Origin of the sequence: Rubellimicrobium aerolatum (genome assembly GCF_017872975.1) — a bacterium.
GTDB classification, from domain to species: domain Bacteria; phylum Pseudomonadota; class Alphaproteobacteria; order Rhodobacterales; family Rhodobacteraceae; genus Rubellimicrobium; species Rubellimicrobium aerolatum.
In genome coordinates this window covers 1-54,048 of the sequence record NZ_JAGGJP010000017.1, presented here as the reverse complement: position 1 = coordinate 54,048, position 54,048 = coordinate 1, and the positions used below count along the sequence as shown (strand labels likewise).

Here is a 54,048-nt window from a genome sequence, read left to right as displayed (position 1 = left end):
GGCGGGGTGGTAGTTGGTCTTCACCATCCGGCGGCAATGGGCGGCGAGGCTGTCGTCGTCGAGCCGCGCCGGGTCGGGGAACTTGATCCCCTGTATGCGCGAGGCCAGCGGCTCGGTCTGGAAGGCGCGGAGGAAGAAGCGCTGGCCGTCGATCATGGCGCGCAGGTCGGCGGGGTCCTTGAGGAGGTTGGGCGAGACGATCGGCCTGTCGGCGGGGTCGGCGGAACGGAGGCGGACCCAGCCGCGCGATTTCGGCTTCACGACGACGGTGGTGATGGTCATGCCGTGGGTGTCCCGCATGACCTTGAGAAGGTCGCGGTCGAGATAGACGATGGGAACGCAGAAGGCCTGGATCGTGGGCTCGGCCGTGGGGTCGGTCGGGTTGACGAAGGCCCCGGCCTCCACCCCCGCCGAGAGGATGCGGCCCGTTCCGAACAGCTTGAACTGAAGGCCGTTCAGGACCATCCGCCAGCCCTTGCCCTGGTTGAAGTAGCCGTACTTCCCGTTGGCGACCGAGATGATCGGCACCTCGGGATGGTCCACGAGGTTGCGACCGACGCCGGGCGCGTCGTGCAGGACGGGCAGCCCGAACTCGCGCAGGTGGGAGGCCGGGCCGATGCCGGACAACATCAGGAGCTTGGGGGTGATGAGCGCGCCGGCCGCGAGGATGACCTCGGCGCGGGCATAGGAGCGATGCTCCTGCCCGGACTTGTCGCGCCAGACGACGCCCGTGGCGCGGCCGTTCTCGATCAGGACGCGCTCGGCTCGGGCTTCGAGGCGCAGGGTCAGGCGCGGGTTCGTTTCCAGCGGCGCGATGAAGGCGTAGGCGGCCGAGGACCGTTTCCCGTGGCGGTTCATGAACTGGTAGAAGCCGACGCCGCGCTGGGACGCGCCGTTGAAGTCGGGGTTGAAGGGCTCGCCCAGGGCCTGCACGGCCTGGACGAACCAACGGCTCATCTGGTCGACGTGGCCGGGATCGGAGACCTGCAGCGGGCCGTCCACGGCGTGCAGGTCGTTGTGGAGGCGGTTGTTGTCCTCCATCCGTCTCATGTGGTGGAGGACGGCGGGCCAGGACCAGTCGGCGCCGTCGTTGCTGCCGCGCAGGACCTCGTTCCACGCCTCGTAGTCCGAAGGGCGGCCGCGCATGTAGACCTGCGCGTTGACGCTCGTGCCGCCGCCCAGGACGTTGCCCTGCGGGATGTCGTGGGCGCGGCCGCCCAGGTGCTCCTGCGGGGGCGTGGTGTGGTAGTGCATGAACTTGCTGCCGTTGATCATGCGGAAGATGCCCGGCGGCATGTCGAGGAGCGGGTGACGGTGGGAGTAGCCGCCTTCGAGCAACAGCACCCGATGTCCGCCGGGATTCACCAGCCGCGCGGCGGCGACGCAGCCCGCCGCGCCCCCGCCGACGACGATGTAGTCGTGTTCGTCCCTCGACATGGCTCAGGGCCCCTCGAAGGTGCCGCGCACGTATTCCCAGGCGGCGTTGAGATGCGAGGCGAGCGCGGCCTCGGCGGCGTCAGGATCGCGGTCCTGGATCGCGAGCAGGATGTCGCGGTGACGCAGGAAGTTGACGCGGTTGCGCTCGGGCGAGCGGGGCATCTTGCGCCAGTGCTCGGCCAGCCAGGCGGTGAAGGCCTTGTGGACCGCCGGAAGGATCGGGTTCCGGGGGATCTCGTAGAGCACGGCGTGGAAGGCCACGTCGGTCGCGTAGAAGCGGTCGCTGTCGGGGATGGCGGCCTCGTTCTCGGCCAGCGCGCGGGCCAGCGCGGCAACATCGGCCTTGCGCGCCTGGAGCGCGGCGTGGCGGACGAGCGCGCCCTCCAGCAGGATGCGGGTGTCGTAGAGGTTCTTCACGCCACCCGATTCGCGCAGGAGGTGGCCGACCACCCCCCCGGCGGCGGCGAGCGCGGCGTCCACGCCGGGGCGGCGCACGACGGGGCGGTGGCGGGGGCGACTTTCCACGAGGCCGCGGCTGGCGAGGCGGGCCACGGCCTCGCGCACGACGGTGCGGCTGACGCCGTAGGTGTCGATGAGGTCGCGCTCGGGCGGGAGATGGGCGCCGTCCGGCAGCGCCCCCGAGGCGATGCGCGCCTCCAGCTCGCGCACGACGGCGTCGGCGGCGCGGGTGTCGGGGCGGAGGGCAGCGGCGTCGGTCATGCGGAGGGAGTCCAGCCTGATCTGGTATGACTATATCGGCCGTTGATCGAGGCGCAAACGGAAGTTGCACGCCGTGATCGAGGTCCTTTGCAGGCGCAGAATAAAGGAGGCGCCTGAAACAGTGCTTGACGGAGGACGAGACTTGCGCCCTGATAAGGTAGGTTTGGTCATACCAAAGGCGATGCGCTGGTGCTGGACGACCTGCTTTCCCTGATCGCCGACGGGCGGCCCTTTGCGGCGCGGATGTTCATTGATGGCGCCTGGGCGGACCCGTCGGGCCTTGGGGTGGACGAGGTGGAGGACCCGGCCACGGGGCGCGTCGTCGCCACTGCGCCGCGCGGGACCCGCTCCCACGCCGAGGAGGCTCTGGAGGCGGCGCGGCGCGCGCAACCCGCCTGGGCGCGCGTCCCGGCGGTGGAGCGCGGGCGGGCGGTGCTGGCGCTGGCCGATGCCGTGCGCGCGGAGGCCGAGTCGCTGGCGCGTATCGTGGTGCTGGAGCAGGGCAAGCCCCTGGGCCAGGCGCGGGGCGAGATCGGCGCGACCGAGACCTTCCTGCGCTACGCCGCCGAATGGGCGCGGCGGATCGAGGGCGAGATCCTGCCATCGGATTCGCCGGAGGAGGAGGTGTGGATCCGTCGCCTGCCCCATGGGGTCGTGGCGGGACTGACGGCGTGGAACTATCCGTCCGCGCTGGCCACGCGGAAGCTGGGGCCGGCGCTGGTGGCGGGGAACGCCTTCGTGCTCAAGGCGCACGAGTTCACGCCGCTCTCGGGCCTCGCTCTCGCCGCGCTGGCGGAGCGGGTGGGGCTGCCGCCCGGCGTGTTCAACGTCGTCACCGGGGACGGGCGCAACGTCGGCCGCGCGCTGGTCGAGGGGGCGGACATGACGACGATGACCGGGTCCACGCGGGCGGGGCGGGAGATCTACGCGACAGGAGCGGCGGGCATCAAGAACCTGCGGCTGGAGCTGGGTGGCAAGGCCCCCTTCATCGTGATGGAGGACGCCGACATCGGCCGGGCGGTGGAGGCGGCGGTGGCCGCGCGATTCTCCAACTGCGGGCAGATCTGCACCTGCAACGAGCGGATGTACCTGCACGAGGCCATCGCGGACGAGTTCCTGGAGCGTTTCGTCGCCGCCGCCCGTGCGCTGAGCATCGGGCCGGGGATGGAGGATCCCGACCTCGGCCCCAAGGTTTCGGGGGGCGAGGTCGAGAAGGTCGAGGCGATGACGGCGGCCTCCATCGAGGCCGGGGCAGAGGTGCTGCTGCGCGGCGGGCCTCTGACGGAGGGGCGCTACGCGCACGGACACTTCATGGCGCCGACGGTTCTGGAAGTGCGCTCGGACGACCTGCCGGTGATGCGGGACGAGGTGTTCGGGCCGGTGGTGGCCGCGCGGCGGATCGGGTCCTTCGAGGAGGGGCTGAGCCTCGCCAACGACACGGGTTACGGGCTGTCGGCCTATGTCTGGAGCCGGAACCTGCGGCGGGTGTTCCAGGCGGCCGAGGGGCTGCACTTCGGCGAGATCTACTGCAACCGCACCAACGGGGAGCTGGTGCAGGGCTTCCACACCGGCTGGGGCCTGTCGGGCCTGGGCGGCGAGGACGGGAAATGGGGCTTCGACGGGTATCTCCGCAAGAAGACCATGTACGTGAACTGGGCCTGAGCAACGGGCCCGGAGCGTGAAGCCATCGGGAGGACGGTGGCGCAACCGGGAGGAGCAAGGATGAAGAGACGTAGTCTGCTGGGGGCCACCGCCTTCGCCGTGCTGGGGCTCGGAAGCCTCGTGCAGGCGCAGGACCTGCCGCCGCTGGAACAGAAGGACAGCTATACGGTGGGCTTCGCCCAGAGCGAGTCCAACAACCCCTGGCGCATCGCCGAGACCAAGAGCTTCCAGGACACCGCCGCAAGCTGCGGCTGGAACCTGATCGTCACCGACGCGGGCGGATCGGCCGCCAAGCAGGTGGCGGACGTGGATTCGATGATCGCACAGGGGATCGACGTGCTGTTCCTGCCCCCACGCGAGGAAAGCCCGCTGATCCCCGCCGTGATGCGCGCCAAGGCGGCGGGAATCCCCGTCTTCCTCGTGGATCGCTCGGTAGATCCGAACGTGGCGCAGGCGGGGCGGGACTACGTGGCCTTCCTCGGGTCCGACTTCGTGGACCAGGGGCGGCGGGCCGCCGAGTACATGATGGAGAACTTCGAGGGCGAGCAGGGCCTCATCATCCAGCTCGAGGGCACCACGGGCTCCTCGCCCGCGAACGACCGCAAGCGCGGCTTCGACGAGGCCGTTGCGGGCAACGACAAGTTCCAGATCCTCGAGTCCCGCACCGGCGATTTCGCGCGGGACGAGGGGCGGCGGGTCATGGAGACGCTGCTCCAGGCGCACCCGGACGTGAACATCGTCTACGCCCACAACGACGAGATGGCGATCGGCGCGATCCAGGCATTGGAGGCAGCGGGGCGCACGCCAGGGCAGGACGTCATGGTCGTGTCCATCGACGGCACCCGCGACGCGCTGCAGGCAATCATCGACGGCAAGATGGCGGTGACGGTGGAGTCCTCGCCGTTCTTCGGGCCGCTCTCCTGCGAGACGATGAAGCGGTATGCGGCGGGCGAGACCATCGAGCCCTGGGTGAAGGTGGAGGATCGCATCTTCACCGCCGAGAACGCCGCCGAGCACATCGACGAGGCCTATTGAGCCCCGTCGCGGCGTCCGGCCCCAAGGTCGGACGCCCAACTCCGGGCGCCGCCGTCGCGCGGCGCCCGCCTTCCCGCAGGAGGTGCCGCGCATGGCCGAGCCTCTTCTCCGCATGACCGGCGTCCAGAAGGCTTTCGCGGGCGTGCCGGCGCTGCGCGACGCCTCGCTGACCATCCAGCCCGGCGAGGTCCATGCGCTGGTGGGCCAGAACGGGGCGGGAAAGTCGACGCTCATCAATATCCTGACGGGGGTGTATCGCCGCGACGCGGGCGAGGTGCTGTGGCAGGGCCGGCCGGTGGAGCTGCGCTCGCCCCGCGACGCGCAGGGGGCGGGGATCGCCACCATCTACCAGGAACTGACGCTGGTCCCGCAGCGGACGGTGACCGAGAACATCGTGCTGGGCTACGAGCCGCGCACCCGCTGGGGGTCGATCGACTGGCGGGCCGCCGAGGCGCGGGCGCGCGAGGTGCTGGGGCGATTCGGGATCGATCTGGACCTGCGGCGGCCGCTGGGTGCCTACCCGACCGCCATCCAGCAGCTCGTGGCCATCGGGCGGGCGGCGTCGATGGAAGCGCGGTTGCTCATCATGGACGAGCCCACCTCGTCGCTCGACGAGCGGGAGGTGGAGGTGCTGTTCGGGGTGATCCGGTCCCTGCGCGACCGGGGCACCTCGATCCTCTACGTCAGCCACTTCCTCGACGAGCTGTTCCAGGTCTGCGATGGCGTGACCATCATGCGCGACGGCCGCACGGTGGGCGAGCAGAGGATTGCCGAAACGACGAAGCTCGACCTGATCGCCGGGATGCTGGGGCGCGACCCCGAGGAGATCCGGGCGGCGGGGCGCACGCGGCTGCGGGCCGAGCGGACGACGGGGGGCGAGGTGTTCCTGGAGGCGCGGAGACTGTCGTCGGATCGACGGCTGCGGCGGCTCGACCTCACGGTGCGGGCGGGGGAGATCGTGGGGCTCGCGGGGCTGCTCGGCTCGGGGCGGACCGAGGCGGCGCGGGCGATCTTCGGGCTCGACCGCGTGACGGGCGGAACGCTGGAGATCGGCGGGCGCGCGGCGCGGATCGGGTCGGCGCGCGAGGCCATCGACGCGGGGCTCGCCTACCTGAGCGAGGACCGCAAGGCCGAGGGGATCGTCCCGGACCTGTCGGTGCGGGAGAACCTGACGCTCGCGCTCCTGCCCCGGCTGTCGCGACTGGGGATCGTGGACGAGGCGCGGGAGCGGCGGATCGTCGAGGGCTTCATCGCGGCGCTGGGCATCCGCGCCGCCGACATGGACCAGCCCATCCGCGAGTTATCGGGGGGCAACCAGCAGAAGGTCCTGCTGGGCCGGTGGCTGGCGCTGGAGCCGCGCCTTCTCATCCTCGACGAGCCCACGCGGGGAGTGGACGTGGGAGCGAAGCTGGAGATCCAGGCCATCATCCGCAAGCGTGTGGAGGAGGGCTGCGCGGTGCTGCTCATCTCCTCGGAGTTCGAGGAGTTGATTGAGGGGGCGCATGGCATAATCGTCCTGCAGGAAGGCCGGTCGGTGCGGCGGCTGGAGAACCCCGGCGTGACCGAGGCGGCGCTGATCCACGCCATCGCCGAGCCGCCCGAGGAGACGGTGGCGGAGGCGGCGGAATGAGCCCGGAAAGCCTGACCCGGCCCATGGGGGGAGTGGGCGAGGCCCCTGCCCCGCGCCGGTCGCGGGCGAACCGGCGCTTCCTGGGGCTGGTGGCGGTGCTGGTGGCGCTGGTCCTGCTGAACGTGGCGATGACGCCGAACTTCCTGGCGGTTCAGACGCTGGCGGTGAACGTAAGTCAGGTGGCGACGGTCGCCATCGTGGCGCTGGGGATGACGCTGGTGATCGCCACCGGCGGCGTGGACCTGTCGGTGGGCGCGGTCATGGCGGTGGCGGGGGCGCTGGCGCCGCTGATCTTCGGAAGCGCCTGGGGCCTCGCGAATCCGGGGCTGGGACTCGCGGCGGCGATTGCCGTGCCCTTGCTGGTCGCGATGGCCTGCGGGCTGTTCAACGGGGCGCTCGTCAGCCTTCTGGGCGTGCAGCCGATCATCGCCACGCTGATCCTGTTCATCTCGGGGCGCGGGGTGGCGCAGGTGTTGACGAACGGGAACCTCCAGACCTTCTCGAACCCCGGCTTTGGCTGGCTGGGGACGGGCCGGGTGCTGGGGCTGCCGGTGCAGGGCTGGATCGCGCTGGCGCTCACGCTGGTCGTGGCGCTGGTGGTGCGGCGGACGATCTACGGGCGCTATCTCTTGTCGGTGGGCGGCAACGAGAAGGCGGCGGCGCTGGCCGGGACACCGGTGGCGCGGGTGAAGATCGCGACTTATGCCATCTGTTCGCTGCTCGCGGGGCTCGCCGGGCTGATCGACGTGGCGATCAACTCGGCCTCGGACGCGGCGCGGGTGGGCAACCTGATGGAGCTCGATGCCATCGCCGCCGCCGTGGTCGGCGGGGCGGCGCTGTCGGGGGGGCGCGCGCCGGTGCTAGGGACGCTGCTCGGCGCGGTGTTCATCCAGCTCGTGGGCTACACGCTGATCGCCAACGGCGTGCCGGACGAGGCGACTCTCATCGTCACGGCGGGGATCATCATCGTGGCCGTCTACCTTCAGGACAACCGGAGGCGCCTATGACCTCTCTCGACCTGAACCTCCGCCGCTTCACGCGGCCCCTGGGCGAGGGGACGCACCTGACGGTCTGGGTGGCGCTCGGGCTCCTGATCCTGTTCGGGGCCTGGCGCTACGACAACTTCCTGTCGGCCTACAACGTCTCGTCGTTCCTGCAATACAACTCCATGTTCGTGCTGGTCTCGGTGGGGATGTGCCTCGTCATCATGACGGGGGGAATCGACCTGTCGGTGGGGGCGGTCGCGGCGCTGGCGAGCGTCGTGGCGGCGCTGCTGAGCGCGCGGGGGCTGGCGGTGGCGCTGCCCGCGGGGGTGGCGACTGGCCTGATGGCGGGCGCGATCAACGCGGGGCTGATCGTCGGGCTGCGGCTGCCGCCCTTCATGGCGACGCTGGCGACGATGCTGGCAGCGCGAGGCACCTCCCTGGTCGTGTCGGACCGGCAGGCGGTGACGGTGGACTGGACCTCGGACTTCACGGCGCTCGGCATGAACAAGATCGGGGCGCTGGTCCCCTGGACCATCGTCGCCGCCCTCCTGGTGGTGCTGGTCGCGTGGCACGTGCTGGAGCGGACCTCGCTCGGGCGAACGGTGCTGGCGGTGGGCGACAACGCCGAGGCGGCGCACCTGATGGGCCTCAAGACCGGGCGGGCGCTGGTGTTCGCCTACCTCTTCTCGGGGGCCTGCGCGGGGCTCGCGGGGGTGTTCCTTGCCTCGGGCTACGGTGCGGGGCAGCCGTTGGAGGGCCAGGGCTGGGAGCTGGCCGCCATCGCCTCGGTCGTCGTGGGCGGGACGCTGCTGACCGGGGGCATGGGGTCGGTGCCGGCGACGGTAGCGGGGGCGCTGCTGTTCGGGCTGGTGTTCAACCTCCTCAACTTCGAGAACGGGCTCGGGGTCATCTCGCTGTCGGCCTACTGGCAGTCGGTGATCCGGGGGACGTTCCTCCTCGTCGTCATCCTGTTGCAGGTCCGCCTCGGGCGGGCCGCCGCGAGGGCCTGAGCCATGAGCCGGATCATCGACCTCCAGGCCCGCCTGTTCCGCGTGCCGCTTCCCGAGGTCATGTCGGACGCCAAGCACGGCGACCACACGCATTTCGAGCTGGTGACCGTGACGGTCCGCGACTCGGAGGGGCGGGAGGGGACGGGCTACACCTACACCGGCGGCCTCGGAGGGCGGGCGATCCTGGCGATGGTGCTCCATGACCTGCGGCCCTTCCTGCTGGGGCAGGACCCGGACGGCATCGAGGCGCTGAACGACGCGATGCAGTGGCGGGTGCACTACGTGGCGCGCGGGGGGATCGCGAGCTTTGCCATCTCGGCCATCGACGTGGCGCTGTGGGACCTCAAGGGAAAGACCGCGGGCCAGCCGCTCTGGCGCATGGCGGGGGGCGCGTCGAACCGCTCGCGCGTCTACCGGGGGGCCATCGACCTGAACTTTCCCTACGAGAAGCTGATGGACAACGTTCGGGGCTACCTCGCCGAAGGCTTCGAAGCGGTGAAGATCAAGGTGGGACGCCCGGACCTGGCCGACGACGTGCGGCGGGCGGAAGGAGTGCGGGAGATCCTGGGGTCGGATCGAATTTTCGCGGTGGACGCCAACTATTCGATGTCGGTTCCGCAGGCCATAGAGGCGGCGCGGGCCTTCGCGCCCCTGGACCTGCTGTGGTTCGAGGAGCCGACGATCCCCGACGACTACGACGGCCATGCCCGCATCGCCGAGGCAACGGGGGTGCCGCTGGCGATGGGCGAGAACCTGCACACGATCCACGAGTTCGAACACGCGGTGGACCGGGCGCGGCTATCGTTCCTCCAGCCCGACGCCTCGAACTGCGGCGGGATCACCGGTTGGCTGCGGGTGGCGCGGCTCTGCGCGGCGCATGGCCTCCCGGTGTGCAGCCACGGGATGCAGGAGCTTCACGTGAGCCTTGTCGGCGCGCAGCCGAACGCGGGCTGGGTCGAGGTGCACAGCTTCCCGATCGACCGCTACACGACGCGGCCGCTTGTCCACGAACGGCTGCACGCGGTCGCGCCGGATGAGCCCGGCACGGGGGTCGCCTTCGACTGGGAGAGGCTCGCGCCCTTCGCCGTTCCTGGCTGATCTTCTGGGGAAAATGGTCGGAGTGAGAGGATTCGAACCTCCGACCCCCTGCTCCCGAAGCAGGTGCGCTACCAGGCTGCGCTACACTCCGACGACGCGCGAGGTATCCCGCGCGGCGGCGCTTTGCAAGAGCCCTTCGCCCGTTTCGCCGCTCACTCGCAGGGGGTGGCGTTGGGGGCGGGACGGGCGCGACGAGGCAGCAGGCGCTGGAGCCCGAACGGGCGCGGGCCGATGCCGGTGTCCGGGCGGAGGCGGCTGCTGAGCACGGGCCGACTGCGCGAGATGCCGGGGCTGTCCTCGCGCAGGACGATGTAGAGCCCCGAGGCGATGATGATGGCCGCGCCCACGGCCGTCATCTTGTCGATGCTCTCCTCGAAGAAGGCATAGCCGAAGAAGGCCGCGAATAGGATCTGGACATACTGCATGGGCGCCACCACCACTGCCATGCCCACCTTGTAGGCGGCGATGATGACCACCCCGGCGAGCCAGGCCAGGAAGGCCTGGAAGGCGATCAGGCCCAGGTGCTCGGCCTCCATCGGGCGGTAGACCGACGGAATGAACAGGAGCGTCACCGCGAGGTTGGCGAACATCGGGTAGAGGAGCAGGACGACCGGCCGTTCCCGCGCGCCGACCTTGCGGACGATCACCGAGGCCACCGCGCCGAAGACCGCAGCCGAGAGCGCGGCGAGGTGGCCGAGGCTCAGCTCGGCCGAGCCGGGGCGCAGGACCACCATGACGCCCGCGAGCCCCGCCAGCACCGCCAAGGCGCGGCGCAGCCGCACCCTCTCGCCCAGGACCGGGATGGCGAGCAGCGTGATGAGCAGCGGCTGTGCGAAGCAGAGCGCGTAAACCTGCGCCAGGGGCAGCACCGAGAAAGCGTAGAAGGCCGAAAGCCCCGAGAGCACCGTCGCCGCCGAGCGGAGCGCCACCCAGCCGGGATGGACCGGGCGGAGCGTCCCCGGGTTGGGGTCGTGCAGGATCATTCCCATGGCGAGGGGGAAGGAGAACAGCGTCGAGAAGAAGACGAGCTGGAATGGCGAGTAGTCCTCCCCCAGCAGTTTCACCACGGCATCACTGGTCGCGTAGATGCCGAAGGCCAGGAGCGCCAGCATCGCTCCCTTCGCGTTCTGTGACATGGGGCCCTCTCGGGCGCGGCCTGTCGCGCCCGACCCCCGCTTTAGGGCCGCGAATCGGGACGGGTCAACCCGGTCCTGGGCGGATCAGCGCGCGTTCCCATCAAGGGCTGCAACAATCGCATCGCCCATGGCCGATGTGCTCACCGCAGCCCCACCGGCCGGGCCGAGCAGGTCGCCGGTGCGGACCCCGTCGGCGAGCACCGTCTCGACCGCCCGCTCCAGCCGGTCCGCCGCCTCGCCGGCGTCGAAGGAGTAGCGCAGCGCCATGGCGAAGCTCAGGATGCAGGCGATCGGGTTGGCCTTGCCCTGCCCGGCGATGTCGGGAGCCGAGCCGTGCACGGGCTCGTAGAGGGCACGACGACGGCCGGTCACCGCGTCCGGTGCGCCCAGCGAGGCCGAGGGCAGCATCCCGAGCGAGCCGGTCAGCATCGCCGCCACGTCCGACAGCATGTCGCCGAAGAGGTTGTCCGTCACGATCACGTCGAACTGCTTGGGCGCGCGGACGAGCTGCATCCCGCCCGCGTCGGCGAGCATATGGGAGAGCTGAACATCGCTGTAACGATCCTTGTGGACCTGGGTGACGACCTCGTTCCAGAGCACGCCCGACCGCATCACGTTCCGCTTCTCCATGGAGCAGACGCGCTTGTCGCGGACGCGGGCGAGGTCGAAGGCGACCGCCGCGATGCGCTCGATCTCGTAGGTGTCGTAGACCTGGGTGTCGATAGCGCGCTTCTGGCCGTTGCCGAGGTCGCGAATCTCCTTGGGCTCGCCGAAGTAGACGCCGCCCGTCAGCTCGCGCACGATAAGGATGTCGAGCCCCTCCACCAGCTCGCGCTTGAGCGAGGAGAAGTCGGCCAGCGCGTCGAAGCACTTGGCGGGGCGGAGGTTGGCGAAGAGCTCCAGATCTTTCCGCAGGCGCAGGAGCCCGGCCTCGGGGCGCACCTCGTAAGGCACCTTGTCCCACTTCGGGCCGCCCACCGCGCCCAACAGCACGGCGTCGGCCTTCAACGCCTTGTCCATGGTCGCGTCCGACACCGCCTGCCCATGGGCGTCGTAGGCGCAGCCGCCGACGAGATCCTCCTCGACGGCGAAGGCCATGCCGTTCGCGTTGAACCAGCCAACGACCTTCTTCACCTCCGCCATGACTTCGGGGCCGATGCCGTCGCCGGCGAGGAGGAGAAGGTCGTGGGCCATGATGCGCGCTCCGCTGGGATGGTCGCGGCGGGGCGTAGCCCCGGGGGGACCCGGGGTCAAGCGGGGCGGATCAGAGCAGGAAGTCGGAGGCGGCGAGAGGCGCGGCCACGCCGTCGAGGACCAGGTGGAAGTCGAGCCCTGGCTGGTCGTCGAGGCTGGCCCGCAGGACCAGGCTGGAGCCCGAGACGGTCTGGCGCAGCTCGCCCTGGGCGAGGCCGCCCCCCGTGTCGAGTCGCAGGTCCCCGCCACCGAGGGCCGACAGGTCAAGGCGGTCCACACCGGCCGCGAAGTTCTCCACATGGTCGCAGGTCGCGCGGTCGCGGCTGTCCGAGGCGGCGAGGAACACGAAGAGATCGCGGCCCGCCCCGCCCGACAGCCGATCCGCTCCGCCGCCTCCGAGGAGCCGGTCGTCCCCGCCCTCGCCGAGGAGACGGTCGGCCCCGTCCCCGCCTTCGAGGTAGTCCCGCCCCTCCCGGCCCAGGAGCGTGTCGTCGCCCCCCAGGCCGCGGAGGTTGTTGGCGGCCTGGTTGCCGGACAGGTGGTCGCCCTGACCGCCGCCCGAGGCGTTCTCGATCACCACGCCAGCGGCGATGGTGACGCCGCCGTGCACGCCCTTGGCATGGGAGACGAAGCCGCCGGGCGCCTGATCCGGGCTCGCCGCGCGCAGGTCGATGGTGTTGGCCCGGCTCGCGGCGCCGACAAGGCGGTCGGCGCCGCCCCCGTCCCAGAGGCAGGCGTAGCCGGTGCCCGCGACATCCGCCGCCGGAAGCCTGTAGAGGTCGCTCCCCGTCCGGATCGCGGCGTTGACGCCGTAGAGGAATTGCAGGGCGGCGATGTCGAGCGCCATGGGCCCGGACTGGTAGCCGGAGGTGATGCCGGACGGCTCCCCCTCGGGCCCGGCCGGCCAGCCGTCGTTGTAGCCCATCATCGTGAAGACGCCCTGGTTCATCAGCCCATCGCCCAAGTCCCAGGGGCCATCGACGCCCGGGAGGGCCGGCGTGCCGTCGCCTCCGGGGCCGTCGTCGTGCGTGTGGGACAGGCCCAGGGCATGGCCCAGCTCGTGCATGACGGTGCAGAAGTCGTAGCCTCCCGGGGCCAGCGCGCCGCCGCCCGCCGCGTAGGCGTCGTGGTTGAGCGCGATGAGGCTCTGGCTGTCGCCGGACGCCGGGCTCCAGGCGGTGCCCGGCAGGTAGGCGTAGCCCAGCACCCCGGCCCCGCCCGCATCCGCCTGCCCGACGCTGGCCCAGACCACGTCGGCATCGCCGGCCCGGCCCACCTCGCGAAAGCGCAGGTTGCAGACCTCCTCGATGGCGGCCATGGCGGTCCGCATCGCGGCGACCTCGCGGCTGCCGGGCGGGCCGGCAGTCACCTCGGCGGCGTCGGGGCCGACGCTCTCGGCACCGCCCCGTCCGGCGATGTAGACGCTGATCTGCGTGGTCGTCCCGGCGCCCGACGACCAGGCCTGGTCGTAGAGGATGCCGTCGATCCAGGCGTTCCCGCTGGGGGACGCGATGACGGGATCAGCGGTGCCGCCCATGGGATTCCTCCTGGCTTGGGGGGGTCCGGGCCGGGCCGGCCTCGCCGCCCGTCCATCCGGGATCCAGAATAGCACCGCCACGGGAGGAGCGCCAAGATACCCGCGCAACCTGAGCGATCACGCGCCTGTCAACGCCGTCGGCATGGGTGGAGTTTGGCCGAGCGAGTTCCCCGAGGGCCGGGCCGGCTCAGCGGTCGATGTCCACCCAGACCAGCCGATGAGGGCCCGCCGCCTCCGCCTCGGCGGCCAGCGGCCCGCCAGGGCGAGGCCAAACCACGCCCGAACCGAGCGTCCGCCACTCCGCCGCGGGCAGGACATAGGACACCCGCAGGTTCCCCGGCCCGCCCTCCTCCTCGGGCCAGTCCACGGTGTCGAGCCTCGGGTCACCCGAGTGGCCCGGATCGGCGGCGTCCCGCGCGCCGTCGCTGGCAGGACGGGGGTCCCGGAGACGCGGGTCGGCCAGGAGCGCCGTCATCTCGGCCCGCAGGCCCGCCCCGTCCGCCGGGTCGAGGTTGGCGTTGCCGAGGATCACGATGCCCGCCGGCACCGGCCCCAGATCGCCGTCGAGGAGCCTCGACCAGAGCGCCAGCTCGTCGGCGTTTCGCAGGGCGTTGCGGCGCTCCGGGCCATCGCCGATGGGCGGGGCCGCCGACCAGGCCAGCAGGGTGGCGGGCCCGGCCGGCGTTTCGACCGGAACGACCCAATGGCCGGTGGCGGACAGGCGCTGCGCGGCCCGCGCGGCCTCGGACGGGAAGGGTTGGCCGTCCCGCTCGGGCAGGCGCGCGCCCGGCAGGTCGCGCCAGAGCAGGGAGGACAGGTCCCGCGCCTCGCCCAGCGGCCAGCGCGACAGCAGCGCGAGCCCGCCCTCCCCGGCGAAGCGCCCCCAGCCCTGCGCGTCGCCGGGCCCGCCGAGGCGGCCATCGCCGTCGAGGTCCAGGCCCGAATCGAGCCCGGCGTTCCCCGGCAGGGCCAGACGGTAGGGATAGTCGAGTCCCTGCGCGGCCAGCCTCTCGGCCAAGGCGCCCAGGGCGGCCCCGTCGCCGTCCCAGTCCATGTCGGTGAGGAGCAGCACGTCCGGCCGCGCGGCGGACAGGACCGCCACGACCCCCGCGACGCCCGGGTCCTCGCCCTTGAGGATGTCGCGCAGGAGGAGGCCGGGGCCGTCCCGGCTCAGGTCGGCGGCCCATGTCGCGACGCGCAGCGGCTCGGCCCGCAGGGGCGGGGCCAGGACCGCCGCGAGAAGGAGGACGAGGAGTCCTAGATGGCCTGCGGCAGCACGCCGGCCTGACGCAGCCGGGCGCGGTGGGCGGCGATCAGCGCTGCCAGTCGATGAAGCGCGAGCCCCCGCATCGCGAGGCTCGCCGGAATGAAGGCCCATGCCATCACCGTCCAGACCAGCGCCACCGGCTCCCGCAGGGCCGCACCCTCGAAGGGCGCCGCCAGCAGGTCGGCGGCCAATGGCGCCAACCATGGCAGCAGAAGTCCTAAGATCAGGTTAACCTGCGCGTCGCGCCGCAGCCGTCCCACGAGGTCGCCACCGGCGGTGGGATCGAACTGCGGCAGGTTGATCCAGACGTTGAAGGCCGAGCGCCCCGGCCACTGTCCGAGGCGGATCGCGAGGGCGAAAGCCACGACCATCAGCAACGACACGCCATAGGCCATCGCCGCCGCGTCGAGGACGGTCCGCGCCAGGACCGGATCGGCCGGCTCGGGCATGGTCCGGGCCAGGAGCCGCACCGGCGACCCGGGCAGGTCGCCCCAGGCCGCCCCGAGTTGCAAGGTCAGACCGGGCGAGGACTCGGGCCACAGGTCGTGCCGGATGGCCAGGCAGACCAGGATCAGGGCGGACAGGACGGCGACGACGCGGATTCGGTTGTAGGGACGGGCATCCCGGAACTCGACGAGGATCGGAGACCGGCTGGCGTATTCGCTGAACACGAACAGCGCCAGGATCAAGGCCGACAGGCCGGCGAGCTGACGCCCCCCGGGGCTACCGTCGCCAAGAAGGAGGTGCGGCAGGAGGGCCAGCGCCGCCATGACCATCGCACGAAGCGCCGCGAAGGGAACTCGCGACCCGGCAACGCGTGAGATCATCGCCCGTCCATCCTGAGGGGTCGCGGCCGCGCGCCCGCGGCCCCGATGCCTGGGAGCGCGGCGCGCGACATCGGACCCGTGTCGATTCGCCTGCTCCGAGCTTTACGGCAGCCCGATTCGGAAAATCAACTGGAGGTTGCCACTCGATGCGAGCCGGGACGTGACGTGGCCACTTTGCCACGGCGCCGGGATGCGCGGCCCGACGACGCCGGGCCGCCGGCCGGTCAGACCCAGGGGCGCGACTGCAAGGCCTGCGTCTCGAAGGCGGCGATGGATCCTGCCTTTTCCATCGTCAGGCCGATGTCGTCGAGCCCGTTCAGCAGGCAATGCTTGCGGAACGGGTCGATCTCGAAGCGGATCGCCTGCCCGTCGGACAGGGTGATCGTCTGCGCTTCCAGATCCACCTCGATGCGGGCGTTCGCGCCCTTCTCGGCGTCCCTCATGCAGAGGTCGCGGTCGGCCTCGGGCAGCACGATCGGCAGGATGCCGTTCTTGAAGCAGTTGTTGAAGAAGATGTCCGCGAAGCTCGTGGAGATCACGCAGCGGATGCCGAAGTCGGCCAGCGCCCAAGGCGCGTGCTCGCGCGACGAGCCGCAGCCGAAGTTGTCGCCCGCGACAAGGATCGTGGCGGCGCGATAGGCCGGGCGGTTCAGCACGAAGTCCGCGACCTCGGTGCCGTCCTGGTTGAAGCGCATCTCGTCGAACAGGTTCTTCCCCAGCCCCGACCGCTTGATGGTCTTCAGGAACTGCTTGGGGATGATCATGTCCGTGTCGATGTTGACGAGCGGCATGGGCGCGGCGATGCCGCTCAGGTGGGTGAACTTGTCCATCGTCGCCTCTCCTCAGGCCAGCTCGGGCTCTTGGGCCATGATCTCGCGCACGTCGGTCAGCCGACCGGTCAGCGCCGCCGCCGCCGCCATCGCGGGGCTCGCGAGGTGGGTGCGCCCGCCCCGGCCCTGACGGCCTTCGAAGTTGCGGTTCGACGTGGACACGCATCGCTCGCCGGGGGCGAGCTGGTCGGGGTTCATCGCAAGGCACATGGAGCAGCCCGCCAGCCGCCATTCGAAGCCCGCGTCGATGAAGATCCTCGCGAGCCCTTCCTCCTCGGCCTGGGCGCGCACGAGGCCCGAGCCGGGGACGACCATGGCGCGCAGGCCGGGCTTGATCGTCTTGCCCTTGAGGATCGCGGCGGCGGCGCGCAGGTCCTCGATCCGGCCGTTGGTGCACGAGCCGATGAAGACCGTGTCGATCTGGATGTCCTGCAAGCGCTGGCCGGGCTGGAGGCCCATGTAGTCCAGCGACCGCCGCGCGGCCTCGACTTTGCCCCCAGTGAAGTCCTCGGGCGAGGGCACGACGCCGGTGATCGGCAGCACGTCCTCGGGGGAGGTGCCCCAGGTCACGACGGGGGCGATGTCCTCGCCCCGGATGGTCACGACCTTGTCGAACTGCGCGCCCTCGTCGGTGTAGAGCGTCTTCCACCAGTTCAGCGCGGCCTCCCACTGGGCGGCCTTGGGCGCGTGGGGACGGCCACGGACATACTCGAAGGTCTTCTCGTCCGGCGCGATCAGGCCCGCCCGCGCGCCGCCCTCGATGGCCATGTTGCAGACCGTCATGCGGCCTTCCATGGACAGCTCGCGGATCGCCTGCCCGCAATATTCGATGACGTAGCCGGTGCCGCCCGCCGTGCCGGTCGCGCCGATGACCGACAGCGTGATGTCCTTGGCGGTGACGCCCGGCCGCAGCGACCCGGTGATCTCCACCTTCATGTTCTTGGACTTCTTCTGGATCAGCGTCTGCGTGGCGAGCACGTGCTCGACCTCCGAGGTGCCGATCCCGTGCGCCAGCGCCCCGAAGGCCCCGTGCGTCGCGGTGTGCGAGTCGCCGCACACGACGGTCATGCCGGGCAGCGTCCAGCCCTGCTCGGGCCCGACGATGTGGACGATCCCCTGCCGGATGTCGGACACGGGATAGTAGTTGATCCCGAAGTCCTTGGCGTTCCTGTCCAGAGCATCGACCTGGATGCGGGATTCCTCGTTGTCGATGTGCAGGTCGCGTCCCGCCGTGGTGGGCACGTTGTGGTCGGGCACGGCGATGGTCTTCTCGGGCGCGCGGACCTTGCGGCCGGTCATCCGCAGCCCCTCGAAGGCCTGGGGCGAGGTCACCTCGTGGACGAGGTGGCGGTCGATATAGAGCAGGCAGGTGCCATCCGGCTGCTCGTGGACAAGGTGGGCGTCCCAGATCTTGTCGTAGAGGGTGCGGGGCTTGGAGGGGTTGGGGGACATGGGTCCGCTCCTGGCAGGGTGTCGTGACGGGAAGGGGTTCAGGGTCGCGCCCAGCGGCGCGGCGTCAGCGTCAAAGCTGCGCGCGAATGCCGTGGGTGGCTCCGAAGAACCGCCAGGGGAGCCTGTCCCGGTCGCCCATGTCGAACACGCGTGTCATGGTCGCGTCACATACAGCCTCGCGCCCCGCGCATCAAGCGGCACGCGCCCCTTGCGGGCGGTTGTCGCAGCCGCCAGAGTCGCCAGAGTCGAACCGGAGGCTTTCCCATGCGGCGCACGACCGCCCTGACCCTCGCGCTCCTTCTTCTGCCCGGCGCGGCGTTGGCCCACACCGGGACGGCCGGCGGGCTCATCAGCGGGCTGTCGCACCCGATCCTCGGCCTCGACCACGTGGTGGCGATGGTGGCCGTGGGGCTCTGGGGCTCGATCCTGGGCCGTCCCGCGCTCTGGGCGCTGCCGGTGGCCTTCCCGCTGGTGATGGCGTTCGGTGGCGTGCTGGGCATCGCCGGCGTGCCCCTGCCGGGGGTGGAGACGGCCATAGCCCTCTCGGGCGTGGCGCTAGGGCTCCTCGTCGCCTTCGCGGTGCGGCTGCCGCTGGCGGCGGCCGGCGCGCTGGTCGCGGCCTTTGCGCTGTTCCACGGCCATGCCCACGGGGCCGAGCTGCCCGCCGCTGCGAACCCGCTGGCCTATGCCGCGGGCTTCGTGATCGCGACGGGCTTCCTCCACCTCGCCGGCATCGCCGTGGGCGAGGCGACCCTGCGGCGTGGCCGCCCGCTGCTGCGAGCCCTGGGCGCGGCCATCGCGCTGACTGGGGGCGCCTTCCTGGCCGGAATCGCGTGAGGCGGCTGGCCCGGGCCGCGCCGCTCCTTCTCCTGGCGGGACCGGCCCGGGCGCACGACCTGCCGCAGACCTTCGTCGAAGGGCTCCTGTTCCTCCCCGGCGTCCTCGTGCTGCCGCTCCTCTCGGCGGGCCTGATGGTGGCCGTGGCCGGGCGCGCGCGGCTCCTGCCCAGCGCGGCCCTCGCGGTCCCGCTGGGCCTTGCCGCAGCGCCGCTCCTCGGCCTCAACGCCGACCTCCTCGCCTTGGGCGGCGGCCTCGCCTGCGCCCTCCTCGCCGCCTCGGGCCTGCCGCTCGCGCGAAGGGGCCACGGCGTCCTGGCGCTGGCGACGGCGCTCCTCGCCGGGGCGGCGGCGACCTACGGGGCGGGCTGGCGCGCCATGGAGCCCCCGGCCCTCCTCGCCCTTGCCCTGGCTGCCGCCCTCCTCCTCGCGCTGCCCCTCGCGATCCGCTGGACGCTCGCCCGCTGGCCCGGCCCCGTCCGGCTCGCCCTCCGCGTCGCCGGGGCCTGGCTCGCCGCCATCAGCGCGCTCGCGCTCGCGCTCACATTCGCGGGACCGCTTCCTTGAGGGAACGGCCCTGAAATGCTATCTCTGGGTCAAGCCCGGCGCCGGGGCCTTCGGCGCGCCATACGGAGGATGACTCCCTGTCACCCGACACCCACGCGGCTCCCGCCGCAACCCCCGGGCGGACGCCCGGTCCCCAGATGACCAGCGAGGAGCTCCTCAAGGTCGTCCTCGACTCCCTCGACGACGACAAGGCCGAGGAGATTGTGACCATCGACCTGCGCGGCCGCTCCGAGATGGGCGACTTCATGGTGATCGCCTCCGGCCGCTCCACCCGCCAGGTCGCCGCCATCGCCGAAAAGCTCGCCGACCGGCTCAAGCAGGAGCACGGCCTCCTCTCCAAGATCGAGGGCAAGGAGACCGCCGACTGGGTCCTGATCGACACGGGCGACGTGATCGTCCACGTCTTCCGGCCCGAGGTGCGCGACTTCTACCAGCTGGAAAAGATGTGGATGCCCTCCGGGGCCACGACCCGATCCGCCGCCGCGGGCTGACCCGTTGCGGGTGACGATCCTGGCCGTGGGCCGCCTCCGGGCCGGCCCCGAGAAGGACCTGACCGACGACTTCCTCCTTCGCTTCGACCGCTCGGGCCGGGCGCTGGGCCTCGGCCCGGCCTCGGTGGTGGAGGTCGAGGCCAAGCCCGGTGCCGGAATGGCCGCCGAAGGGGCGCTCCTGTCGGCGCGCATCCCCAAGGACGCCTGGCTCTGCTGCCTGGACGAACGGGGCGAGACGCCGACCTCCCCCGATTTCGCCGCCCGGCTCGACCGCTGGAAGGACGAGCGGCGCGACGCCGTCTTCGTGATCGGCGGCGCGGACGGAATCGACCCGTCGGTGACGGCGCGCGCCGACCTCCTCCTGTCCTTCGGGCGCATGGTCTGGCCCCACATGCTCGTCCGCGTCATGCTGGCCGAGCAGCTCTACCGCGCCGCGACCATCCTCGCCGGGACGCCCTATCATCGGGCGTGACCGTCAACTCCGCCTACGCGGCGTGGGCTTGGGCAGCGCCGCCTCGGTGGCGCGCAGGAGCCCGGCCAGCCGGTCCCCCTCGTCCCACATCTCGCCGGGCACCACGAGATGCGGCTTGGCGTCGGGATAGGGCCGCCCTTCCTCCAACCCCGGTTCGACGGCCCGCCCCTCGGGCGTGGGCTTCACGAACAGCGTGTCGTCGCAGACCAGCGCCACCACCTTGCCCCGCAGATAGAGCGCATACTCCCCGAACATCTTCCGCGCCGTGACCTCGCCCGCGCCCCCAAGCGCGTCGAGGATCGCCTCCACCGTCTCCCTGCGCGTCGCCATGCCGTTCCCCGCTCCCAAGCACCTGTGCCCATCAACTTGGCCCCAATACGCCGGGGTGAGCGCGCAGCGCGAGGGGCGGAGCCCCTTCCTCCCCGGTTCCCCTCCGCGCCCCGCTCGTCTAGAACGGCCCCGCCCAACCCCAGGAGGCCGCCATGCCCAAGCCCGTCGTCCTTTGCATCCTCGACGGCTGGGGCCTGCGCGACGATCCCTTCGCCAACGCCCCCAGGCTCGCGCAGACGCCGACCTTCGACCGGCTCGTGCAGACCTGCCCCCACGCCCAACTCGTCACCCATGGCCCCGACGCCGGCCTCCCGCGCGGGCAGATGGGCAATTCCGAGGTCGGGCACACCAACATCGGCGCGGGCCGCGTGGTGGCGATGGACCTCGGCCAGATCGACCTCGCCATCGAGGAGGGCACCTTCGCCAACGCGGCGATCCAGGACTTCATCGCGACCCTCCAAGCCTCGGGCGGCACCGCCCACCTCCTCGGCGTAGTCTCGGACGGCGGCGTCCACGGCCACATCGCCCACATGCTGACCGCCGCCCGCACCATCACCGAAGCCGGCGTGCCCGTCGCCATCCACGCCATCACCGACGGCCGCGACGTGCCCCCGACCTCCGCCGCCGGGTTCATCGCCCAGCTTCACGCCGGCCTTCCCCAAGGGGCGCGCATCGCCACCGTGATCGGCCGCTACTACGCCATGGACCGCGACAACCGGTGGGAGCGGGTCAGGACCGCCTACGACGCCATCGTCGAGGCCAAGGGCCAACGTGCCCGCGACGCCGCCACCGCCGTCCAACTCGCCACCGAACGCGGCCAGACCGACGAGTTCATCGAGGCCACCGTGCTCGACGGCCATGACGGCCTGAAACCCCAGGACGGCCTCTTCTGCCTCAACTTCCGCGCCGACCGCGCGCGAGAGATCCTGGCCGCCATCGCCGACCCGGACTTCGCCGGCTGGGACCGGGGCCCCGCGCCCGTCCTCGCCGCCCGGCTCGGCATGGTCACCTACTCCGACCGCCACGACGCCTGGTATTCCCAGGTCTTCCCCCGACGCGACATCCGCAACACGCTCGGCGAATGGGTCGCCGCCCATGGCCTGCGCCAGTTCCGCCTCGCCGAGACGGAGAAATACCCGCACGTCACCTTCTTCCTGAACGGCGGCATCGAGACCCCCTACCCCGGCGAGGACCGCACCATGGCCCCCTCGCCCAAGGTCGCGACCTACGACCTTCAGCCCGAGATGTCGGCGGAGGAGGTCACCGATCACTTCGTCCGGGCCATCGAGGCGGGCTACGACCTGATCGTGACCAACTACGCCAACCCCGACATGGTGGGCCACACCGGCGACCTGTCGGCCGCGATCAAGGCCTGCGAGGCGGTGGACCAGGGCCTGTCCCGCGTCGTCGCGGCGCTGGAAGCAGCAGGGGGCGCCATGATCCTCACCGCCGACCACGGCAACTGCGAGCTGATGGTGGACCCGGAGACCGGCGGCCCCCACACCGCCCACACCACCAACCCCGTCCCGGTGATCCTCCTCGGCGGCCCCGCGAACGTCACGCTGCGCGACGGCCGCCTCGCCGACCTCGCGCCCACCGTGCTCGACCTCATGGGCCTGCCGCTGCCGCCCGAGATGACCGGCCGGAGCCTCATCCAGAAATGAGGCGGGCGCTCGCCCTCCTCTTCGTGGCGCTGGCCCTCCCGGCCCTCGCGCAGGACGGGACCACTGCCGAGGGCGCCGCACGGGCCGCCCGGCGCCTGCGCGAGGCGGCGCAACTGCTCGATGCAGCCGAAGGATCGCGCGACCGCCTCGCCGCCCTCACCCAGACGGTCCGCGCCTACGAGGACGGGCTCGGCCTCATGCGCGACACGCTCCGCCGCGTGGCCGAGGACAAGGCCCGCCTCCAGGCCGACCTCGACGCCCGCCGGGCCGAGATCGCGGGCCTCCTCGCCGCCCTCCAGTCGATGGGCGAGACGCCCGAGCCGGTGCTGATGCTCCACCCTTCCGGCGCGCTGGACACCGCGCGGGCCGGGATGCTCCTCGCCGACGTGGCCCCCGCGCTCCAGGCCCGCGCGGAAGGACTGCGGGCCGAGCTCGAAACCCTCTCCGCCATCGAGCAAACCCAGGCCGAGGCCGAGCAGACCCTCCGCGACGGCCTCCTCAGCGTGCAGACGGCGCGGGCCGACCTCGCCGCCGCCGCCGCCGACCGCACCGACCTGCCCCGCGCCTTCACCGAGGACCCGGTGGCGACCGCCCTCCTCATGGCCTCGACCGAGACGCTGGACGCCTTCGCGGCGGGCCTCGGGCAGACGGTGGACCAGCGCCTCGCGACGCCCCCCGACACCGCGACCGCGCGGGCCGGCACGCTCCCCCTCCCCGTCGAGGGCACCATCCTGCGCCGCCCTGGCGAGCCCGACCCGGCCGGCGTCGCCCGCCCCGGCCTCGTCCTTTCCGCCGAGCCGCGCGCCCTCGTCACCATGCCTGTCACCGCCACCCTGCGCTTCCGGGGCCCGCTCCTCGACTACGGCACCGTGGCGATCCTCGAACCCGCGCCGGGCACGCTCTTCGTCCTCGCCGGCCTCGCGCAGGTCTTCGGCGACGCGGGCGAGATCCTGCCCGAGGGCACGCCCCTGGGCATGATGGGCGGCGAGACGCCGGACGCTGACGCGATGTTGACCGGGCAGGTTCCCGTGGGGGGTAGTGCCCGGACGGAATCCCTTTACCTTGAGGTCCGAAACGCCGACGGTCCCGTGGACCCCGGCACCTGGTTCCGGCTCGACTGAGAGGCATCTATGAAGAAAGTGGCGATCGCTGCCGTGGGGGGGGCCGCCCTGGGCCTCGTGGTCACCACGCAGGTGGCCGGCCCGCTCCTCGCGCAGGAGACCGGGGGCAGCGACCGCAGCATCTACCAGCAGCTCGACCTCTTCGGCGACATCTTCGAGCGCATCCGCGCCGACTACGTCGAGGAGGTGGACGAGCAGCAGCTCATCGAGGCCGCCATCAACGGGATGCTCACCTCGCTCGACCCCCATTCGAGCTACCTGTCCCCCGACGACGCCGAGAAGATGCGCGTCCAGACGCGGGGCGAGTTCGGGGGCCTCGGCATCGAGGTCACGCAGGAGGAGGGCTGGGTCAAGGTCGTCTCGCCCATGGACGGCACGCCCGCCGCCCTCGCCGGGCTGGTGACCGGCGACTTCATCACCGCCGTGGACGGCCAAAGCCTCATGGGCCTGTCGCTCGACGAGGCGGTGGAGATGATGCGCGGCCCCGTGGGCTCCGAGATCACCCTCACCATCGTCCGCGAGGGGCAGGAGCAGCCCTTCGACGTGTCCATCGTTCGTGACACCATCAAGCTCCAGGCCGTCCGCGCCCGCACCGAGGGCGAAACCGTCGTGCTGCGCGTCACCACCTTCAACGACCAGACTTTCCCCGACCTGAGCCAGGGCCTGAGCGCCCAGGTCGAGGCGGCGGGCGGCATGGACGCCGTGAACGGCATCGTGCTCGACCTCCGCAACAACCCCGGCGGGCTTCTGGACCAGGCGATCTACGTCGCCGACGCCTTCCTCGACGCGGGCGAGATCGTGTCCACCCGCGGCCGCCACGCCGAGGACGGCGACCGCTACAACGCCACCCCCGGCGACCTCGCCGAAAGCAAGCCGATGGTCGTCCTCATCAACGGCGGCTCGGCCTCGGCCTCCGAGATCGTGGCGGGCGCGCTCCAGGACCACCGCCGCGCGGTCGTCGTGGGCACGCAAAGCTTCGGCAAGGGCTCGGTCCAGACCGTCATGCCGCTGGCCGAGGACGGCGCCATGCGCCTGACCACCGCCCGCTACTACACGCCGTCCGGCCGGTCGATCCAGGCGCTCGGCATCTCGCCCGACATCGTCGTGGCGCAGCCCCCGGCCGCCGACGCCGCCGCGACCGCCGCCGACGAGGTGGAGGAGACCACGACCCCGCGCGAGATCCACGAGGGCGACCTGCGCGGCGCGCTGAACAACGACTCCCTCTCCGACGAGGAGCGCTCGCAGATCGAGGAGGAGCAGGCCCGCGCCGAGGCGGCGGCCCAGCTCCGCGAGGAGGATTACCAGCTCGCCTACGCCATCGACATCCTGAAGGGCCTCTCGGCGCTCGGCCCCTCCGCTCCCGCCACCGTGCAAGCCGCCCAGGCGCAAACGGAGGCCCCGGAGACCGCCGAGCCGTGACCCCCGACGGCTACCGCCCCTGCGTGGGCATCATCCTGACGGATGGCGGGGGCCGGGTCTTCGCCGGCCGCCGCAAGGACTTGTCCCCGGACGACCCCGCCGCGTGGCAGATGCCCCAGGGCGGCGTGGACGCGGGCGAGGACCTGACCACAGCCGCCCTGCGCGAACTGGAGGAGGAGACCGGCATCCCCGCCGCGCTCGTGGCGGTCGAGGCCGTCGCTCCCGCGCCCACCGCCTACGACATCCCCGAACCCCAGCGCCCCGCCCACTGGAAGGGCCGCTACCGGGGCCAGGCGATCACCTGGGTCCGGATGCGCTACCTCGGCACCGACGCCCAGGTCGGCGTCGCCACCGCGCATCCCGAGTTCGCCGACTGGCGCTGGGACGACCCCACCCGGCTGGCCGAGCACATCGTCCCCTTCAAGCGAGACGCCTACCGCGCCGCTCTCGCCTTCCTCGCCACCTGAAGCTCCAGCCAGCTGGAACTGTAGGGCGGTCCTCTATCGCAGCGCCGCCAGCACCGACGGCTCCGCGAGTCCAGTCTGCGGCAGCCCGCGCGACACCTGGAACCCCCGGATCGCCTGGATCGTGCGCGGCCCGATGGCTCCATCCGTCCCGCCGGTGTCGAATCCCAGCCCCGTCAGCCGCTCCTGCAACTCCACCCGCTCGGGCAACGACAAGGGCCGCTCCGAGGAGAAGATCCCCGCCAGCGGCGCCCCGCCCCGCAGGCGGTCGGCAAGGTGCCCCACCGCGATCGCGTAGGCGTCCGAGTTGTTGTAGCGCTTGATGGCGTCGAAGTTGCCGTAAACCCGGAACGCCGGCGCCCCCTCGGGCTGGATCACCCGCCCGCCTGAACCCTCGGACGCGAGGCTCCCCCAGCTTTCCCCCCGCCGCCAGCCCGACCGCGCGAGGTAGTTGGCCGTCGAGGCCAGCGCGTCCGACGGGTCCTCGCCCCAGATGTCGCGCCGCCCGTCGCCGGTGAAATCCACCGCGAGCGATTCGAAGGACGTGGGGATGAACTGCGTGTGCCCCATCGCCCCGGCCCAGGACCCCTTCATCGCCTGCGGGCTCGTGTCCCCGGCGGCAAGGATGCGGAGCGCGGCGAGAAGCTGCCCCTCGAAGAACTGCGCCCGCCGCCCCTCGAAGGCGAGCGTGGAGAGCGCCGGGACCACCGGCACGTCGCCCTTGCGCGTCCCGTAGGAGGACTCCATCCCCCAGATCGCCACCACCACCTCGCGGTCCACGCCATAGGTCGCCTCGATCCGGGCCAGCGTGTCGGCGTGCCGCGCCAGCGCCGCCCGCCCATTCTCCACCCGGCTGTCCGACACCGCGCTCAGCAGGTAGTCCTGCAACGTGCGCGAGAACTCGGCCTGGTTGCGGTCCCGCTCGATCACGGCGGGGATGAACCCCCCCTGCGAGAAGGCCGCCTGCAACGTGGCCTCGGGGATGCCCGCGCCCCGCGCGCGCGGCAGGAAGCTCGCCACCCAGACATCATACGCCGGGTTCGGCACGCTCGCCCATTCGTTCGCGTCCGCCTGCGGCATCGCCCGTCCCCCTCGCATCATCCCCCCGCCGCAGGACGCCAGCGCCAGCGCCGCCGCTCCCGCCAGAAGAATCCGCATCCAACCCCGTGCCATGCCGCTCCGCCTCTGCCGCTTGTTGTTGGCGGACAGGCTAGCCGCCCCGCCGCTCGCGCGGAAGCTGAGTCGGACCCGACCTCGGCCGATTTCCGCCCCTACTTCCGCCGCCGGCTCACCTGCCGTTCCTTCGCCGCCCGTGCCTTCTCCTGCCCCAGCTTCCGGCGCGGCGGCGCGCCCCGCTTGCCGCTGCGGCGCGCACGCGGCATCGGGTGGTCCTCCAGCGTCAGCAACTCCAGCACGATCCCGCCCGTCTCCGGCGTCACCTCGGCGAGCTTGACCGTCACCCGGCTCCCCACCGCGAAGACCACGCCCGAGTTGCCCCCGGTCAGCGTCTGGTCATGCGCGTCGAAGTGGAAGTACTCCTCCCCCAGCGTCCGCACCGGCACCAGCCCGTCCGCCCCCGACCCGTCCAGCTTCACGAACAGCCCGAACCGCGCGACGCCCGAGATGCGGCCCCCAATCTCCATCCCCACGCGATCCGCTAGGAACGCGGCGAGATAGCGGTCCTGCGTGTCCCGCTCCGCCATCATCGACCGCCGCTCGGCGGTCGAGATGACCTCTCCCGTCTCGTCCAGCCGGTCGATGTCGGCCTCGGACAGCCCGTCAATCTTTGGATCGGGCCCCCACCTGTGCGCCGCGATCAGCGCCCGATGCACGATCAGGTCGGCATAGCGCCGGATCGGCGAGGTGAAATGCGCGTAGTTCCGCAGCGCCAGCCCGAAATGCCCAAAGTTCGTCGCGGCGTAATAGGCCTGCGGCAGCGACCGCAGCGTCGCCATGTTGATGAGCTCCGCTTGGTCCGTCCCCGCCGCCTGCGCCAGCAGCCGGTTCAGGTGCCGCGTCTGGAGCACCTGCCCCTTCGCCAGCGTCAGCCCCGAGGCCTCCGCCGTCTCGCGCAGCGCCTCCAGCTTCAGCGGCTCGGGCTCCTCGTGGACGCGGAACAGCAGCGGCGTCCGCTTGGCGATCAGCGTCTCGGCGGCAGCGACGTTCGCCAGCACCATGAACTCCTCGATCAGCCGGTGCGCGTCGAGCCGGTCCTTGAACGCGACCGACACCACCTTGCCGCCCTCGTCCAGCTCGATCCGCCGCTCCGGCAGGTCGAGATCCAGCGGCGCCCGCGCCTCCCGCGCCCGCCGCAGCGCCGCATAGGCCCCGTAAAGCGGCTTCAGCACCGTCTCCAGCAGCGGCTCGGTCACCTCATCCGGCCGCCCGTCGATGGCCGCCTGCACCCGCCCGTATTCGAGCGAGGCGCGCGACCGCATCAGCCCCCGCGTGAAGGCGTGGTCGAGCTTGCGCCCCTCCCGGTCGATCCGCATCCGCACCGCGATCACCGCCCGGTCCACGTCCTCGTGGAGCGAGCACAGGTCCCCCGACAGCCGGTCCGGCAGCATCGGAACCACCCGGTCGGGGAAGTAGGTGGAGTTCCCCCGCAGCCGCGCCTCGGTGTCCAGCGCGCTTTGCGGGCGCACGTAATGGGACACGTCCGCGATGGCGACCCAAAGGACGAAGCCACCCTCGTTGCCCGGCGTGTCGTCGGGGATCGCCAGCACGGCGTCGTCGCGGTCGCGCGCGTCCTCCGGGTCGATGGTGAGAAGGGGGATGTCCCGCAGGTCCTCCCGCCCGTCCTCCAGCCCCGCCGGGGCCATCGACTCGGCCTCCTCCAGCACCCTGTCCGGGAACACGTCCGGGATGCCGTGCTGTTGGATGGCGATGAGGCTGACCGCCCGCGGCCCCGCCGGATCGCCCAGCCGCTCCGTCACCCGCGCCTTGGGCAGGCCCAGCCGCCCCTTGGAGCCGACCTGCTCGGCCTCGACCAGCTCGCCGTCGCGCGCGCCGTTGTCGTTGCCCAGCGGCACGATCCATTGCCGCGCCTCGCCCTTCTCGATGGGCAGGATGCGCCCGCCGTGGCTGTCCTTGCGGAAGATGCCCAGCACCCGCGCCGGCGCGGCGGCGATGCGGCGGATCGGCTTGGCGGCATAGGGCTGGTCCTCGCCCGGCGTCGCCTCGATCTTGGCCAGCAGCCGGTCGCGCGGCCCCAGGTCCCCGTCGCCCGGCCGCAACTCCACCCGGATCACCGGCGGCTCGCCGTCGCCGCGCCAGTCCACCGGCCGCGCCAGCAGGTCGCCGCTTGCGTCCGGCCCGGTGACCTCGATCACCGTGACGGGCGGCATCCCGCCCTCGTCCCGCTCGCGCCGGGGCTTGCGGGGGCGGAGGTCGCCGTCCTCCTCCATCTCGCCCAGCAGCGCCTTGAAGTCGATCTTCGCCGCGCCCCGGATGCCGAAGGCCTTCGCGATCTCGCGCTTCGTCGCTTCGGGGTTCTCCTCGATCCATTGCAGGATCGCGTCCTTGGTGGGAAATTCTGCCATGCGCGCACAGCTAGCGCGCCGCGGCCCCCGCGTCACGCAGGTTTCAGAGCGCCCGCGCCATGTCCCGATGCGGAATCCCCGCGTCGTCATAGACCGGCCCCTCGGCCACGAAGCCCAACCCCTCGTAGAACGGGATCGCGTGGACCTGGCTACCGAGCTTCGCGCGCCGGAGCCCCATCCCCCGCAGCTCCTCCACCGCCGCGCGGATCAGCGCCGCGCCGATGCCGCGCCCCCGCGCCTCCCGCAGCACGCAGACCCGCCCGATCTTGCCCGTGTCCCCTTTGGCGAACAGCCGCGCCGTCCCCACCGGCCGCCCGTCCACCGTCGCCAGCAGATGCACCGCCTCCGCATCCAGCCCGTCGATCTCCAGCGCCTCCGGCACCGCCTGCTCCTCGATGAACACCGCCCGCCGCAGCGCGAGGCAGGCGTCCAGGTCCTCCGTCCGCCCGACCGCGATCACGCAAAGAACTCCGCCAGCACCCGCCCATAGACGCGCGCCAGCCCCTCCACCTGCGCCGCCTCCACCCGCTCATCGACCTGATGCATCGTCGGCCCGACGAGCCCCAGCTCCACCACCGGGCAATGCCGCCTCACGAAGCGCGCGTCCGACGTGCCCCCCGTGGTGGACAGCGTAGGCCGCAGCCCCGTCTCCGCCTCCACCGCCCGCCCGACCAGCCCGGACAACGCCCCCGGCGGCGTCAGGAACGCCTCGCCCGAGACGCGGCACGCGAGGTCCACCCCCACCTCGAACTCCTCCGCCACGCGGCTCGCCTCCTCGCGCAGCCAGCGCTCCAGCGATTCCCCGCTGTGAAGATCATTGAACCGGATGTTCAGCGTTGCCCGAGTCTCGGCCGGAATGACGTTCGACGCCGGGTTCCCCGTGTCCATCGTCACCACCGCCAGCGTGGACGGTCCGAAATGCGCCGTCCCCTCGTCCAGCCGGTGCGACGACAGCCGGTCCACCAGCCGCGCCAGCGCCGGGACCGGGTTCCGCGCCCGCTCCGGGTAGGCCGAATGGCCCTGCTTGCCCCGCACCGTCACATGGGCCGTCAGCGACCCCCGCCGCCCGATCTTCATCGTATCGCCCAGCGCCTCGACCGAGGTCGGCTCCCCCACGAGGCAGACCGTCATCGCCTCGCCCTCCGCCTCCATCCAGTCGAGCAGCGCCACGGTCCCGTCCGTCGCGTCCCCCTCCTCGTCGCCGGTGATCGTCAGCACGATCGCCCCATCGTCGGGCAATCGCGCCGCGACCGCCGCCGCCACGAAGGCCGCCACGCCCGACTTCATGTCCGCCGCGCCCCGCCCCCAGAGCATCCCGTCCCGCACCTCCCCCGAGAACGGATCGACGCTCCAGCGGCCCGCGTCCCCCGGCGGCACCACGTCCGTATGCCCGTTGAACCCGAACGTCCGCGCCGCGCCCTTGGGCCCCTTCCGCGCGAACAGGTTCGGCGTCCCGTTCCGGTCCACCCGGACGCAGTCGAACCCCGCGCCCGAAAGCACCCGCTCCAGCAGCACCAGCGCCCCGCCCTCTTCGGGCGTCACCGACGGGCAGCGGATCAGGTCAGCGGCAAGGGCCAGGGCATCGGTCATGGGGGGTCCTCCATCGGCGGGCGCACCTAAGCCCCCGCGCGACCCCCGTGCAAGGGCCTCAGCCCTCGCCGTAGAACGGGGTCATCTGCGCCACGATCACCGCGTTCTCGGCCAGTGCCCGGTCCATCAGTGCCCGCTCGTCCGCGTCGATGTCGTGCCCCTCGGCCAGCCGCTCCTCCAGCGTGCCGTAGCCCGACACGTCCAGCGGCGACAGCCCGGCCTCCTTCAGCACCGCCACCGTCTCGCGCACCGCCTCGGCCTCGTCGATCCCCGAGGCGTAGCACAGCAGCGCCCCGCCCGTGGCCCCGTCCGGCAGCCCGTCACCCTGCTTGCGCCCGACCTCGACCAGCAGGGTGAAGACCCGCTGCGGCCGCTTCTCGCGCGGCGCCTCCGCCTCGTCCGCCATCATCCACCCCCTGCCCCCGGGCCATCCCGGCCACCCGCCGAAGCGTTCGCCCCGCCGCCCGACCTGTCAAGCGCCCGTCAGAGCCGCCCGACCCCATAGACCCGCGACAGGTCCCCGCCCCATTCGCCCTCATAGGCGTCCAGCAACTCGTCCGCGACCACCCGCCCCGCGCCGACATGATCCCACAACGGCGCAAGAAACGCCCGCTCGTCCGGCATCCCCGCGTGGGCCCGCGCCTTCAGCCCCCCCTCGGCGATCCCCACCGCGGCGCGCGCCAGGTCCAGGAGCCGCACGCCCCCCGCCTCGCCCTGCAACGCCCGCTCGGACGCCGCGACCCGCAGCCCCTCGCGCGTGCCATCGTCCAGCCCCTTCACCAGATCCCAGGCCGCATCCAGCGCCGTCCCGTCATACAGCAGCCCCGCCCAGAACGCCGGCAGCGCCAGCACGTGCGCCCGGTCGCCCATGTCGGCCCCGCGCATCTCGATGAACTGCTTCACCCGCGCCTCGGGGAACACCGTCGTCAGGTGGTCCGCCCAGTCCGACAGCGTCGGCACCTCGCCCGGCAGCGCCGGCAGCCGCCCCTTCAGGAAGTCGCGGAACGACTGCCCCAGCGCGTCGATGTAGGCCCCATCCCGATAGACGAAGTACATCGGCACATCGAGCACCCAATCGACATACCGCTCGAACCCCATACCGTCTTGAAACGCGAACGGCAGCATCCCCGTCCGCGCGTCGTCCAGGCCCCGCCAGATGCGCGACCGCCAGCTCCGATGCCCGTTCGGCTGGCCCTCGAAGAACGGAGACGACGCGAACAGCGCCGTCGCCACCGGCTGGAGCGCGAGGCTGACCCGCAGCTTCTTCACCATGTCCGCCTCGGACCCGAAGTCGAGGTTCGCCTGCACCGTGCAGGTCCGGTACATCATCTGCGTGCCATGGGTGCCGACGCGTCCCATGTAGGCCGTCATCAGCTTGTAGCGCCCCTTCGGCATCACCGGCATCTGCCCGTGCGTCCAGACCGGGGCCGCTCCGATCCCCAGGAACCCCACGCCCAGCGGCTCCGCCACCTCCCGAACCTCGGCCAGATGCGAGTCCAGCTCCGCCGCCGTCTCCGTGACGCTCGCCAGCGGCGCGCCCGACAACTCCAGTTGCCCGCCCGGCTCCAGCGACACGTTGGCCCGGCCCTTCTTGAGCCCGATCACCGCCTCGCCCTCGCGCAGCGGCTCCCATCCCTTCGCGGCCAGCCCGTCCAGCACCGCCCGCACCGACCGCGGCCCGTCGTAGGGCAAGGGCTCCAGCGTGTCGGTCAGGAACCCGAACTTCTCGTGCTCCGTGCCGATCCGCCACGCCTCGGCGGGCTTGCAGCCTTGCTCCAGATATTCGGCGAGTTGCCGGGGGTGCTCGATGGGGCCGCCGCCGGATTGGGGAATGGACATGAAGGCCTCACGATCGCGTGCGGGCAGAGAGGTGACGCGCGACGGCCCCGGTGTCAATGCGAGCGGCCGGCGCGCGATCGCCGCGCCATCCGTTTCATGCCTTCACGGAAACGGATCGCGACGGCCTTGACTTGGCCCGCGCCACCCGGAACCCTGCCCGCATGACGACGGACCCGCCCCCCCTGGTCGCCAGCTTCGCCGAGGCGCGCGAGGCCATCCTCGCCTTCGAGCGTGAACTCCGCCGCTCGCCCGAGCTGGCGGGCCGCCTCGCCTATGCGCGCACCTGGGTCGCCCTCAAGGCCGATGGCGGCTGGCACTACGCCTTCGCCCGCTGGGCCGGAGTCCGGGGCCTCGACGCCGCCACCTACCTCGCCGCCAGCGAACGTCTCGACGGCCGCAAATCCGACGCGGTGCTCTCCGCCTGGTTCGCCCCCGTCGCCGACCCCCGCCGGCAGGAGAAGCACCTCCGCCGCCTGCGCGAGCTGTTCCTGCGCCACGCGCAGGGCCAGCCCCCGAACGCCCGCCTCCGCGTCCTCGAACCCGCCCTGCCCGCGACCGGCCCCGACAAGGACCGCGAGAGGCAACTCGTGGACCTCCTCGAAGCCGTCTACCGCAACCTGTCCGTCCCCGCCCAGGCCGCCTTTCGCAAGCGCATCGGCCACTAGTTCAGCCGCCGCCCCTCCCCCCGCCGCGTCAGCCGCACCACGTTCCCCGCCTGCCAGAGCGTCACCCGGCCGCCGCCCTCGCGCGCCAGCGCCGCCAGCATCGCCTCGGTCCGCAACCCCGGCAGCGCCGCGAACAGGTCGAGCAGCCCCTCCGCCCCTCGCGCCGTCACCGGCACCGCCAGTGCCTCGCCCTGTCGCAGCGTCAGCACCCAATGCGCCGGACGCCGATCGGAATCGATCTCCAGCCGCGCCAGATCGTCGAGGTCCACGACCCCGCCCGTCAGCGGCCCCCAGTAGACCAGCCGCCGCTCGTCCACCTGCACGACCCCCGGCCCGCCCTCGCCGCGCTGGAACCGCCACCGCTGCACGCCCGTCCAGACCAGTCCCAGCCCGGCCAGCCCCAGCGCGACCGCCACCAGCCGCGTGACGCCAAAGCTCGCCGCCCCCAGCCACGCCGCCACTGCCATCACCGCTACCCCCGCCAACGCCTCCCGCCCGCGCGCCAGCGCCGCGCGGACCTCCGGGCGGAGAAGCGGCCCGCTCACCGCCAGTCCCCCTCCACCCCCTGCCACAGCGTCAGCGCCGCCACCGCCGCCGTGTCCGCCCGCAGGATGCGCGGCCCCAGCCGCACGCTCCGCGCGAAGGGCAACCCCCGCAGCCGCGCCCGCTCCGCGTCGGAGAACCCACCCTCCGGCCCGATCAGCACCGCCCCAGGCCCCCCCGTCCGCTCCGGCACCGGCCCCACGCCCCCCGCCAGCGTCTCGTCGCAGAACCAGAGCGTGCGCCCCCCGTCCCATCCCGCCAGCACGTCGCCCAGCCGCGCCATCTCGGCCACCTCCGACACGAAGACGCCCCCGCACTGCTCCGCCGCCTCCACCGCGTGCGCCCGCAGCCGGTCGGCGCGGACCCTCTCGCTGTTGGTGAACTCCGTCTGCACCGGCAGGATGCGCCGGCATCCCATCTCGGCCGCCTTCTCCACGATGAAGTCCGTCCGCGCCTTCTTGATCGGCGCGAACAGCAGCCACAGGTCGGGCGGCATCTCCTGATCCCGCACCTGCGCGACCGCCCGCAGGATGCCGCCGCGCTTCCCCGCCTCCGCGACCTCCGCCACCCACTCCCCGTCGCGCCCATTGAAGACCGCCAGCCGCGCGCCGACCGCCAGCCGCATCACCCCGAACAGGTAATGCGCCTGATCGGACCCCAATGGGACGCCCTGCCCTTCGGCAAGAGGATGGTCTAGGAACAGGCGGACCTTGGACATGGACGACACCCTATGAGCGCCCCGACCCAGATGCCAGAGCCCGGAGCCGTCCCCGACGCGCCCCCCGCCAACTGGGTGGACGCCCGCGCCCCCGCCCCCTGGCGCCCTTTCCTGCGCCTGAGCCGCATGGACCGCCCCATCGGCACCTGGCTCCTGCTCCTGCCCTGCTGGTGGGGCCTCGGCCTCGCCCTTGTCGCCACAGGCCACGCGCCCGGCCTCCATGACCTCTGGATCGCACTGGCTTGCGCGCTGGGCGCGGTGCTCATGCGCGGCGCGGGCTGCACCTGGAACGACATCGCCGACCGCCGCATCGACGCGCAGGTGGCCCGCACCCGCGCCCGCCCCCTCCCCTCGGGGCAGGTGACCGTCAGGGGCGCGCTCCTCTGGCTCGCCGCCCAGGCCGGGACCGCCTTCCTGATCCTCCTGACCCTGCCCCCCCTCGCCATCCTTCTCGGCGTCCTCAGCCTCGTCCCTGTCGCGCTCTACCCCTTCGCCAAGCGCGTGACGTGGTGGCCGCAGGCCGTCCTCGGCGTCGCCTTCAACTGGGGCGCGCTCCTCGCCTACGCCGCCCACGCGGGCCGGGTGGACGCCGCCGCCGTCAGCCTCTGGCTCTCCGGCCTCGCCTGGACGCTCTTCTACGACACCATCTACGCCCATCAGGACACCGCGGACGACGCGGTGATCGGCGTGAAATCCACCGCCCGCCTCTTCGGCGACGCCACCCCCCGCTGGCTCGCCCGCTTCCTGGGGGCCGCCGTCGCCCTCCTGCTTCTCGCCGTCCTCCTCGCCGGCGCGACTGGCCTTCCCCTCGCCCTGGCGCTCGCCGCCCCCGCCATGCTCGCCGCGCATCTCCTCTGGCAGCTCCGCCGTTTCGACCCCACCGACGACGCGACGCTCCTGCGCCTCTTCCGCTCCAACCGCGACGCGGGCCTCCTCGCGGCCCTCGCCCTCGCCCTCGCCGCCCTCGCGTAAGGGCGCGGCTTTCCGCCACCTCGCAAAGCCGTTGATTGTGACCCGCCCGCCCCGGTCCTAGACAGCCGGAGCCATTTCCGCAGGCCCGGACGACCCATGAAGCTCTCGCCTCCCCTCCTCGCCGCCGCAGCCTTCCTCTGCGCGGGCGGCCTGTCGGCGGTGGCCGCCCAAAGCCTCGCCCGCCTCGTCGAGGACCGCTCCGTGCAGGCCGTGGCCGACCGCCTCCGCACCGAGGGCCAGGGCTGGGCCTCCGTCCTGGGCGACGGGCTCCAGGTCGTCCTCGAAGGCGAGGCCCCGACCGAGGCCGACCGCTTCAACGCCATCTCCGCCGCCGGCTCCGCCGTGGACCCCAGCCGCGTCATCGACAATCTGCACGTCGCCGAGGCCGAGCCCCTCGCGCCCCCCGACTTCGCCATCGAGCTGCTCCGCAACGACGCGGGCGTGTCCCTCGTGGGCCTGATCCCCGCCGACACCGACCGCGAGCGCCTGACCGACGACGTGAGGGAGGCCGCCTCCGGCCAGGACGTAGCCGACCTCCTCCAGTCCGGCGACTACCCGGTGCCCGAAGGCTGGGACCTCGCGCTCGACTACGCGCTCGACGCGCTGGAGGAGCTGCCCCGCGCCAAGATCTCCGTCGCCCCTGGCCGCGTCGGCATCGACGCCATCACCGACTCGCCCGAGGAGCAGAAGCGCCTGACCGCCCTTCTCGCCCGCCTCAAGCCCGAGGGCCTGCGCCTCGGCCTCTCCGTCTCCGCCCCCCGCCCGGTGATCGCGCCCTTCACCGTCCGCGCCCGGCTCGAAGGGGGCCGCCTCGCCTTCGACGCCTGCTCGGCGGACAGCGAGGAGTCGCGCGGCACGATCCTCGCCGCCGCCCTCGCCGCCGGGGCCGAACGCCCGCTCGACTGCCGCCTGGGCCTCGGAGCACCGACGCCCGACTGGGGCCCGGCGGTGGCGGCGGGCCTCGCCGCGCTCCATGACCTCGGCGGCGGCACCCTCACCTTCTCCGACGCCGACGTGTCGTTGGTCGCCCCCGAGGGCACCGACCGCGCCCTCTTCGACCGCGTCGCGGGCGAGCTGGACGGCGCGCTCCCCGATGTCTTCGCGCTCGACGCCCAGCGCCCCGTCCCGGTGGCCGAGGCCCCGCAGGGACCGCCCGAGTTCACCGCCACGCTCGACGCCGAAGGCCGCGTCCGCCTGTCGGGCCGGATCGAGGACGCCCGCATGACCGGCCTCGCCCGCGCCTTCGCCCAGGCCCGCTTCGGCGCGGGCGACGTGACGCTGGCCACCCGTCCCGGCGCCGAGGGGCTGCCCCCCGGCTGGTCCATGCGGGTGCTGGCCGGAATCGAGGCCCTGTCCCGCCTCCACGACGGCCGCGTGACCGTCACGCCCGACGCCCTCGCCGTCTCGGGCCGCACCGGCGACGCGGCGGCGCGCGAGGAGATCGCCGCCCGCGCCATCGAGACGCTGGGCCCCGGCGCGCGGCTCGACATCGCCGTGGCCTACGACGAGGCGCTCGACCCCCTCGCCGCGCTGCCCACGCCCGAGGAATGCCTGGCCGAGATCACCGCCGTCACCGACGCCGCCAAGATCACCTTCGATCCCGGCTCGGCCACCCTCTCCCGCCAGGGCGCACCCGTGATCGACGCCATCGCCGGCATCCTGCGAAGCTGCCCCGACCTGCGCCTCCGCATCAGTGGCTACACCGACTCCCAAGGCCGCGAGTCCTCCAACCTGTCCCTCAGCCAGGGCCGCGCCGAGGCGGTCCTTGCCGCGCTGCGCGCCCAGCGCGTCCCCGTGGCGGGCTTCGAGGCCCAGGGCTTCGGCGAGGCCTCCCCCCTCGCCTCCAACGAGACCGAGGCCGGCCGTGAGGCCAACCGCCGCATCGAGTTCAGCCTGATCGGCGTTCCGGCCCCCGCCGCGCCCCTCGCCCCCGGCGCCGAGCCCCCGCACGACGCCACCGCCCAGCCCATGGCCGAGGCCCCCGACACCCCTCCCGTCCGCCCCGGCACCGAGCCCCCCGCCGAAACCGCCACGGCTCCCGAGCCTGCCGAGGCCGTCACAGTCGAGCCGCCACCGCCTGGCCCGCCCCGGCTCGTCGCCGCCCCCGCCCTGCCGGTCGTCCCCGAGGCCACGGTCCCCGTCGCGCCCGCGATCCTGGCGACGCTCCCCGTGCCCCAGGCCCCGCGCCCCGGCCCCCTCCGCTCGGAAACCGCGCCGCCCCCCGTTGACGCCGCCCCCGCCAGCGGCGACGACGGCGCGGACGCCGACCGATAGGGCGCGAGGGGACAGCACACGTGAACCGGACCGAGTTCATCATCGCCACGGCGGTCATCCTGTTCGCGGCCTTCGCCCTCGGCTGGTTCGCCGGCTGGCTGGTCAACCGCTTCACCCGCGTCACCCGCGCCGAGATCGGCGAGCTCGACCGCATGGCCCAGGCGCTCCACGACGCCGAGGAGACGCGCGACCAGGCCCTCGCCTTCATGGCCACCCGCGAGGCCGAGCTCGAAAGCCACATCGCCCAGGTTCAGGCCGAGCTGCGCGCCGCCATGGACGGCCTGCGCGACGCCCGGCAGGAGACCGACGGCCTGCGCGACTGGATCGAGCGCAACCACCGGAGGTGAGGAAGGGGGCTCCGCCCCCGTCCCCTGCGGGGCCTCCCCCGGGATATTTAGGACCAAAGGAAGATCAGGAGCGCGGCGCCGCCGCCCGCCGCAGCCGGTCGTTGATCGCGCGCCCGAGCCCCGTCTCGGGGACCGGCGCCACCGCGATCCGTCCGGCCCCCATCGCGTCCAGCCGGTGCAGGCAACCGAAGAGGCTGGCCGCCGCTTCGCGCAGGTCGCCCGAGGCCGACAGCGTCAGCTCCCCCCCGACCGGCCCGAAACCCAGCATCACCTCGCCCGGCTCCGCCGCCACGGCGTTCAGCCGCACGCTCCCCTTGGGCGCATAGTGCGACGCCATCTGCCCCGGCGCAGCCACCCGCGCGGGATCGGTGTCCACCGCGATCCTCTGCCCCAGCGCCTGCTCCAGCGCCTCGACCGGCAGCCCCCCCGCGCGCAAAAGGCGCGGCTCCGGCTCCAGCGCCAGGATCGTCGACTCCACCCCCACCGCGCAGGCCCCGCCGTCCAGCACCGCCGCGATCCGGCCCCCCAGCCCCGCCAGCACATGATCCGCCGTCGTGGGCGACACCCGCCCCGAGGGGTTCGCGGACGGCGCGGCCAGCGGCCGCCCCACCGCCTCCAGCAGCGCCCGCGCCACGGGATGCGCCGGCGCGCGCAAGGCCACCGTCGGCAGCCCGGCCATCACCAGGGGCGACACCGCCGCCCCCTCCCGCGACCGCAGCACCAGCGTCAGCGGCCCCGGCCAGAACGCCGCCATCAACTCCCGCGCCAGCGGCGTCACCTCCACGATCCGCCCCGCCGCCTCGGCGTCCGCGACATGGACGATCAGCGGGTTGAAGCTCGGTCGCCCCTTGGCCGCGTAGATCCCCGCCACCGCCCGCCCGTCGCCCGCGTCCGCCCCCAGCCCGTAGACCGTCTCGGTCGGGAAGGCGACAAGGCCCCCCTCCCGCAGCAGCGCCGCCGCCGACGCGACCCCTTCCGCGTCGGGGCGCAGCCGGCGCGTCGCAAGGTCAGTCCGGCCCGTGTCGCTCATGACGTGGCGTTCCGTTTTGAGGTTGCTCGGCCGCCCCTCTAGGCTCCCGCTCGCGCCTTGCCTAGTCCCGGCCCGAGGACCCCATGCCCTACCGCTCGCCCCTCACCGAGCTGCGCTTCCATCTCGCCCACGTCGCGGGCTTTTCCCGCCTCGCCGCCACCCCGCGCTTCGCCGAGGCCACACCCGACACCGTGGACGCGATCCTCACCGAGGCCGCCCGCCTCTGCGACGAGGTGCTGGCCCCCCTCAACCGCGCGGGCGACCTCCACCCCGCCCGGCTGGAGAACGGCGCGGTCCGCACCCCGCCCGGCTTCGCGGACGGCTACCGCGCCATCGCGGAGGGCGGCTGGATCGGCCTCTCGGCCCCGCCCGACTGGGGCGGCGCGGGCCTGCCCCTCACGCTCGCCACCTGCGTCAACGACATGATGTCGGGGGCCTGCCTCGCGCTGCAACTGAACCCCCTGATGACCCAGGGCCAAATCGAGACGCTGACGCATCACGCCTCCCCCGACCTCCAGGCGCTCTACCTGCCGAAACTCGTCTCCGGCGAATGGTCCGGCACCATGAACCTGACCGAATCGCAGGCGGGCTCGGACGTGGGCGCCCTCCGCACGCGGGCCGAGCCCGACGGCAACGGCGCCTTCCGCCTGACCGGCGAGAAGATCTACATCACCTGGGCCGACAACGACTTCACCGGCAACGTCGTGCACATGGTCCTCGCCCGCCTCCCCGACGGCGCGCCGGGCACCAAGGGCATTTCCCTCTTCCTCGTCCCCAAGGTCCTGCCCAACGCGGACGGCAACCCCGGCGAGCCCAACGCGCTCCGCCCCCTCAAGCTCGAGCACAAGCTCGGCCTCCACGGCTCCCCCACCGCTGTCATGAGCTATGAGGGGGCCAAGGGCTGGCTCGTCGGTCCCCCGCACGGCGGTATGGCCGCGATGTTCACCATGATGAACAACGCCCGCCTCGGCGTCGGCGTCCAGGGCATCGGCATCGCCGAGGCCGCCTTCCAGCAGGCGCTCGACTGGGCCACCACCCGCCGCCAGGGCCGCGCGGACGGCACCGGCACGATCATCGAGCATCCCGACGTGCGCCGGATGCTCGCGCATATGAAGGCCGAGACCTTCGCCGCCCGCGCCATCGCGCTCGACTGCGCCGTGGCGCTCGACATGGCCGCCGCCACCGGCGACCCGCAATGGACCGCCCGCGCGGCCTTCCTGACGCCCATCGCCAAGGCCTTCGGCACCGACACCGGCCACGCCGTGGCCCAGCTCAGCCTCCAGGTCCACGGCGGCGCGGGCTACATCGAGGGCACCGGCGCGGCCCAGCTCGCCCGCGACGTGCGCGTGACCCAGATCTACGAAGGCACCAACGGCATCCAGGCGCTCGATCTCGTGGGCCGCAAGCTGTCCGACGGGGGCGAGGCCGCCTCCCGCCTCCTCGACGAGGTGGAGCGCATCGCCCGCGCCGCCCGCCCCGCCCACGCCGCGCTGGCCGAGCCGCTCTGGCAGGCCGCCGAGTCCCTGCGCGAGGCGACCGACTGGCTCCTCGCCACGCCCTCGGCGCGCGGCGCGGGCGCGACCGCCTACCTGCGCGCCTTCGCCCGCGTGCTGGGGGGCCGCGCCCACCTCCAGGCCGCGCTCGCGGGCGACGGCCCCCGTGCCCGGCTCGCCGCCTTCTACCTCCGCCGCCTCCTGCCCGAGCACGCGGCCCTGCTGGCCGAGGTCCGCGACGGGGCCGACGCGGTCCTGGCGGTCACGCCCGGCGACCTCGCCGCCTGACGGGCCCGACGGGCCCCACGAGCCCCACGGGGGCGTGACAGCGCCGGGCCGATGATCTATCCCCGGCCGGACAGTTCGGAACAGGAGGCCCGCATGGCCCAGCACGCCACCCACGAGGGCGCCCTCGCCCGCGAGACCCTGGCCAACTCCAAGGCCCACGTCACCCACGACCACGAGCCCGGCACCATGGACATCACCGCCCAGGAAGCGACCTTCGCGGGCTTCATGCGCTTCGCCACCCGCATGGCGGCGATCATCGTCGTCCTCCTGGTCCTGCTCGCGCTCGTCAACGGCTGATGCGCCGCCGCGCCGTCCTCGCGGGGCTGGGCCTCGCGCTCCTCGGGGGCTGCGGCACCGGGGCCGAATCCGTCTGGGCCCCCGACGCCGAGCTGATGAAGGCGCGCTACCGCGACCCCGGCCCGCCGAGGCTCGCGCTCGTCACCGTGCGGAACGAGGGCGACGGCAGCGGCGCGCACAGCGCCCTCCTCATCAGCGGGAGCGAGCGGGTTCTGTTCGACCCCTACGGCGGCTGGACGCATCCCGGCGTGCCGGAACGGAACGACGTGCTGTTCGGCTTCTCCCCCGCCGTGGAGGAGGCGTATCTCAGCTACCAGGCCCAGGACGGCTACTACTACGTCCGGCAGGAGATCGCCGTCCCGCCCGAGGTGGCCGAGCAGGCCCTCGCCCTCGCCAAGGCCCATGGCCCCGCCGGGATGGCCGAATGCACCTTCGCGGTCTCGGGCCTCCTGCGCCGCCTCCCCGGCTTCGAGCCCATCCGCCGCACCTGGTTCCCCGAGCACCTGGCCAGCCGCTTCGCCCGCCTCCCCGGCGTCACCACCACCGAGCGCCACGGCCCGCCCGCCCCGTCCGACACCTGAGCCCCCCGCGTCCACCGTCGAGGGGGGCTCTGCCCCCCGCGCGTTCCGCGCTCCCCCCGGGATACTTGGAGCCAAAGAAGGGCCCGCGCGCGCGTAGCCCGGTCCCCGGGGGCGTTGCGCGAACCGGGGGCTGAGCGTTCGTTGCTGTCGGACGGCGTTAACGCCTGGCTGGCATTCTCTCCCGCACACACGCAGCGGCTCCCCCGCCGCACGGCCCGGCCCTCCCGCAGGGGCGGCCGGCCGGCACCGACGGCGGGGGGCGGAAAGGAGAGACGAGCAACGAAGAGCAACCCCGGCCCCGACAAGGCCGGGGGCAGACACACGCGATGGGCCAGGAGCGGCCAGATACCCGGCCAGGGAGGCCGAGGCGCCCCACGGGCGTTCTCCCTCGATGCCACTGAGACCCAGCCCGCTAAATAGCGGCCGGTGCTCCCGCTCGCGCGCGCCCCTGGTCCCCGCGAGCCCGGGAGTGAACCCGGAGGCTTCGCGGGGATTTAGTCTATGCGGCCGGCCCTTCCTCCGGTCCCAAATATCCCGGGGTGAGCCGCGCCAGCGGCGAGGGGCAGAGTCCCTCACCCCCACCCCGCCAGCGCCAGCGCCAGCACCGCATAGAGCACCCCGGCCCCTGCCCCCATCGCGCCGAGCACGCTTCGACTCCAGACCCCGACCGCCACCGTCGCCAGCGCCGCCAGGAGCCGCGCCGGGTCCGTCTGCCCGCCCGTGGCCGCGGGCCAGATCGCCAGCGGCGCGACCAGCCCCGGCAGCACCGCGACCCCCGTGTAGCGCAGATGGCGCAGCACCCACTCCGGCAGGGGCCGCCGCCCCAGAAGCCCTAGGAAGCTGAACCGGATCAGGAAGGTCCCGACCCCCAGCGCCAGGATCACGCCCCAGACGGTCACGCCTTGGCCCACCGCCGCTCCACCTCGGCCCCCACCGCCATCGCAAGCGCCGCCGCGACCAGCAGCCCCAGCGAATACGGCACCCAGGCCAGCAGGAGCGCCCCCGCCACGGACGTCACCGCCGCCGCCACCTGCGGCAGCGTCCGCAACCCCGGCGCGACCATGGCGAGGAAGCAGATCGGCGCCGCGAAGTCGAGCGCGAGCCAGGCCGGGATCGTCGCCCCCAGCACCGAACCCACGGCGGTCACCGCCAGCCACATCGGCACCGCCGGCCCCGCCGCCCCGGCGAAGTAGAGCATCCGGTCCCGCACCGACCACTCGGGATGCCGCGGATAGGCCTGCGCCGCGCAGGCATAGACCGAATCGAACAGCACGTAGGCCGCCAGCGCCCGCTTCCAGACCGGGGCCGCGCCGATGTGGGGCGCGAGCGCCGCCGAATACATCGCCATCCGCAGGTTCACCGCCAGCGCGGTCACCACCACGATCAGCGCCGGCGCCCCGTCCCCCATCAGGCTGACCGCGGTGAACTGCGACGCCCCCGCGATCACCCCCGCCGAGAACCCCATCGCCGCCCCGAACCCCAGCCCCGCCTCGGTCGCCGCCACCCCGAACAGCAGCCCGAACGGGGCGAGCGCCGCGAGGAACGGCAGCCCGTCGCGGACGCCTTGGGCGAACGGTGTCAGGGATCGTGCGGCGCGGGTCATGCCTCCGGCCTAGCCCTCCAGCACGTCCGGGGCAACCCGCGCCCAGACCACGCCCTCCTCCACCTCGCCCCGCATCCGCACGACCCGCCGGACGTGCCGCACGATGTCCGGCACCCCGCCCTGCACCGCCAGTTCGACCACCGCCTCCCCCCGCCGTCCGCGCGCCCTGCGCCAATCGGCGTAAGGATAATCCGCGATCGGCCGGAACGTCTCCCGCCCGCGTGGCGCGGCGAACGGGTCCGTCACGCCCGAGTTGATCGGCGACAGCTCGATCCTGTCCCGGTGCGCCGCCACCAGCGAGGCCGCCTCCACCTCCAGCACGTCATGGCTTGCGTCGCGATACAGCCGCGCCCCCAGCAGCCGCCCCAGCCTCTCGCGCGTCAGCCAGAAGAACACCCGCCCGTTGAGCAGCCGCAGCCACTCGGCTACCGGCAGATCCTCCGGCAAGGCCCGCGCCAGCCGCGCCTCGTTCAAGGGCCGGTTGTCCCGGATCACCGCGCGCCCCAGCCCCGGCGCCTCCAGCACCACCGACGCGGCCCGCCGCTGCGCCTCCACCGCCTCCCGCGCCGCGCCCTCCACGCCGTAAAGGTCGAGCAACGCCGAGGTGCTCAGGAGCCCCCGTGCCCGGATCGACGGCCAACTCCCCGCCTCGGCCATGTGGTAGAGGACGGGATGCCCCGCCAGCAGCTCGCCCAACTCATGCTCGGTCATGCCCGCCAAGCTGGCCCGCCAGGCCCCCCGTTCAACCCCCTGGCCCGCCCGCCCCCGCGCGCCTACACCCCGGGCAGGAGGACCTCGCATGGACCAACTTCCGGCGGTGATCGTGGCGGGCGGCCTCGCCCGGCGGATGGGCGGCGGCGACAAGGGCCTCCTGCCTTGGGGCGACGGCACGATCCTGTCCGCGATCCGCGACCGCCTCGCCCCGCAGGCTGGCCCCCTCGCGATCAACGCCAACGGCGACCCCGCCCGCTTCGCCTCTCTCGGCCTCCCGGTCCTCCCCGATCCCGTCCCCGGCCACCCCGGCCCCCTCGCCGGCCTCCTCGCCGCGATGGACTGGGCCGCCGCCCTCGGCGCGCCCCACGTCCTGACCGTCCCCGGCGACGCGCCCTTCCTGCCCGCCGACCTCGCCGCCCGCCTCCGCGCCGCCGGAGCCCCCGCCCTCGCCGCCTCCGGGGGCCGCGCGCACCCCATCGCCGCCCTCTGGCCCGTGACGCTGGCCGACCCGCTCCGCCGCGACCTCGCCCAGGGCCTCCGTCGCGTCGAATCCTTCGCCCAAGCCCACGCCGCCCGCGTCGTGAACATCCCCATCCCGCCGGGCGGCCCCGACCCCTTCCTCAACCTCAACACGCCCGAGGACCTGGCGGCAGCCGCCCGCTGGCTCTGACGCGGGCGGCTGGACTTCCGCCCCGTCCTGACCACCATCCCGTTCATGCAGATCGCCAAAGGCTTCGCCCCCACCGACCGGCCCGTCATCGCCGCCCTCTACTGGGAGGCCTTCGGCCACAAGCTCGGCCGCGCCCTCGGCCCCCCCGACCGCGCTTTGCGCTTCATCGAGACGGTGCTCTCCCCCGACCACGCCGTCTGCGCCTGGGACGACGACGGCCGCCTCCTCGGCGTGGCCGGCTTCAAGACCCACGAGGGCGCGCTGGTCGGCGGCGGCTTCGCCGAGATGGCGCGCGTCTACGGCCGCGCGGGGGCGCTCTGGCGCATCCTCCTCCTCGCGCTGCTCAGCCGCGACACCGAGAACGTCCGCTTCCTGATGGACGGCCTGTTCGTCGCGCCGCAGGCGCGGGGCCGGGGGGTCGGCACCCGCCTCCTCGACGCCATCGCCGCCGAGGCGCGGGCACGCGGCTACCAGGAGGTGCGGCTCGACGTGGTGGACGGAAACGCCCGCGCCCGCGCGCTTTACGAGCGGCTGGGCTACCGCGCCGTCGCCCGCCATTCGACGGGCCTGCTGCGCTACGTCTTCCGCTTCCGGGCCGCCACGACGATGGTGCTGCGGGTCGGCTGACCGACGCCCCCTTCGATCAACGAACGGGCGCCACCCTCGGCAACCCCGCAGGGCGGGCTCCGGCCCGCCACGATCCGACGCTGGCCGGCTGAAGCCCGCCCTACGCCCGAAACGCCCCGGCCATCACGCGGCCCGAGACGCAGGCATCCCGCAGCGCGCCCCTTGCCGCACGCCGCGCCTGCCTCTCAACTTGGTCCCAAATACGCAGGCGACCCCAGCCCCCGACGCTCCGCGTCAGGAGTAGGACACCCCCAGCACCTCGTAGCTCTTCTCGCCGCCCGGCGTGCGGACCTCGACGCTGTCGCCCACGCCCTTGCCGATCAGCGCCCGCGCCAGCGGGGACTTGATGTTGAGCCGCCCCCGCTCGATGTCGGCCTCGTATTCGCCGACGATCTGGTAGGTCCGCTCCTCCTCGGTGTCCTCGTCCACCAGCCGGACGACCGCGCCGAACTTGATCGGCCCCGACAGCTTCGCCGTGTCGATCACCTCGGCAAGGCTGATGACCCCCTCCAGCTCCTTGATCCGTCCCTCGATGAAGCTCTGCTTCTCCTTGGCGGAATGGTATTCGGCGTTCTCGCTCAGGTCGCCGTGGGCGCGCGCCTCGGCGATGGCGGCGATGATCTCGGGCCGCTCCACGGATTTCAGATGCCGGAGCTCGGCGTCGAGCTTGTCGTACCCGGCGCGGGTCAGCGGGATCTTTTCCATTCTCAACCTTCAAGGGCGCGCGAAAGGGCGGGGCGCGGCGGGTGGAAGCAGGTTCTAACCCGCCCGCACGGCCCCAAGTCAAGTGCCGCAGAGCTAGGGCCTCCACCCGCCTCCTGCAACGCCATGTCGCATTTGCGCTTGCCTCCGCGAATCTCTACCTCGGTCCCCGGACAGGGAAAGGGACGGACGATGGCGCAGGTCGAACGCGAATCCATGGACTACGACGTGGTGATCGTGGGCGCGGGTCCGGCCGGGCTCTCGGCGGCGATCCGTCTCAAGCAACTCGACCCCGACCTCTCCGTGGTCCTGCTGGAGAAGGGCTCCGAGATCGGCGCGCACATCCTGTCCGGGGCCGTGCTCGACCCCGTGGGCCTCAACGCCCTCATCCCCGACTGGAAGGACAAGGGCGCCCCCCTCGACACGCCCGTGACCTCCGACGCCTTCTACGTCCTGGGCGAGGGCGGCCGCGTCCGCATCCCCAACCGCGTGATGCCGCCGCTCATGGACAACCACGGCAACTACGTCGTCTCCATGGGCAACGTCTGCCGCTGGCTGGGCCAACAGGCCGAGGCGCTGGGGGTGGAGATCTTCACCGGCATGAGCTGCTCCGAGCCCGTCTGGGGCGAGACCGCCGACGGCCTGCCCCGCCTCGCGGGCGTGGTCGCGGGCGAGTTCGGCAAGGTCCCCGACGGCAGCTTCGACGGCGCGCCCGGCCCCAGCTACGAGCCCGGCATGGAGATCCGGGGCAAGTATGTCTTCCTCGCCGAGGGCGTGCGCGGCTCGCTGTCCCAGCAGATGATCGCCCGCTTCAACCTCGCCGCCGCGCAGGAGCCGCAGAAATACGGCCTCGGCATGAAGGAGCTCTGGACGCTCCCCGAGGGCCGCATCAAGGCGGGCCAGGTCATCCACACCATGGGCTGGCCCCTCGACCGCAGCGCCGGCGGCGGCGGCTTCATCTACGGCCTGTCGGACACCGAGGCCTACGTGGGCTTCGTCGTCCACCTCAACTACCGCAACCCCTACCTCTACCCCTACGGCGAGTTCCAGCGCTTCAAGCACCACCCGCTGGTCTCGGAGATCCTCTCGGGCGGCAAGCGCACCGCCTACGGCGCCCGCGCCATCAACGAGGGCGGCTGGCAGTCGCTCCCGCAGCTCGCCTTCCCCGGCGGCGCGCTCCTGGGCTGCGCGGCGGGCATGGTCAACGTCCCCCGCATCAAGGGCAACCACAACGCCATGCTCTCCGGCCTCCACGCCGCCGAAGTCGCGCAGGCCGCGATCAGCATGGGCCGCGAGGGCGACGTGCTGGAGGACTACGACGCCGTCGTCCGCGCGGGCGCCATCGGCCGCGACCTGCGCGCCGTGGCCAACGTCAAGCCGCTCTGGTCCCGCTACGGCCTCATGGCCTCCCTCGGCGTGGGCGGCCTCGACATGTGGACGCAGACGCTCCTGAACCGCTCGCTCTTCGGCTCCATCTCCCACGGCAAGACCGACGCCGAGAGCACCGAGCCCGCCGCCCGGCACAAGCCGATCGCCTACCCCAAGCCCGACGGGAAGCTGTCCTTCGACCGGCTCACCAACGTGGCCTTCTCGGGCACCAACCACGACGAAAGCCAGCCCTCGCACCTCAAGCTCAAGGACCCCACGATCCCGATCGCCCGCAACCTCCCCCTCTACGCCGAGCCCGCGCAGCGCTACTGCCCGGCCGGCGTCTACGAGGTGGTCGAGGAACCCACGGGACCCCGCTTCCAGATCAACTTCCAGAACTGCGTGCACTGCAAGACCTGCGACATCAAGGACCCGTCCCAGAACATCGTCTGGACCACTCCCCAGGGCGGCGACGGCCCGAACTACCCGAACATGTGACTCCCGGACGGGGCGGGATTTCGCCGCCCCGGCCACCGCGTCGATTGCGCCTGCCCGCGCCGCCTCCTACCTTGGCGCGGGACAGGACAAGGACCACCGCCTTGCACGCTTCGGGACGACCGGCCGCCCTCCTCGGGGCGATGGCCACCGCTCTGGCCCTGATCCTCGCGGGGCCGCTCCCCGCGCAGGACGGTCCCGCGACCGCGCCCGCCGCCCCGGCGGGCACCTACCTTGCCGCCCGCGCCGCGCGGGAGGCCGCCGACCTCCCCCGCGCCGCCGACCTCTTCGCCCAGGCCCTCGACGCCGACCCGTCGAACCCCTGGCTCCTCGGCAACGCGCTCGCCGCCAACCTCGGCTTGGGCCGCCTCGACCGGGCCGAGCCGCTCGCCCGCCGCCTGTCCGAGACCGGCCTGCCCAGCCCCTATGCCGTCCTCGTGCTCGACGTGGCCCGGGCCCGCGCCGGCGACTGGCCCGGCCTGCTGTCGGCCCTCGACGCCCGCGACGGCAACCCGCTGGTGGACGGCCTCACGCGCGGCTGGGCGCAGCTTGGCGCGGGCGACGCCGCCGCCGCGACCGCCGCCTTCGATGCCGTCGCCGCCGACCCCGCCTTCCGCCCGTTCGCGCTCTACCACAAGGCGCTGGCCCTCGCCCTCTCCGGCGACCTCGCCGGGGCCGACGCCATCCTCGCCCTCCCCGAATCCGAGGGGATGCAGCACACCCGCCGCGCCGTCCTCGCCCACGCGCAGGTCCTCGCGGCCCTGGACCGCGCCCCCGACGCCCTCGCCCTCATCGACGGCGAGTTCGGCCCCGACCTCGACGCCCCCCTGGCCGCCCTCCACGCCCGCCTCGCCGCCGGAGAGCCCGTCCCCTTCGCCCTCGTCGCGACCCCGCAGGAGGGGTTGGCCGAGCTGCACCACAGCGTCGCCGCCGCCCTCGCCCCCGACGACGCCGAGGCGGCCCTCCTCTACGCCCGCGCCGCGCTCGCCCTGAACCCGTCCCACGCCGAGGCCGCGATCCTCACCGCCCGCCTCCTCGAATCCCTCGACCAGACCGTCCTCGCCCGCGAGGCCTACGCCCTCGTGCCCGCCTCCGACCCGCTGTCGCTCGAAGCCGAGACCGGCCGGGCCGATCTCCTGCAAGCCGAGGGCCAGGACGAGGCCGCGCTCGAGGTCCTCACCCGCCTCGCCCAAGACCGCCCCGAGGACGCGCAGGCGCAGGCGGCGCTGGCCGACCAGCTCCGCCGCATGGACCGCTTCGCGGAGGCCGAGGCCGCCTACGACCGCACCCTCGCCCTCACGCCCGAAGGCACCGGGCGGCTCTGGTATCTCCACTTCATGCGGGCGCTGGCGCGCGAGGGGCAGGGCGACTGGCCCGGCACCGAATCCGACCTCCGCGCCGCCTTGGCGCTGGCCCCCGACCAGCCCCAGCTCCTCAACCATCTCGGCTATTCCCTGGTGGACCGGGGCGAGAATCTCCCCGAGGCGCTGGACCTCATCCGCCGCGCCGTGGACCTGGAACCCGAGAGCGGCGCCATCGTCGACTCCCTCGGCTGGGCCTACTACCGGCTCGGCCGCCACACCGACGCCGTGGCGCAACTGGAGACCGCCGTCACCCTCCTCGCCACCGATCCCGTCATCAACGATCACCTGGGCGACGCCTACTGGATGGTCGGCCGCGCGCGCGAGGCCCGCTTCCAATGGACCCGCGCCCTCAGCCTCGACCCAGCCCCCAAGGACGAAATCCGCATCCGGGCCAAGCTCGACCGGGGCCTCGACGCCGTGCTGGCCGAGGAACGGGAGGCGGCCGGGCTCCCGGCGGAGACCTCCGGTGGATAAGGGCTTCGCCCCCGCCAAGGTGAACCTCGCGCTGCACGTCACGGGCCTGGGCGCGGACGGCTACCACCGGCTCGACAGCCTCGTGGTCTTTGCCGGCACGGGCGACCAGATCGCCGCGACCCCCGCGCGCGACCTGACCCTGACCGTCGGCGGCCCCTTCGCGCATGGCGTGCCCACCGACGACACCAACCTCGTCCTGCGCGCCGCCCGCGCCCTGCGCGACGCGCGCGGCGTCCAGAAGGGCGCGGCCCTCCGCCTGACCAAGAACCTCCCCCACGGCGCGGGCCTGGGCGGCGGCTCCTCGGACGCCGCCGCGACGCTCAAGCTCCTGGCCCAGCTCTGGGGCGTGGACCCCCTGTCCCCCGACGCGCCCGAGGTTCTGGCCCTCGGCTCCGACGTGCCCGCCTGCCTCCGCGCGCCCGCCCCCCTGCGGATGCGCGGACGCGGCGAGGTGCTGGACCCGCTGCCGCGCCTGCCCACGATGGGCCTCGTCCTCGTCAACCCCGGCGCGGCGCTCCCCACCCGGGACGTGTTCCAGGCCCTCGCGGTCAAGGAGAACCCGCCTCTCCCCGACCCGCCCGAGACCAAGCGCCCCGAGGACTTCGCCGCTTGGCTCAAGACCCTCCGCAACGACCTCCAGGCCCCCGCCGAGACGCTGGCGCCCTCCGTCAAGGAGGCGCTGGAACTGCTGCGCCGCACGCCCGGCGTGCTGGCGGCGATGATGTCGGGCTCGGGGGCGACCTGCGTGGGGGTGACCAAGGACGCGGGAACGGCGCGCAACGCCGCCCGCGTGATCCAGGTCGCCAAGCAGGGCTGGTGGGTCGCCCCCGCGCCGATGCTGGCCTAGGGCACCAGCTTCGCGGCGTTGTCCTTCAGGTAGCCGGCCAACCCGCGCGGCGCTCGCCCCGTCAGCTCCTCCACGTCGCCGGTGACGGCGGCCGTCCACCCCTCCCGCACCGGATGGAAGATCGACGCGAGGAACCTCGCATAATCCTCCGGCACCCCCGCCCCGGTCAGGATGCCGACGAAACTCGCGTCATCGACCGGCTTGTAGGTCACCGTCCGCCCCGTGGCGGTCCCGATCATCGCCGCCGCCTCGTGATAGGTCAGCGCCTCCGGCCCCGTCAGGTTGAACGCCCGCCCGTCGAATCGGTCGCTCGTCAACGCCGCCACCGCGCTCGCCGCGATGTCCCGCGCGTCGATGAAGCTCGTCCGGCCCTCCCCGGCCGGCACCGCGATGGCGTGGTGCCCGACGATCCCCTCGCGCCAGAAGGTATGGAAGTTGTCCATGAACCAGTTGGGCCGCAGCGTGACCCACCGCGTCCCGCTCCGCTCCAACTGCAGCTCGGCCTGCCGGTAGGGGATGGACTCGTCCGCGTCCACGCCCAGCACGCTTTGCAGCACGACCTTGACGCCCTCCCCCGCCGCGCGGTCGAGGATGGGCCGCAGCACCTCCGCCACGTCCATGAAGCCGGTGGGCACCAGCACATAGGCCCGGTCCACGCCTTGGAAGGCGGCCGCGTGGGTGGAGCCGTCGCCAAGGTCGAACCGCACCCCCTCCGCCCCCTCGGGCACCGTCCCCTGCCGCGTGGCCGCCCGCACCGGCTCCCCCCGCGCGGCCAACTGCGCCACCACCTGCGAGCCCACCGTCCCCGTCGCACCCAGCACGAGAATCCGTCCTGACATCCTTCGCCCCATCGGTTATGCGGTTTCCATCGGAAACCAGGTTTCGACGGGCAATCACATGGCACGACTCGCGGCGGCGGCAAAGAAGGCACCTTCCGGCCACCAGGTCACCCCGGCGACACCGCCCTGGGACGTCTACAGCGCCGCCTGCCCCACGCGCCTCGTCCTCGACCGCCTCGCCGACAAATGGGCGCTGCTGATCCTCGGTCGGCTCGCGGGCGGCCCCATCCGGTTCAATCAGTTGCGGCGGCAGATCGAAGGCGTCTCGCAGAAGGTCCTCTCGCAGACGCTCAAGCGACTCGAACGCGACGGCCTCCTGTCGCGCCGCGTGGTCCCGACCGTTCCCGTCACCGTGGAATACGCCATCACGCCGCTCGGCCGGACGCTCTCCGACACCGTGCGGGCGCTGGCCCGCTGGGCCGAGGCGAACATCGAGTCCGTTCTCGCGGCCCAAGCCGCCTACGACGCCGCTCAGACCTCGCGCGCCACCACGTAGTCGGCGAGATCCGCCAGCATCTCGCGCAATGGATGCTCCGGCAGCCGGGCCAGCGCCGCCTTGGCCCGCGCCACCCACAGCTCCGCCTCGGCCCGCGTGGACTCCAGAGCCCCGTGCCGCTCCATCAGCGCCCGCGCCCGCTCCACGTCCGCGTCCTCGACCTGCCCCCGCGCGATCACGCGGGTCCAGAACGCCCGCTCCTCCCCGTCCGCCGCCGCCACCGCCCGGATCACCGGCAGCGTCAGCTTGCCTTCCCGCAGGTCGTCGCCCCGGTTCTTGCCGATCGCCGCCGTCCCCTCGATGTCCAGAAGGTCATCGACGATCTGGAACGCGATCCCCAGCGCGTCGCCATACTCCCGCAGCGCCGCCTCGGCGTCCGCCCCGGCCCCCGCGATCACGCCCCCGGCCTGCGTCGCCGCCGAGAACAGCGCCGCCGTCTTGCCCCGGATCACCTTCAGATAGGTCTCCTCGGTGGTCCCCAGGTCCCGCGCCGCCACGAGCTGCAAGACCTCCCCCTCCGAGATCGTCGCCGCCGCGTTGGCGAGGATGTCCAGCACCCGCAGGTTCCCCGGCTCCACCATCAGCTGGAACGCCCGCGCGAAGAGGTAGTCCCCCACCAGCACCGAGCTCATGTTGTCCCACAGCAGGTTCGCCGTCGGCCGCCCCCGCCGCTGCTTGGAATCGTCCACCACGTCGTCGTGCAGCAGGGTCGCCGTGTGGATGAACTCCACCGCCACCGCGAGGTGGACGTGATACGATCCCCCGACCCCCATCAGCCGCGCCGCCGCCAGCACCAGCATCGGCCGCAGCCGCTTGCCCCCGGCCTCAATCAGGTGCGCCGTCACCTGCGGGATGCGTGGCGCCGCCTCGGACTGCATCCGCTCGCGGATCAGAGCCCCCACCGCCAGGAGGTCCTCCTCCAGCGCCGCCGCGAGGCGGTCATGGGGCTTCGCGCGGGCGTGATCGAGGCTCATCAGCATGGTCCACGGGCTCGACATCGGGGGCGGGGCGGGGCTAGCCTGCCCAAAGAATGCGGGAGCTGCTGCGCACCACCGACCCCACCGTGATCGCCTTCGCCACCGCGCTCCTGCGCGGCGAGGGTATAGATTGCTTCCCGCTCGATCACAACATGAGCGTCCTCGAAGGCTCGCTCGGCATCCTTCCCCGCCGCCTGATGGTGCACCCGGACGACTACGACGACGCCCGCGTGGTCATCACCGACAACGGCATCGACCCTGGCCTCTGACACCACCCTCGACGCCTTCCTCGGAGGACGGCTCCTGCTGGAGCAGCCCGCGCGCGGCTTCCGCTCCGGCATGGACGCGATCTTCCTCGCCGCCGCCGTCCCCGCCCGCCCCGGCGAATCGGCGCTCGAACTCGGCTGCGGGGCGGGCGCGGCGATCCTGTCGCTTGGCACCCGCGTCCCCGGCCTGCGGCTCGCCGGGCTGGAGGTCCAATCCGCCTACGCCGCCCTCGCCCGCGCCAACGCCGCCGGCAACGCCCTCGCACTCGACCTGTGGGAAGGCGACGTGGCCGCACCTCCGCCTGACCTGAACGCCCGCGCCTTCGACCAGGTGCTCCTGAATCCGCCCTACTACGACCGTGCGGCCACCACCCGCGCCGCCGACCCCGGCCGCGACCTCGCCCACGGCGGCGACACGCCCGCCGCGCTCTGGCTGGCGCTGGCCGCCCGCCGCCTCCGGCCCGGTGGCACGCTCACCCTGATCCAGCGCGCCGCCCGCCTGCCCGACCTCCTCGCCGCCCTTCCCGCCACGATGGGCTCGCCCGAGCTGCTCCCCCTGGCCCCGCGCGTGGGCCGTCCCGCCGCGACGATCCTGTTGCGCGCCCGCAAGGGCGGCCGGGCGCCCTTCCGGCTCCGCGCGCCGCTCCCGGTCCACGCCGCCCCCCGCCACGAATTCGACGGCGAGGACCTGTCCTCCTGGGCGCGCGCCGTGCTGCGCGACGGGGCGGCCCTGCCTTGGGATTAGGCCACGTCACAACCTATGCGAGCAAGGATCCGCCGATCCGGGGGCGCGGCGTCCCGTCGCATGACAGTTTCATGAATCTGTGATCCGATCGATCCGTGGCACGCACCACGATGGAGGACGACCCATGAGTCTGAACGGACATCTGCAAGAACTCCGCCGCAAGCATCAGAGCTTGTCCGAGGCCGTCGAGGCGGCCCAGCGCCATCCCGGCACGGACGACCTGGAGATCGCGCGCATGAAGAAGCAGAAGCTCATGCTCAAGGAGGAGATCACGCGCCTGTCCGCGCACTAGCCTCATCCGCCCGGTGATTCGCCGGGCGTCGTCAGGGCCTTCGGGCCCATTGCCGGCCGCGCGTCCCCGCACGCGCGGCCGTCTCGTTTCCGCCACGGGCCGCCCGCCCTCGCGTCCACCGCCGAGGGGGGCTCTGCCCCCCGTCTCCTGCGGAGCCTCCCCCCGGGATACTTGGAGCCAAAGAAGGCCAGGAGCGCGCGGTGGC

Annotated in this window: 55 protein-coding genes and 1 tRNA gene (1 of these 56 only partly in view); 30 read left to right on the top strand and 26 right to left on the bottom strand. The window is 72.9% G+C overall.

Annotated elements, in window-relative coordinates; all coding sequences use genetic code 11:
- Positions 1 to 1,437: the 5' portion of a GMC family oxidoreductase gene (locus J2Z33_RS15295; protein WP_209842631.1), read on the bottom strand. Its footprint begins 189 nt before the window's first position; the window shows 1,437 of its 1,626 coding nt (coding positions 1–1,437); the start codon lies at positions 1,435 to 1,437; its stop codon lies beyond the left edge, outside the window.
- Between the two features lie 3 nt (positions 1,438 to 1,440).
- Positions 1,441 to 2,157 carry an FCD domain-containing protein gene (locus J2Z33_RS15290; RefSeq protein WP_209842629.1) on the bottom strand — a complete coding sequence of 239 codons (717 nt, stop codon included), beginning with the start codon at positions 2,155 to 2,157 and terminating at the stop codon, positions 1,441 to 1,443.
- Between the two features lie 189 nt (positions 2,158 to 2,346).
- On the opposite strand from J2Z33_RS15290, the gene J2Z33_RS15285 reads away from it, so the two are divergent.
- The 6 genes from J2Z33_RS15285 (at position 2,347) to J2Z33_RS15260 (ending at position 9,578) form a co-directional block, all read left to right on the top strand.
- Complete coding sequence (locus J2Z33_RS15285) at positions 2,347 to 3,819, top strand: aldehyde dehydrogenase family protein (protein WP_342454206.1); 1,473 nt, start codon at positions 2,347 to 2,349, stop codon at positions 3,817 to 3,819.
- Between the two features lie 60 nt (positions 3,820 to 3,879).
- The gene (locus tag J2Z33_RS15280) at positions 3,880 to 4,854 is read left to right on the top strand and encodes an ABC transporter substrate-binding protein (RefSeq protein WP_209842627.1); all 975 of its coding nucleotides are present in this window, start codon (positions 3,880 to 3,882) and stop codon (positions 4,852 to 4,854) included.
- Positions 4,855 to 4,945: 91 nt separating this feature from the next.
- Entirely contained in the window at positions 4,946 to 6,484 is a 1,539-nt protein-coding gene (locus tag J2Z33_RS15275; protein ID WP_245218902.1) for a sugar ABC transporter ATP-binding protein, read from the top strand.
- Positions 6,481 to 7,491, top strand: a complete 1,011-nt coding sequence (locus J2Z33_RS15270) for an ABC transporter permease (protein WP_245218901.1) — start codon at positions 6,481 to 6,483, stop codon at positions 7,489 to 7,491. Before J2Z33_RS15275 ends, J2Z33_RS15270 begins: the two co-directional genes overlap by 4 nt.
- On the top strand, positions 7,488 to 8,480 hold the full coding sequence (locus J2Z33_RS15265; protein ID WP_209842625.1) for an ABC transporter permease: 993 nt from the start codon (positions 7,488 to 7,490) through the stop codon (positions 8,478 to 8,480). The genes J2Z33_RS15270 and J2Z33_RS15265 overlap by 4 nt, the downstream gene beginning before the upstream one ends.
- 3 nt (positions 8,481 to 8,483) lie before the next feature.
- Complete coding sequence (locus J2Z33_RS15260) at positions 8,484 to 9,578, top strand: mandelate racemase/muconate lactonizing enzyme family protein (protein WP_209842623.1); 1,095 nt, start codon at positions 8,484 to 8,486, stop codon at positions 9,576 to 9,578.
- A 14-nt stretch (positions 9,579 to 9,592) separates the two neighbouring features.
- Here the strand turns inward: J2Z33_RS15260 and J2Z33_RS15255 are convergent.
- The 8 genes from J2Z33_RS15255 to leuC form a co-directional block, all read right to left on the bottom strand.
- Positions 9,593 to 9,669, bottom strand: a tRNA-Pro gene (locus J2Z33_RS15255).
- Positions 9,670 to 9,730: 61 nt separating this feature from the next.
- Positions 9,731 to 10,714 (bottom strand): DMT family transporter, encoded by a 984-nt coding sequence (locus J2Z33_RS15250; RefSeq protein WP_209842621.1) that lies wholly within the window; start codon positions 10,712 to 10,714, stop codon positions 9,731 to 9,733.
- 84 nt (positions 10,715 to 10,798) lie between these two features.
- Complete coding sequence (gene leuB, locus J2Z33_RS15245) at positions 10,799 to 11,908, bottom strand: 3-isopropylmalate dehydrogenase (RefSeq protein WP_209842619.1); 1,110 nt, start codon at positions 11,906 to 11,908, stop codon at positions 10,799 to 10,801.
- 70 nt (positions 11,909 to 11,978) lie between these two features.
- Positions 11,979 to 13,445: a M10 family metallopeptidase gene (locus J2Z33_RS15240; protein ID WP_209842617.1), complete on the bottom strand. Its 1,467-nt coding sequence runs from the start codon at positions 13,443 to 13,445 to the stop codon at positions 11,979 to 11,981.
- 187 nt (positions 13,446 to 13,632) lie between these two features.
- A complete protein-coding gene (locus J2Z33_RS15235; protein WP_342454207.1) occupies positions 13,633 to 14,583 on the bottom strand; it encodes an endonuclease/exonuclease/phosphatase family protein in 951 nt (316 codons plus the stop codon).
- A gap of 119 nt (positions 14,584 to 14,702) precedes the next feature.
- Positions 14,703 to 15,539: a hypothetical protein gene (locus J2Z33_RS18530; RefSeq protein WP_245218900.1), complete on the bottom strand. Its 837-nt coding sequence runs from the start codon at positions 15,537 to 15,539 to the stop codon at positions 14,703 to 14,705.
- 224 nt (positions 15,540 to 15,763) lie between these two features.
- Positions 15,764 to 16,369 carry a 3-isopropylmalate dehydratase small subunit gene (gene leuD, locus J2Z33_RS15230; RefSeq protein ID WP_209842614.1) on the bottom strand — a complete coding sequence of 202 codons (606 nt, stop codon included), beginning with the start codon at positions 16,367 to 16,369 and terminating at the stop codon, positions 15,764 to 15,766.
- Between the two features lie 12 nt (positions 16,370 to 16,381).
- A complete protein-coding gene (gene leuC, locus J2Z33_RS15225; RefSeq protein ID WP_209842611.1) occupies positions 16,382 to 17,821 on the bottom strand; it encodes a 3-isopropylmalate dehydratase large subunit in 1,440 nt (479 codons plus the stop codon).
- 264 nt (positions 17,822 to 18,085) lie between these two features.
- On the opposite strand from leuC, the gene J2Z33_RS15220 reads away from it, so the two are divergent.
- The 4 genes from J2Z33_RS15220 (at position 18,086) to rlmH (ending at position 20,187) form a co-directional block, all read left to right on the top strand.
- A complete protein-coding gene (locus J2Z33_RS15220; RefSeq protein ID WP_209842609.1) occupies positions 18,086 to 18,658 on the top strand; it encodes a HupE/UreJ family protein in 573 nt (190 codons plus the stop codon).
- On the top strand, positions 18,655 to 19,224 hold the full coding sequence (locus tag J2Z33_RS15215; protein WP_209842607.1) for a hypothetical protein: 570 nt from the start codon (positions 18,655 to 18,657) through the stop codon (positions 19,222 to 19,224). The genes J2Z33_RS15220 and J2Z33_RS15215 overlap by 4 nt, the downstream gene beginning before the upstream one ends.
- Positions 19,225 to 19,361: 137 nt before the next feature.
- A complete protein-coding gene (rsfS, locus tag J2Z33_RS15210) occupies positions 19,362 to 19,715 on the top strand; it encodes a ribosome silencing factor (protein ID WP_209842605.1) in 354 nt (117 codons plus the stop codon).
- Positions 19,716 to 19,719: 4 nt separating this feature from the next.
- Positions 19,720 to 20,187, top strand: coding sequence for a 23S rRNA (pseudouridine(1915)-N(3))-methyltransferase RlmH (rlmH, locus tag J2Z33_RS15205; RefSeq protein ID WP_209842603.1), 468 nt, complete (start codon positions 19,720 to 19,722; stop codon positions 20,185 to 20,187).
- A 3-nt stretch (positions 20,188 to 20,190) separates the two neighbouring features.
- Here rlmH and J2Z33_RS15200 read toward each other — a convergent pair whose 3' ends face one another.
- Positions 20,191 to 20,517 (bottom strand): TfoX/Sxy family protein, encoded by a 327-nt coding sequence (locus J2Z33_RS15200; RefSeq protein WP_209842601.1) that lies wholly within the window; start codon positions 20,515 to 20,517, stop codon positions 20,191 to 20,193.
- Between the two features lie 152 nt (positions 20,518 to 20,669).
- On the opposite strand from J2Z33_RS15200, the gene gpmI reads away from it, so the two are divergent.
- Genes gpmI through J2Z33_RS15180 form a run of 4 tightly spaced genes read left to right on the top strand, consistent with a single transcriptional unit; the run spans position 20,670 to position 25,188 of the window.
- Positions 20,670 to 22,181: a 2,3-bisphosphoglycerate-independent phosphoglycerate mutase gene (gpmI, locus tag J2Z33_RS15195; RefSeq protein WP_209842599.1), complete on the top strand. Its 1,512-nt coding sequence runs from the start codon at positions 20,670 to 20,672 to the stop codon at positions 22,179 to 22,181.
- Positions 22,178 to 23,302, top strand: coding sequence for a murein hydrolase activator EnvC family protein (locus J2Z33_RS15190; protein ID WP_209842597.1), 1,125 nt, complete (start codon positions 22,178 to 22,180; stop codon positions 23,300 to 23,302). Before gpmI ends, J2Z33_RS15190 begins: the two co-directional genes overlap by 4 nt.
- A gap of 9 nt (positions 23,303 to 23,311) precedes the next feature.
- Positions 23,312 to 24,721, top strand: a complete 1,410-nt coding sequence (locus J2Z33_RS15185; protein ID WP_209842595.1) for a S41 family peptidase — start codon at positions 23,312 to 23,314, stop codon at positions 24,719 to 24,721.
- Positions 24,718 to 25,188, top strand: coding sequence for an RNA pyrophosphohydrolase (locus J2Z33_RS15180; protein WP_209842593.1), 471 nt, complete (start codon positions 24,718 to 24,720; stop codon positions 25,186 to 25,188). Before J2Z33_RS15185 ends, J2Z33_RS15180 begins: the two co-directional genes overlap by 4 nt.
- A 33-nt stretch (positions 25,189 to 25,221) precedes the next feature.
- On the opposite strand, the gene J2Z33_RS15175 is transcribed toward J2Z33_RS15180, so the two are convergent.
- From J2Z33_RS15175 to J2Z33_RS15150, 6 genes are all read right to left on the bottom strand, one after another.
- Positions 25,222 to 26,343: a lytic murein transglycosylase gene (locus J2Z33_RS15175; RefSeq protein ID WP_209842591.1), complete on the bottom strand. Its 1,122-nt coding sequence runs from the start codon at positions 26,341 to 26,343 to the stop codon at positions 25,222 to 25,224.
- 113 nt (positions 26,344 to 26,456) lie between these two features.
- Positions 26,457 to 28,727, bottom strand: a complete 2,271-nt coding sequence (rnr, locus tag J2Z33_RS15170; protein WP_209842589.1) for a ribonuclease R — start codon at positions 28,725 to 28,727, stop codon at positions 26,457 to 26,459.
- A 43-nt stretch (positions 28,728 to 28,770) separates the two neighbouring features.
- Positions 28,771 to 29,184: a GNAT family N-acetyltransferase gene (locus tag J2Z33_RS15165; protein WP_209842659.1), complete on the bottom strand. Its 414-nt coding sequence runs from the start codon at positions 29,182 to 29,184 to the stop codon at positions 28,771 to 28,773.
- Positions 29,184 to 30,317, bottom strand: a complete 1,134-nt coding sequence (dapE, locus tag J2Z33_RS15160) for a succinyl-diaminopimelate desuccinylase (RefSeq protein ID WP_209842587.1) — start codon at positions 30,315 to 30,317, stop codon at positions 29,184 to 29,186. The genes J2Z33_RS15165 and dapE overlap by 1 nt, the downstream gene beginning before the upstream one ends.
- A gap of 58 nt (positions 30,318 to 30,375) precedes the next feature.
- Positions 30,376 to 30,723 (bottom strand): hypothetical protein, encoded by a 348-nt coding sequence (locus tag J2Z33_RS15155; protein WP_209842584.1) that lies wholly within the window; start codon positions 30,721 to 30,723, stop codon positions 30,376 to 30,378.
- A 77-nt stretch (positions 30,724 to 30,800) separates the two neighbouring features.
- On the bottom strand, positions 30,801 to 32,156 hold the full coding sequence (locus J2Z33_RS15150; RefSeq protein ID WP_209842582.1) for a glutamate--cysteine ligase: 1,356 nt from the start codon (positions 32,154 to 32,156) through the stop codon (positions 30,801 to 30,803).
- A 161-nt stretch (positions 32,157 to 32,317) separates the two neighbouring features.
- Between J2Z33_RS15150 and J2Z33_RS15145 the strand changes: the two genes are divergently transcribed.
- Positions 32,318 to 32,821, top strand: coding sequence for a hypothetical protein (locus J2Z33_RS15145; protein ID WP_209842580.1), 504 nt, complete (start codon positions 32,318 to 32,320; stop codon positions 32,819 to 32,821).
- Here J2Z33_RS15145 and J2Z33_RS15140 read toward each other — a convergent pair.
- A complete protein-coding gene (locus tag J2Z33_RS15140; RefSeq protein ID WP_209842578.1) occupies positions 32,818 to 33,366 on the bottom strand; it encodes a hypothetical protein in 549 nt (182 codons plus the stop codon). The two genes, J2Z33_RS15145 and J2Z33_RS15140, sit on opposite strands and share 4 nt — an antisense overlap.
- A complete protein-coding gene (locus tag J2Z33_RS15135) occupies positions 33,363 to 34,082 on the bottom strand; it encodes a 16S rRNA (uracil(1498)-N(3))-methyltransferase (protein WP_209842576.1) in 720 nt (239 codons plus the stop codon). The genes J2Z33_RS15140 and J2Z33_RS15135 overlap by 4 nt, the downstream gene beginning before the upstream one ends.
- A 12-nt stretch (positions 34,083 to 34,094) precedes the next feature.
- Here J2Z33_RS15135 and ubiA point away from each other — a divergent pair, with 12 nt between their 5' ends.
- The 3 genes from ubiA to J2Z33_RS15120 all read left to right on the top strand — a co-directional run bounded on the left by ubiA (position 34,095) and on the right by J2Z33_RS15120 (position 37,675).
- Positions 34,095 to 35,054 carry a 4-hydroxybenzoate octaprenyltransferase gene (gene ubiA, locus J2Z33_RS15130; protein ID WP_209842574.1) on the top strand — a complete coding sequence of 320 codons (960 nt, stop codon included), beginning with the start codon at positions 34,095 to 34,097 and terminating at the stop codon, positions 35,052 to 35,054.
- Between the two features lie 96 nt (positions 35,055 to 35,150).
- Positions 35,151 to 37,328 carry an OmpA family protein gene (locus J2Z33_RS15125; RefSeq protein ID WP_209842572.1) on the top strand — a complete coding sequence of 726 codons (2,178 nt, stop codon included), beginning with the start codon at positions 35,151 to 35,153 and terminating at the stop codon, positions 37,326 to 37,328.
- Positions 37,329 to 37,348: 20 nt separating this feature from the next.
- Positions 37,349 to 37,675, top strand: coding sequence for a hypothetical protein (locus J2Z33_RS15120; protein WP_209842570.1), 327 nt, complete (start codon positions 37,349 to 37,351; stop codon positions 37,673 to 37,675).
- Between the two features lie 64 nt (positions 37,676 to 37,739).
- Here the strand turns inward: J2Z33_RS15120 and J2Z33_RS15115 are convergent, their stop codons facing one another.
- A complete protein-coding gene (locus J2Z33_RS15115) occupies positions 37,740 to 38,705 on the bottom strand; it encodes an L-threonylcarbamoyladenylate synthase (protein ID WP_209842569.1) in 966 nt (321 codons plus the stop codon).
- 83 nt (positions 38,706 to 38,788) lie between these two features.
- On the opposite strand from J2Z33_RS15115, the gene J2Z33_RS15110 reads away from it, so the two are divergent.
- From J2Z33_RS15110 to J2Z33_RS15100, 3 genes are all read left to right on the top strand, one after another.
- Positions 38,789 to 40,486 (top strand): acyl-CoA dehydrogenase, encoded by a 1,698-nt coding sequence (locus tag J2Z33_RS15110; protein WP_209842567.1) that lies wholly within the window; start codon positions 38,789 to 38,791, stop codon positions 40,484 to 40,486.
- 93 nt (positions 40,487 to 40,579) lie between these two features.
- Positions 40,580 to 40,783, top strand: a complete 204-nt coding sequence (locus tag J2Z33_RS18870; RefSeq protein ID WP_209842565.1) for an aa3-type cytochrome c oxidase subunit IV — start codon at positions 40,580 to 40,582, stop codon at positions 40,781 to 40,783.
- Positions 40,783 to 41,364 carry a hypothetical protein gene (locus J2Z33_RS15100; RefSeq protein WP_209842562.1) on the top strand — a complete coding sequence of 194 codons (582 nt, stop codon included), beginning with the start codon at positions 40,783 to 40,785 and terminating at the stop codon, positions 41,362 to 41,364. The genes J2Z33_RS18870 and J2Z33_RS15100 overlap by 1 nt, the downstream gene beginning before the upstream one ends.
- Positions 41,365 to 41,936: 572 nt before the next feature.
- Here J2Z33_RS15100 and J2Z33_RS15095 read toward each other — a convergent pair.
- Genes J2Z33_RS15095 through J2Z33_RS15085 form a run of 3 tightly spaced genes read right to left on the bottom strand, consistent with a single transcriptional unit; the run spans position 41,937 to position 43,678 of the window.
- Positions 41,937 to 42,275: an AzlD domain-containing protein gene (locus J2Z33_RS15095; protein WP_209842560.1), complete on the bottom strand. Its 339-nt coding sequence runs from the start codon at positions 42,273 to 42,275 to the stop codon at positions 41,937 to 41,939.
- Positions 42,260 to 42,967 (bottom strand): AzlC family ABC transporter permease, encoded by a 708-nt coding sequence (locus tag J2Z33_RS15090; RefSeq protein WP_209842558.1) that lies wholly within the window; start codon positions 42,965 to 42,967, stop codon positions 42,260 to 42,262. Before J2Z33_RS15090 ends, J2Z33_RS15095 begins: the two co-directional genes overlap by 16 nt.
- Before the next feature lie 9 nt (positions 42,968 to 42,976).
- The gene (locus J2Z33_RS15085; RefSeq protein ID WP_209842556.1) at positions 42,977 to 43,678 is read right to left on the bottom strand and encodes a DUF7002 family protein; all 702 of its coding nucleotides are present in this window, start codon (positions 43,676 to 43,678) and stop codon (positions 42,977 to 42,979) included.
- A gap of 88 nt (positions 43,679 to 43,766) precedes the next feature.
- Here J2Z33_RS15085 and mobA point away from each other — a divergent pair, with 88 nt between their 5' ends.
- A complete protein-coding gene (mobA, locus tag J2Z33_RS15080) occupies positions 43,767 to 44,351 on the top strand; it encodes a molybdenum cofactor guanylyltransferase MobA (RefSeq protein ID WP_209842555.1) in 585 nt (194 codons plus the stop codon).
- Between the two features lie 45 nt (positions 44,352 to 44,396).
- Entirely contained in the window at positions 44,397 to 44,978 is a 582-nt protein-coding gene (locus tag J2Z33_RS15075) for a GNAT family N-acetyltransferase (protein WP_209842553.1), read from the top strand.
- Between the two features lie 234 nt (positions 44,979 to 45,212).
- On the opposite strand, the gene greA is transcribed toward J2Z33_RS15075, so the two are convergent.
- Positions 45,213 to 45,683 carry a transcription elongation factor GreA gene (gene greA / locus J2Z33_RS15070; protein ID WP_209842551.1) on the bottom strand — a complete coding sequence of 157 codons (471 nt, stop codon included), beginning with the start codon at positions 45,681 to 45,683 and terminating at the stop codon, positions 45,213 to 45,215.
- 189 nt (positions 45,684 to 45,872) lie between these two features.
- Here greA and J2Z33_RS15065 point away from each other — a divergent pair, with 189 nt between their 5' ends.
- From J2Z33_RS15065 to J2Z33_RS15055, 3 genes are all read left to right on the top strand, one after another.
- Positions 45,873 to 47,546: an electron transfer flavoprotein-ubiquinone oxidoreductase gene (locus J2Z33_RS15065; protein WP_209842549.1), complete on the top strand. Its 1,674-nt coding sequence runs from the start codon at positions 45,873 to 45,875 to the stop codon at positions 47,544 to 47,546.
- 101 nt (positions 47,547 to 47,647) lie between these two features.
- Complete coding sequence (locus tag J2Z33_RS18865; protein ID WP_245218899.1) at positions 47,648 to 49,381, top strand: tetratricopeptide repeat protein; 1,734 nt, start codon at positions 47,648 to 47,650, stop codon at positions 49,379 to 49,381.
- Positions 49,374 to 50,228, top strand: coding sequence for a 4-(cytidine 5'-diphospho)-2-C-methyl-D-erythritol kinase (locus J2Z33_RS15055; protein ID WP_209842548.1), 855 nt, complete (start codon positions 49,374 to 49,376; stop codon positions 50,226 to 50,228). The genes J2Z33_RS18865 and J2Z33_RS15055 overlap by 8 nt, the downstream gene beginning before the upstream one ends.
- Here J2Z33_RS15055 and J2Z33_RS15050 read toward each other — a convergent pair.
- Positions 50,225 to 51,067 (bottom strand): SDR family oxidoreductase, encoded by an 843-nt coding sequence (locus tag J2Z33_RS15050; RefSeq protein ID WP_209842546.1) that lies wholly within the window; start codon positions 51,065 to 51,067, stop codon positions 50,225 to 50,227. The genes J2Z33_RS15055 and J2Z33_RS15050 overlap by 4 nt on opposite strands.
- A 58-nt stretch (positions 51,068 to 51,125) precedes the next feature.
- Here J2Z33_RS15050 and J2Z33_RS15045 point away from each other — a divergent pair, with 58 nt between their 5' ends.
- Positions 51,126 to 51,563 (top strand): winged helix-turn-helix transcriptional regulator, encoded by a 438-nt coding sequence (locus tag J2Z33_RS15045; protein ID WP_209842544.1) that lies wholly within the window; start codon positions 51,126 to 51,128, stop codon positions 51,561 to 51,563.
- On the opposite strand, the gene J2Z33_RS15040 is transcribed toward J2Z33_RS15045, so the two are convergent.
- Positions 51,539 to 52,537, bottom strand: coding sequence for a polyprenyl synthetase family protein (locus J2Z33_RS15040; protein ID WP_209842542.1), 999 nt, complete (start codon positions 52,535 to 52,537; stop codon positions 51,539 to 51,541). The two genes, J2Z33_RS15045 and J2Z33_RS15040, sit on opposite strands and share 25 nt — an antisense overlap.
- A gap of 56 nt (positions 52,538 to 52,593) precedes the next feature.
- Here J2Z33_RS15040 and J2Z33_RS15035 point away from each other — a divergent pair, with 56 nt between their 5' ends.
- The 3 genes from J2Z33_RS15035 to J2Z33_RS15025 all read left to right on the top strand — a co-directional run bounded on the left by J2Z33_RS15035 (position 52,594) and on the right by J2Z33_RS15025 (position 53,843).
- The gene (locus J2Z33_RS15035) at positions 52,594 to 52,809 is read left to right on the top strand and encodes a putative signal transducing protein (protein ID WP_209842540.1); all 216 of its coding nucleotides are present in this window, start codon (positions 52,594 to 52,596) and stop codon (positions 52,807 to 52,809) included.
- Positions 52,810 to 52,879: 70 nt separating this feature from the next.
- Positions 52,880 to 53,551 carry a methyltransferase gene (locus J2Z33_RS15030; RefSeq protein WP_209842539.1) on the top strand — a complete coding sequence of 224 codons (672 nt, stop codon included), beginning with the start codon at positions 52,880 to 52,882 and terminating at the stop codon, positions 53,549 to 53,551.
- Between the two features lie 124 nt (positions 53,552 to 53,675).
- Complete coding sequence (locus J2Z33_RS15025) at positions 53,676 to 53,843, top strand: YdcH family protein (RefSeq protein WP_209842537.1); 168 nt, start codon at positions 53,676 to 53,678, stop codon at positions 53,841 to 53,843.
- Positions 53,844 to 54,048 lie beyond the last annotated feature (205 nt).

What these genes read in the sequence shown, in the direction of transcription:
- J2Z33_RS15175 (WP_209842591.1), bottom strand. Translation starts at nt 26,343, where the DNA reads ATGCGGATTCTTCTGGCGGGAGCGGCGGCGCTGGCGCTGGCGTCCTGC.
- J2Z33_RS15200 (WP_209842601.1), bottom strand. Translation starts at nt 20,517, where the DNA reads ATGGCGACGCGCAGGGAGACGGTGGAGGCGATCCTCGACGCGCTTGGG.
- J2Z33_RS15150 (WP_209842582.1), bottom strand. Translation starts at nt 32,156, where the DNA reads ATGTCCATTCCCCAATCCGGCGGCGGCCCCATCGAGCACCCCCGGCAA.
- greA (WP_209842551.1), bottom strand. Translation starts at nt 45,683, where the DNA reads ATGGAAAAGATCCCGCTGACCCGCGCCGGGTACGACAAGCTCGACGCC.
- J2Z33_RS15100 (WP_209842562.1), top strand. Translation starts at nt 40,783, where the DNA reads ATGCGCCGCCGCGCCGTCCTCGCGGGGCTGGGCCTCGCGCTCCTCGGG.
- J2Z33_RS15250 (WP_209842621.1), bottom strand. Translation starts at nt 10,714, where the DNA reads ATGTCACAGAACGCGAAGGGAGCGATGCTGGCGCTCCTGGCCTTCGGC.
- gpmI (WP_209842599.1), top strand. Translation starts at nt 20,670, where the DNA reads ATGCCCAAGCCCGTCGTCCTTTGCATCCTCGACGGCTGGGGCCTGCGC.
- J2Z33_RS15040 (WP_209842542.1), bottom strand. Translation starts at nt 52,537, where the DNA reads ATGAGCCTCGATCACGCCCGCGCGAAGCCCCATGACCGCCTCGCGGCG.
- J2Z33_RS15145 (WP_209842580.1), top strand. Translation starts at nt 32,318, where the DNA reads ATGACGACGGACCCGCCCCCCCTGGTCGCCAGCTTCGCCGAGGCGCGC.
- J2Z33_RS15025 (WP_209842537.1), top strand. Translation starts at nt 53,676, where the DNA reads ATGAGTCTGAACGGACATCTGCAAGAACTCCGCCGCAAGCATCAGAGC.
- rnr (WP_209842589.1), bottom strand. Translation starts at nt 28,727, where the DNA reads ATGGCAGAATTTCCCACCAAGGACGCGATCCTGCAATGGATCGAGGAG.
- leuB (WP_209842619.1), bottom strand. Translation starts at nt 11,908, where the DNA reads ATGGCCCACGACCTTCTCCTCCTCGCCGGCGACGGCATCGGCCCCGAA.
- J2Z33_RS18870 (WP_209842565.1), top strand. Translation starts at nt 40,580, where the DNA reads ATGGCCCAGCACGCCACCCACGAGGGCGCCCTCGCCCGCGAGACCCTG.
- leuD (WP_209842614.1), bottom strand. Translation starts at nt 16,369, where the DNA reads ATGGACAAGTTCACCCACCTGAGCGGCATCGCCGCGCCCATGCCGCTC.
- rsfS (WP_209842605.1), top strand. Translation starts at nt 19,362, where the DNA reads ATGACCAGCGAGGAGCTCCTCAAGGTCGTCCTCGACTCCCTCGACGAC.
- J2Z33_RS15125 (WP_209842572.1), top strand. Translation starts at nt 35,151, where the DNA reads ATGAAGCTCTCGCCTCCCCTCCTCGCCGCCGCAGCCTTCCTCTGCGCG.
- J2Z33_RS15260 (WP_209842623.1), top strand. Translation starts at nt 8,484, where the DNA reads ATGAGCCGGATCATCGACCTCCAGGCCCGCCTGTTCCGCGTGCCGCTT.
- J2Z33_RS15270 (WP_245218901.1), top strand. Translation starts at nt 6,481, where the DNA reads ATGAGCCCGGAAAGCCTGACCCGGCCCATGGGGGGAGTGGGCGAGGCC.
- J2Z33_RS15190 (WP_209842597.1), top strand. Translation starts at nt 22,178, where the DNA reads ATGAGGCGGGCGCTCGCCCTCCTCTTCGTGGCGCTGGCCCTCCCGGCC.
- J2Z33_RS15155 (WP_209842584.1), bottom strand. Translation starts at nt 30,723, where the DNA reads ATGGCGGACGAGGCGGAGGCGCCGCGCGAGAAGCGGCCGCAGCGGGTC.
- J2Z33_RS15065 (WP_209842549.1), top strand. Translation starts at nt 45,873, where the DNA reads ATGGCGCAGGTCGAACGCGAATCCATGGACTACGACGTGGTGATCGTG.
- J2Z33_RS15220 (WP_209842609.1), top strand. Translation starts at nt 18,086, where the DNA reads ATGCGGCGCACGACCGCCCTGACCCTCGCGCTCCTTCTTCTGCCCGGC.
- J2Z33_RS15035 (WP_209842540.1), top strand. Translation starts at nt 52,594, where the DNA reads ATGCGGGAGCTGCTGCGCACCACCGACCCCACCGTGATCGCCTTCGCC.
- J2Z33_RS15265 (WP_209842625.1), top strand. Translation starts at nt 7,488, where the DNA reads ATGACCTCTCTCGACCTGAACCTCCGCCGCTTCACGCGGCCCCTGGGC.
- J2Z33_RS15075 (WP_209842553.1), top strand. Translation starts at nt 44,397, where the DNA reads ATGCAGATCGCCAAAGGCTTCGCCCCCACCGACCGGCCCGTCATCGCC.
- J2Z33_RS15110 (WP_209842567.1), top strand. Translation starts at nt 38,789, where the DNA reads ATGCCCTACCGCTCGCCCCTCACCGAGCTGCGCTTCCATCTCGCCCAC.
- dapE (WP_209842587.1), bottom strand. Translation starts at nt 30,317, where the DNA reads ATGACCGATGCCCTGGCCCTTGCCGCTGACCTGATCCGCTGCCCGTCG.
- J2Z33_RS15185 (WP_209842595.1), top strand. Translation starts at nt 23,312, where the DNA reads ATGAAGAAAGTGGCGATCGCTGCCGTGGGGGGGGCCGCCCTGGGCCTC.
- J2Z33_RS15045 (WP_209842544.1), top strand. Translation starts at nt 51,126, where the DNA reads ATGGCACGACTCGCGGCGGCGGCAAAGAAGGCACCTTCCGGCCACCAG.
- J2Z33_RS18530 (WP_245218900.1), bottom strand. Translation starts at nt 15,539, where the DNA reads ATGATCTCACGCGTTGCCGGGTCGCGAGTTCCCTTCGCGGCGCTTCGT.
- J2Z33_RS15085 (WP_209842556.1), bottom strand. Translation starts at nt 43,678, where the DNA reads ATGACCGAGCATGAGTTGGGCGAGCTGCTGGCGGGGCATCCCGTCCTC.
- J2Z33_RS15090 (WP_209842558.1), bottom strand. Translation starts at nt 42,967, where the DNA reads ATGACCCGCGCCGCACGATCCCTGACACCGTTCGCCCAAGGCGTCCGC.
- J2Z33_RS15135 (WP_209842576.1), bottom strand. Translation starts at nt 34,082, where the DNA reads ATGTCCAAGGTCCGCCTGTTCCTAGACCATCCTCTTGCCGAAGGGCAG.
- leuC (WP_209842611.1), bottom strand. Translation starts at nt 17,821, where the DNA reads ATGTCCCCCAACCCCTCCAAGCCCCGCACCCTCTACGACAAGATCTGG.
- J2Z33_RS15275 (WP_245218902.1), top strand. Translation starts at nt 4,946, where the DNA reads ATGGCCGAGCCTCTTCTCCGCATGACCGGCGTCCAGAAGGCTTTCGCG.
- J2Z33_RS15115 (WP_209842569.1), bottom strand. Translation starts at nt 38,705, where the DNA reads ATGAGCGACACGGGCCGGACTGACCTTGCGACGCGCCGGCTGCGCCCC.
- J2Z33_RS15290 (WP_209842629.1), bottom strand. Translation starts at nt 2,157, where the DNA reads ATGACCGACGCCGCTGCCCTCCGCCCCGACACCCGCGCCGCCGACGCC.
- J2Z33_RS15030 (WP_209842539.1), top strand. Translation starts at nt 52,880, where the DNA reads ATGGACGCGATCTTCCTCGCCGCCGCCGTCCCCGCCCGCCCCGGCGAA.
- mobA (WP_209842555.1), top strand. Translation starts at nt 43,767, where the DNA reads ATGGACCAACTTCCGGCGGTGATCGTGGCGGGCGGCCTCGCCCGGCGG.
- J2Z33_RS15280 (WP_209842627.1), top strand. Translation starts at nt 3,880, where the DNA reads ATGAAGAGACGTAGTCTGCTGGGGGCCACCGCCTTCGCCGTGCTGGGG.
- J2Z33_RS15050 (WP_209842546.1), bottom strand. Translation starts at nt 51,067, where the DNA reads ATGTCAGGACGGATTCTCGTGCTGGGTGCGACGGGGACGGTGGGCTCG.
- ubiA (WP_209842574.1), top strand. Translation starts at nt 34,095, where the DNA reads ATGAGCGCCCCGACCCAGATGCCAGAGCCCGGAGCCGTCCCCGACGCG.
- J2Z33_RS15240 (WP_209842617.1), bottom strand. Translation starts at nt 13,445, where the DNA reads ATGGGCGGCACCGCTGATCCCGTCATCGCGTCCCCCAGCGGGAACGCC.